General features: G+C 49.1%; 41 protein-coding genes and 1 other annotated feature (1 of these 42 running past the window's edge). Of the genes, 5 read left to right on the plus strand and 36 right to left on the minus strand.

From position 1 onward, the window contains the following. Positions 1 to 672: 672 nt before the first annotated feature. The 9 genes from NYE26_RS26875 to NYE26_RS26915 form a co-directional block, all read right to left on the minus strand. Positions 673 to 2,988, minus strand: coding sequence for an FAD-dependent oxidoreductase (locus NYE26_RS26875; protein WP_339251458.1), 2,316 nt, complete (start codon positions 2,986 to 2,988; stop codon positions 673 to 675). A 108-nt stretch (positions 2,989 to 3,096) separates the two neighbouring features. Then, the gene (locus NYE26_RS26880; protein ID WP_339251460.1) at positions 3,097 to 3,936 is read right to left on the minus strand and encodes a carbohydrate ABC transporter permease; all 840 of its coding nucleotides are present in this window, start codon (positions 3,934 to 3,936) and stop codon (positions 3,097 to 3,099) included. 18 nt (positions 3,937 to 3,954) lie between these two features. Further along, complete coding sequence (locus NYE26_RS26885; protein WP_339251462.1) at positions 3,955 to 4,842, minus strand: sugar ABC transporter permease; 888 nt, start codon at positions 4,840 to 4,842, stop codon at positions 3,955 to 3,957. 188 nt (positions 4,843 to 5,030) lie between these two features. Continuing rightward, positions 5,031 to 6,386, minus strand: a complete 1,356-nt coding sequence (locus tag NYE26_RS26890) for an extracellular solute-binding protein (protein WP_339251464.1) — start codon at positions 6,384 to 6,386, stop codon at positions 5,031 to 5,033. Positions 6,387 to 6,461: 75 nt separating this feature from the next. Beyond that, a complete protein-coding gene (locus NYE26_RS26895) occupies positions 6,462 to 8,099 on the minus strand; it encodes a response regulator (RefSeq protein WP_339251466.1) in 1,638 nt (545 codons plus the stop codon). Beyond that, positions 8,096 to 9,937 (minus strand): sensor histidine kinase, encoded by a 1,842-nt coding sequence (locus NYE26_RS26900; RefSeq protein WP_339251468.1) that lies wholly within the window; start codon positions 9,935 to 9,937, stop codon positions 8,096 to 8,098. Before NYE26_RS26900 ends, NYE26_RS26895 begins: the two co-directional genes overlap by 4 nt. 182 nt (positions 9,938 to 10,119) lie before the next feature. Then, positions 10,120 to 11,415, minus strand: coding sequence for an Nramp family divalent metal transporter (locus NYE26_RS26905; RefSeq protein WP_339257628.1), 1,296 nt, complete (start codon positions 11,413 to 11,415; stop codon positions 10,120 to 10,122). Between the two features lie 514 nt (positions 11,416 to 11,929). Next, positions 11,930 to 13,636 carry a glutamine--tRNA ligase/YqeY domain fusion protein gene (locus tag NYE26_RS26910; RefSeq protein ID WP_339251470.1) on the minus strand — a complete coding sequence of 569 codons (1,707 nt, stop codon included), beginning with the start codon at positions 13,634 to 13,636 and terminating at the stop codon, positions 11,930 to 11,932. Between the two features lie 81 nt (positions 13,637 to 13,717). Continuing rightward, positions 13,718 to 13,981: a binding site (T-box leader), on the minus strand. Positions 13,982 to 14,052: 71 nt separating this feature from the next. Further along, the gene (locus NYE26_RS26915; RefSeq protein ID WP_339251472.1) at positions 14,053 to 15,621 is read right to left on the minus strand and encodes a tetratricopeptide repeat protein; all 1,569 of its coding nucleotides are present in this window, start codon (positions 15,619 to 15,621) and stop codon (positions 14,053 to 14,055) included. Between the two features lie 116 nt (positions 15,622 to 15,737). Between NYE26_RS26915 and NYE26_RS26920 the strand changes: the two genes are divergently transcribed. Next, on the plus strand, positions 15,738 to 16,946 hold the full coding sequence (locus NYE26_RS26920; protein ID WP_339251474.1) for an oxalate decarboxylase family bicupin: 1,209 nt from the start codon (positions 15,738 to 15,740) through the stop codon (positions 16,944 to 16,946). Positions 16,947 to 17,056: 110 nt separating this feature from the next. On the opposite strand, the gene NYE26_RS26925 is transcribed toward NYE26_RS26920, so the two are convergent. Beyond that, positions 17,057 to 18,346: an arsenic transporter gene (locus NYE26_RS26925; protein WP_209876682.1), complete on the minus strand. Its 1,290-nt coding sequence runs from the start codon at positions 18,344 to 18,346 to the stop codon at positions 17,057 to 17,059. Between the two features lie 1,018 nt (positions 18,347 to 19,364). On the opposite strand from NYE26_RS26925, the gene NYE26_RS26930 reads away from it, so the two are divergent. Beyond that, complete coding sequence (locus tag NYE26_RS26930) at positions 19,365 to 20,435, plus strand: LLM class flavin-dependent oxidoreductase (protein ID WP_339251476.1); 1,071 nt, start codon at positions 19,365 to 19,367, stop codon at positions 20,433 to 20,435. A gap of 175 nt (positions 20,436 to 20,610) precedes the next feature. Here NYE26_RS26930 and NYE26_RS26935 read toward each other — a convergent pair whose 3' ends face one another. The 5 genes from NYE26_RS26935 to NYE26_RS26955 all read right to left on the minus strand — a co-directional run bounded on the left by NYE26_RS26935 (position 20,611) and on the right by NYE26_RS26955 (position 25,081). Then, positions 20,611 to 21,099: an isochorismatase family cysteine hydrolase gene (locus tag NYE26_RS26935; RefSeq protein WP_339251478.1), complete on the minus strand. Its 489-nt coding sequence runs from the start codon at positions 21,097 to 21,099 to the stop codon at positions 20,611 to 20,613. A 20-nt stretch (positions 21,100 to 21,119) separates the two neighbouring features. After that, complete coding sequence (locus NYE26_RS26940) at positions 21,120 to 21,617, minus strand: GNAT family N-acetyltransferase (protein WP_339251480.1); 498 nt, start codon at positions 21,615 to 21,617, stop codon at positions 21,120 to 21,122. A gap of 151 nt (positions 21,618 to 21,768) precedes the next feature. Beyond that, a complete protein-coding gene (locus NYE26_RS26945; RefSeq protein WP_036730471.1) occupies positions 21,769 to 22,623 on the minus strand; it encodes a carbohydrate ABC transporter permease in 855 nt (284 codons plus the stop codon). A 3-nt stretch (positions 22,624 to 22,626) separates the two neighbouring features. Continuing rightward, a complete protein-coding gene (locus NYE26_RS26950; RefSeq protein ID WP_036730473.1) occupies positions 22,627 to 23,598 on the minus strand; it encodes a sugar ABC transporter permease in 972 nt (323 codons plus the stop codon). Positions 23,599 to 23,659: 61 nt separating this feature from the next. Then, the gene (locus NYE26_RS26955; RefSeq protein WP_339251483.1) at positions 23,660 to 25,081 is read right to left on the minus strand and encodes a carbohydrate ABC transporter substrate-binding protein; all 1,422 of its coding nucleotides are present in this window, start codon (positions 25,079 to 25,081) and stop codon (positions 23,660 to 23,662) included. Between the two features lie 553 nt (positions 25,082 to 25,634). On the opposite strand from NYE26_RS26955, the gene NYE26_RS26960 reads away from it, so the two are divergent. Then, positions 25,635 to 28,289, plus strand: coding sequence for a cation-translocating P-type ATPase (locus NYE26_RS26960; protein ID WP_339257630.1), 2,655 nt, complete (start codon positions 25,635 to 25,637; stop codon positions 28,287 to 28,289). Positions 28,290 to 28,367: 78 nt separating this feature from the next. Here NYE26_RS26960 and NYE26_RS26965 read toward each other — a convergent pair whose 3' ends face one another. From NYE26_RS26965 to NYE26_RS26985, 5 genes are all read right to left on the minus strand, one after another. Further along, a complete protein-coding gene (locus tag NYE26_RS26965) occupies positions 28,368 to 30,194 on the minus strand; it encodes an APC family permease (RefSeq protein ID WP_339251484.1) in 1,827 nt (608 codons plus the stop codon). A 289-nt stretch (positions 30,195 to 30,483) separates the two neighbouring features. Continuing rightward, a complete protein-coding gene (locus NYE26_RS26970; RefSeq protein WP_339257632.1) occupies positions 30,484 to 31,419 on the minus strand; it encodes a metal-dependent hydrolase in 936 nt (311 codons plus the stop codon). Between the two features lie 114 nt (positions 31,420 to 31,533). Then, on the minus strand, positions 31,534 to 32,604 hold the full coding sequence (locus tag NYE26_RS26975) for a hypothetical protein (protein ID WP_339251486.1): 1,071 nt from the start codon (positions 32,602 to 32,604) through the stop codon (positions 31,534 to 31,536). 208 nt (positions 32,605 to 32,812) lie between these two features. Beyond that, entirely contained in the window at positions 32,813 to 33,559 is a 747-nt protein-coding gene (locus NYE26_RS26980) for a class I SAM-dependent methyltransferase (protein WP_339251488.1), read from the minus strand. A gap of 207 nt (positions 33,560 to 33,766) precedes the next feature. Then, positions 33,767 to 34,432, minus strand: coding sequence for a VOC family protein (locus NYE26_RS26985; protein WP_339251490.1), 666 nt, complete (start codon positions 34,430 to 34,432; stop codon positions 33,767 to 33,769). A gap of 181 nt (positions 34,433 to 34,613) precedes the next feature. Here NYE26_RS26985 and NYE26_RS26990 point away from each other — a divergent pair, with 181 nt between their 5' ends. Then, the gene (locus NYE26_RS26990; RefSeq protein ID WP_339251492.1) at positions 34,614 to 36,005 is read left to right on the plus strand and encodes a hypothetical protein; all 1,392 of its coding nucleotides are present in this window, start codon (positions 34,614 to 34,616) and stop codon (positions 36,003 to 36,005) included. Here the strand turns inward: NYE26_RS26990 and NYE26_RS26995 are convergent, their stop codons facing one another. The 8 genes from NYE26_RS26995 to NYE26_RS27030 form a co-directional block, all read right to left on the minus strand. Continuing rightward, positions 36,006 to 36,761, minus strand: coding sequence for a class I SAM-dependent methyltransferase (locus NYE26_RS26995; protein WP_339251494.1), 756 nt, complete (start codon positions 36,759 to 36,761; stop codon positions 36,006 to 36,008). Positions 36,762 to 36,775: 14 nt separating this feature from the next. Continuing rightward, on the minus strand, positions 36,776 to 37,024 hold the full coding sequence (locus NYE26_RS27000) for a hypothetical protein (protein ID WP_076081789.1): 249 nt from the start codon (positions 37,022 to 37,024) through the stop codon (positions 36,776 to 36,778). 37 nt (positions 37,025 to 37,061) lie between these two features. Next, entirely contained in the window at positions 37,062 to 38,171 is a 1,110-nt protein-coding gene (locus tag NYE26_RS27005) for a WG repeat-containing protein (RefSeq protein WP_339251497.1), read from the minus strand. Between the two features lie 187 nt (positions 38,172 to 38,358). Continuing rightward, positions 38,359 to 38,682, minus strand: a complete 324-nt coding sequence (locus tag NYE26_RS27010) for a hypothetical protein (RefSeq protein ID WP_339251499.1) — start codon at positions 38,680 to 38,682, stop codon at positions 38,359 to 38,361. 17 nt (positions 38,683 to 38,699) lie between these two features. Further along, positions 38,700 to 39,653 (minus strand): copper amine oxidase N-terminal domain-containing protein, encoded by a 954-nt coding sequence (locus NYE26_RS27015; RefSeq protein ID WP_339251501.1) that lies wholly within the window; start codon positions 39,651 to 39,653, stop codon positions 38,700 to 38,702. A 92-nt stretch (positions 39,654 to 39,745) separates the two neighbouring features. After that, positions 39,746 to 40,114: a VOC family protein gene (locus NYE26_RS27020; protein WP_339251503.1), complete on the minus strand. Its 369-nt coding sequence runs from the start codon at positions 40,112 to 40,114 to the stop codon at positions 39,746 to 39,748. A gap of 68 nt (positions 40,115 to 40,182) precedes the next feature. After that, on the minus strand, positions 40,183 to 40,791 hold the full coding sequence (locus tag NYE26_RS27025) for an AAA family ATPase (RefSeq protein WP_339251505.1): 609 nt from the start codon (positions 40,789 to 40,791) through the stop codon (positions 40,183 to 40,185). 64 nt (positions 40,792 to 40,855) lie between these two features. After that, positions 40,856 to 41,593, minus strand: a complete 738-nt coding sequence (locus tag NYE26_RS27030; protein ID WP_339251507.1) for an SDR family oxidoreductase — start codon at positions 41,591 to 41,593, stop codon at positions 40,856 to 40,858. Between the two features lie 179 nt (positions 41,594 to 41,772). Here NYE26_RS27030 and NYE26_RS27035 point away from each other — a divergent pair, with 179 nt between their 5' ends. Further along, on the plus strand, positions 41,773 to 42,681 hold the full coding sequence (locus tag NYE26_RS27035) for an AraC family transcriptional regulator (RefSeq protein ID WP_339251509.1): 909 nt from the start codon (positions 41,773 to 41,775) through the stop codon (positions 42,679 to 42,681). On the opposite strand, the gene NYE26_RS27040 is transcribed toward NYE26_RS27035, so the two are convergent. From NYE26_RS27040 to glmM, 8 genes are all read right to left on the minus strand, one after another. Beyond that, positions 42,674 to 43,054, minus strand: a complete 381-nt coding sequence (locus NYE26_RS27040) for an AAA family ATPase (RefSeq protein WP_339251511.1) — start codon at positions 43,052 to 43,054, stop codon at positions 42,674 to 42,676. The two genes, NYE26_RS27035 and NYE26_RS27040, sit on opposite strands and share 8 nt — an antisense overlap. Positions 43,055 to 43,352: 298 nt before the next feature. Beyond that, on the minus strand, positions 43,353 to 44,186 hold the full coding sequence (locus tag NYE26_RS27045) for a hypothetical protein (RefSeq protein ID WP_339251513.1): 834 nt from the start codon (positions 44,184 to 44,186) through the stop codon (positions 43,353 to 43,355). A 2,207-nt stretch (positions 44,187 to 46,393) separates the two neighbouring features. Further along, positions 46,394 to 46,711, minus strand: coding sequence for a transposase (locus tag NYE26_RS27050; RefSeq protein WP_339257633.1), 318 nt, complete (start codon positions 46,709 to 46,711; stop codon positions 46,394 to 46,396). Positions 46,712 to 47,306: 595 nt separating this feature from the next. Then, a complete protein-coding gene (locus NYE26_RS27055) occupies positions 47,307 to 48,941 on the minus strand; it encodes a hypothetical protein (RefSeq protein WP_339251515.1) in 1,635 nt (544 codons plus the stop codon). A 1-nt stretch (position 48,942) separates the two neighbouring features. Next, entirely contained in the window at positions 48,943 to 52,026 is a 3,084-nt protein-coding gene (locus NYE26_RS27060; protein ID WP_339251517.1) for an ATP-binding protein, read from the minus strand. Positions 52,027 to 52,038: 12 nt separating this feature from the next. After that, positions 52,039 to 53,091, minus strand: coding sequence for a DNA cytosine methyltransferase (locus tag NYE26_RS27065; protein ID WP_339251519.1), 1,053 nt, complete (start codon positions 53,089 to 53,091; stop codon positions 52,039 to 52,041). Positions 53,092 to 53,844: 753 nt separating this feature from the next. Beyond that, positions 53,845 to 55,677, minus strand: a complete 1,833-nt coding sequence (glmS, locus tag NYE26_RS27070; RefSeq protein ID WP_339251521.1) for a glutamine--fructose-6-phosphate transaminase (isomerizing) — start codon at positions 55,675 to 55,677, stop codon at positions 53,845 to 53,847. Positions 55,678 to 56,335: 658 nt separating this feature from the next. Continuing rightward, on the minus strand, positions 56,336 to 57,671 hold the 3' portion of the coding sequence (glmM, locus tag NYE26_RS27075) for a phosphoglucosamine mutase (protein ID WP_339251523.1). It continues 5 nt past the right edge of the window; only the last 1,336 of its 1,341 coding nucleotides appear in the window; its start codon lies off the right edge, out of view — the gene reads right to left on this strand; it ends in the stop codon at positions 56,336 to 56,338.

A 57,671-nucleotide genomic window follows, 5' to 3' on the forward strand; every position in this document is an offset into this window, starting at 1 on the left:
TTGACATTCTTACGTGTTACGGCTTGTTTGCCATACTCCTGCAAAGGTTCCTAAATAGTACTTCTCTCGCAGAAGAGCGTCAGGGTCTCCCGAGTTGCTGAGTAACCATGGGTATACATGCCTGGCTCTTCGACCCCGGGGAAGCTCCTCCATCCTCGCCTTTTTTTTTTTTTTCGGCTGGAGTCATGTTGTCTTCCGGGAAAGTGAGCCCGTCGACCTTCCCGTTTGCTGCATTTCGAGGCTCCATCACTTTCAGGCCTGCATCCTAACTGTCTACGCTTAAACGGCAGGGTTACCCTTGCCGCTCCAAGACTCGCTATTGGTGGCGTGGCTTTCGCCTTTCCAAGCAGGGGTTCCACCTGCTAAGTTACTCAACCTAGGCTCGGTCGCTCCACTTCTTGCAGGATTTCTCTATAAATGTTACTGGCTGTGGAGCATGGAGCCCATACTTCATCGCAGCAGCACCGATTGTATTCGGATTTCCGCATACATTTGGCCCACTCACCCCACGCCAGCATATTATATTCGGTGTTTCGCATACTTCCAGCCTCTGACCAGTAATATCAGGGACACCTCCTGTTCCTCCCGGCGATCCTTCAGCCACGTTCAGCAACAAAGTCACTCTACGAATCCTTCACCCTTTACTGGGATTAGGTTTGTTCAGAATCCGCTCTATTCATAACAGCGCACTTCATACACCGCCGCAGAGGGGTCGCCGTTCGTAGCTTCGATCACGATCCGCAGCTTCTCCGTCCGGATGGAGTCCGGCAGCGTATGACGCACATGACGCTGATAATTATTCACAGCATGAATGACATCGTTCCATTCTCCGCCAGTCCATGCCTGGATACGGTACTCCTTCACACACTGCGGATCACGGTAGAAGGGCCCGTAGGCATGGTACTCACGAAATATATGTCCGGCGAAGGTGATCTCCACCGTACCTATCTGTTGTTCTTTTTCCCAGGATAGCTGCACCCACTGCGGCAACGGCTGCACGGGATCGGAGCGCCAGAGGTTGGTGTAGCGGTAAGGACGGGTAACCCCGCTCACAATATTCTCCGCGCCGAACGGCTGCTGCGGTGGAGCGATGCGGTAGCTCATCGTCATGCCCTTCTCGAAGCGCCGCATTCTGCCGCCGCCCATCTCGAAGGCGCTGATATGGCCGGGGATTATCGAGCCTGCCGCATGCCAGATGACCTGGGGATTCGCGGCCAGATCCAGCCGGACATACCTGCCCGGCTTCAGCCCCTCTGCAGCTCCGGCCGGGCTGGCCCATTCGATCCAGTGCCTGCCTCCCGGCGGAACGGTCAGGGTGCAGGAGGCCAGCCGCCCCTCCTCGGGCTCCAAACGGTAATCCCATATATGGTCCACCTGGAGCAATACAGCTTCCACCTCCTGCGGCTGGTCCGTAATGTTGCTCAGGCAGACCGCCAGGCTGTCGAGCTGCGGGGAGGACACGGCGATCCATTGGCCGCGTCTTCGAAGCAGCAGCTCATCCTGCCCGCTCCAGTCCTTGCGGTCATTCCATTCGCTCAGCTTCGGCAGGTAGGTCCCGGTCTCCGGCCCTGCGCCGTAGACCGCCACCTCGCTGCTGGCTGAGACCGCAGCCTGCCGGGCCAGATCACCCGCATCGCGGTTCTCTGCGTTCGGCAGGAAGCAGCCGTCGCGCAGCAGCGTCTGCTGCAGCTCCTGCATGCCCTCCGTGGTCATCGCCTTGATCCCTATGCCCTTCTTCAAGACGATGGCCGCCGCTGTCCCCGCAGCCTGACCCATCAGCGCGCCGGTTGCCATGACGCGCACAGTTCCCAGCGCGGCGTGCGTCACGCTGACATTGCGGCCCGCCATCATCAGATTATCCACATCCCGGGCCAGCATGATGCGGAAGGGGACGCCATAGGGGCCGCAGTAGCTTTTGACCGCATAGTCGGAAGTCTCGTTGTAGCCTTCGGAGCTGGCATGCTCACTGGTCGCGGCCAGCAGCCCGCCAGGGGTATGCAAATCCAGGAACCAGCCGCCGTAGGCGATCTCGTCCTCGAACACCTTGCGGTTCACCGGATCATGCTCGGTCATGAAATATTCGCCCATAATCCGCCGGCTCTCCCGCTTACCCGGCACCTGCCCGATCCAGTCCAGCGCGTAGTTCGCCGCAAGCTCCTTCGTCCGGGGATCACGGTTCTTGATCCAGTCCCAGATGCCCAACGTATGCCTGGTCAGCTCATGGCGAATATCCTCGGCTTCCGTAATCGTATGCCAGGGCACGCCGATCTCGATCCACCAGTATCCGCTGCGGATATCGTAGGGTATGCGACCCTGGTCGTAGAAATACGCCGCATCCTCATATTTGGTGGCCCAGTCCGGGGCTGTGTAGGGCACCGGCCGCCCCATATCCTTGGCCTTGAAATGTATCGAGTTCCCCATCGTGTCCCCGCTCGCCTGCTCGGGCGCATGAGGCTCGTTGAACTCGTCCCGCCCTTCGGTGCCCATTCTCCACTCACAGCCGGCGAGATCGGCAATCACGCCATCCCCGGTGCAGTCAATGAACAGATCCGCCGTGATCTCCAGATTCGTCTCCGCATTAGCAACCCGGGCCAGGATGGACTGGATGGTCTTGTCATCCTTCATCACGACCTCATGAACGGAGGTATTCAAATGAAAGGACAGATTCGGCGTGCTTAAGGCCATATCATACATCGTCATATCCCAGACGCTGTTCGTCCAGCCGTTCTCGGTAATCTCCTCATGGTTGCGCGCCCGCTCCTCGATGAACAGCTCGGAGATGATCCCTGTCTCCCTCGCGTACGTATGAAAGGCCGCTGCCCCGTGCAGCGTCACCCGGATCTCCGACGAGCTGTTGCCACCGAATACCGGCCGGTCCTGAATCAGGCAGGTCTTCGCCCCGTGCCGGGCAGCCGCAACGGCTGCACAGAATCCGGCCATTCCCCCGCCGATCACTGCGAACTCATACTGTTCCTTTTTGTGCATCATAACGTCATCCCTCTCCTGTTTGTAACTGCAAATTTGCAGCACCTTAGCTCCTCATCTCTTAACTCTCCAACGCTCCTCTTAGCTCCAGCTCCCTAGCCCTCCAGCTCCTCAGCCTTTAAGCCCCGTACTGGCAATCCCCTCAACGAACCAGCGCTGGAAGACGGTAACCACGAGCACAAGCGGTGCCAGTGCCGATACGGAAGCGGCCATAATCAGGGGATAATCCGTGCCGTTCTCATCCGTGAAGGTGGTCAGTCCAAGCGGGATGGTGAACAGATTGCGGTCCCGCAGCAGAATCAGCGGATTCTCATATTCATTCCAGTGCCAGGTGAACGTCAGAATCAGCAGGGTGACCAGCGCCGGCTTCGTCAGCGGAAGACAAATCTGCCAGAACATCCGCCAGTACCCGACCCCGTCTACCCGGGCTGCTTCCAGCAGCTCGCCGGGCAGCGTGCTGAAGAATTGCCGCATGATGAAGGTACCCAGCACTGTGAACATCCCTGGCAGAATAATCGCCAGATGCGTATTGACCATACCCAGGCTGTCGAACAATATGAACCGCGGGACAAAGAACACCTGGGCGGGAATAATCATGGTTGCCAGATACAGCAGGAAGATCGTCTCCTTGCCGCGGAACCGCAGCTTCGCGAAGGCATACCCGGCCATCGAGCTGGTAATCAGCGAGCCCAGTACCTGGAAGAAGGTGATTTTGACTGAATTCTTGTAATACACACCGAAGGAAACGGCCCCGTTCCAGACCTTCTCATAATTGGCGGTGTTCAGCGTATCCGGAATCCATTCGATCGGATAGCGGAACAGCTCCGAGGTGTTCTTGAAGGATGCCGAGAGCATCCAGATAAACGGCAGCAGCATCACAATTCCGATCAGAAGGAATCCAGCTGTAATCGATATTTTTGCGGCCACCAGATAAGTACTGCGCTTGTTCAACTACCTCACCCTTCCTCCCTAGAATTGATCCTGCCAGTTTTTCTGCGAGCGCCACTGCACCAGCGTCACAACGAAGATGAAGAGGAACAGCAGCCAGGACACCGTGGCTCCGTAGCTCATGTTCCGCAGCTCAAAGGCCTGCTCATAGATATACAGCGCAAGTACGCTGGAGGAGCGCATCGGCCCGCCACCCGTCATCACCTGCACCGAGGCGAATACCTGAAAGGATGAAATAATCAACGTAACCGCTGTCAAAAAGGTTGTCGGCTTCAGCATCGGCACGGTGATGTACAGAAAGCTTTTCAGGCCGCTGGCTCCATCAATCTCTGACGCTTCGTACAAATCCTTGGAAATCCCCTGGATACCGGCCATATACAGAATCATTGCATAGCCGATATACGTCCAGATGGTCATGATTATGATTCCCGTGAGCGACCAGTCCGGACTGGATAGCCAGCCCGGCGGATGGTCTATTCCCAGTGCTTTCAGCACCGAGTTGACCGGGCCCTGGGAAGGATTGTAGAGTACCCTCCAAACCACGGAAATGGCCACAATGCTGCTCATATACGGCAGAAAAATCATGGTACGGATCGCTGTCTTCATATATACGAACCTGTTCAACACCACGGCCAGCAGCAGGCCCAGCACCAGCGCCACAGGCACACTTGTCAGGGAGAACACTACGTTATGCAGCAAGGATCTCCAGACAATGGGATCGCCCCCAAGCTTGAGGATATTGTCAAGACCGGCGAAGCTGAAGCCGTCCATTCCTTTGAGGTAGTCCCAGTCCGTGAAAATAAGGACGAAGCTGAACACCATAGGAAAGAGGATGAAGGCGGCAAAGCCCAGCAGGTTCGGAAGAATAAACAGATAACCGGCAATATTCTCCCTCGTTTTTTCTCTCATACACTCAACTCCTTTTACCAGTATTATAGAGGCGGGGCCCCGCTCCCTGAATGTCATAAACTGTGCTTAAACCGTGATATTCTTTGGAGTTGCCTGCTGCTGAACCGGCGGTTCAAAAAAAACCGCTCCCCGATATTAAGGGAACGGCCATGTATCGTATTCATCTGTCTCAGGGACTGCACCCGGTCCTATTTCGCCGCGGCAATCGCCTCGTCAGCCCGTTGCTTAATCGTCTGTACGGTAGTGTCCAGATCCTGTGCATCCATGAAGTATTTCTCGGCTTCTTCCATGAAGGCTTTGCGCATCTCGGTCAGCCCCGCCGTCTGGGTGATCTCTGTATTCGTATACTCTGTGTTCAGCAGCTTCACGAAGGATTCCTTGTCAAAATACTGGGCCTTGTCGCCCATAATGGCTTCCGCCACCTGCGCGACATCGGCCTTCTTGCTGGAAGGAATACGTCCGCCGGGCAGCATTTCGGTATTCCCTTCGGTGAGGAACCAGCTCAGAAACTTCATCGCCGCTTCCTTGTTCGGGCTCTTGGCATTGATCGAGGTCATATCATTCAGCTTGCTGTTGTTGATATTGCCCCCCGCCGTCCACTGCGGCATTGGCGCAAAGGCAATCTGGTAATCGCGGTTCGGGTACGCGGTGTCATCCTTGATGTAGCGGACAAAGTAAGCGGAGGTATAGGTGGAAGCCGCTCTTCCGTTCAACAGCTCATCCTGCGGCTGGGCTTTGTTCGCTACCCCTTCCGCATAAGGCATCACATTCTTGCCGTCAATGAGCTTCTTCTGCAGCTCAAGCCCCTTGCGGAATGCTTCATGCCCGAAGTTGGATGTGCCGTCGGCGGCATAATAAGCATCCTTCGGCTGGGCAGAATTCAGCACATCGAAGGCAATCGGCTCCCAGGTAGGCGTGAAGAACGCCCCGTACTGTCCGTCCCGGGTCAGCTTTCCGGCCAGTGCTGCGTAGTCATCCCAGGTCCAGCCCGGCTCCGGGACGCTCTCTCCGATAGCATCCAGCGAAGCCTTGTTGAAGGCGATGAACTTCACATCCCTGGACCCCGGAAGGTTATAGATGGTTCCGTCGACCTTCGTAATGTTCTCCGAGCCGATGATTCCCTCCAGGTCGAACCCGCTGGACTCGATCAGTCCCTCCAGCGGCTCTACCATACCGGCCTTAATGCGCCGTTCCAGATGGGCGTCCGCGTAGCTGACAAATAAGTCAGGAGCATCCGTATTCGACAGGAGCGCCGTCTCCAGCTTCACATTGCCCGGATCATCATTCACGAACCGGACATATTCCACCTGAATGTCAGTGTTCTCCGCGTTCCAGCGGTCTACAACCGCCTTGGGCCCGTTCTCTTCAGGCACGCCGCCCCACCATTTTAGTGTAACCGTTTTCGAATTCCCGGAGGTCTGTGCGCTCTGCTGCGGCGTATTGCCCGGTTCGCCAGCCTGACTCCCGTTATTGCCTCCGCAGCCGCTTAACAGCACACTTGCCAGCAAGACAGAGGACAGGCTTAATGTGAATCCACGCTTCATTATGATTTCCCCTTTCGTTAGTTGAACAGTAAGCACACCTTAGTTATAACAAAGCGCTGCCCAATAACGAACGGCTTATTCTTTGGTCTTCGAGGGATTTTCCAAGCTGGATGGCTTGCGGCCGATCACAGTTTTGCGGTATTCCAGCGGAAATAATCCCTCTATCTTCTTAAAATACTTACTGAAATGATTGGAATCGGCATAGCCGACCATTTCCGAAATTTCATAGATTTTGTAGGTGGGATTGCGCAGCAGCTCCCGGGCCTTCTGCATGCGGATCTGCGTCAGATAATCCACAATCTTCACACCTGTCTCCTTCTTGAACATGACACTGAGATAATTCTCGGCAAACCCCGTCCTTCTCGCCAAGTCGGCCACCTTCAGTGAACTGGCGTACTCCTCCTCCATGATGGCGATCATCTGCTTCACCTCATCACGGTATACCGGCTGGCTGTTCTGTCCCGTCAGGGTTAAGGCTTCCGGAAGCCAGCCCAGAAACCAGCTGCCGATCTCCCCGAGCGTCTCCGCGTTGCGGATCACATCGAAGGGGTATCTTCCCTGATGCTCGGGCATGACATACAGAATATCCCCGGACTGCCCCATATGCCGGAAGACCAGATGCAGCCACTGCAGCCACTGCTCCCTGACCCAGGCGGCCCCCATCGCCTCTTCCGCCTGCAGCCGGGCAGTCCAGTGCCGTAATTCCTCCAGAATCACAGCCTCTTCCGCCGTTTCCAGCAAGGTATCCCAGTGCCCGCTTCTCAGAATACTCACCTTGGGCTGAACTTCCCCCGCCTCGGCCAGCGGGTATGAGATATGACGGTCTTCATGAAAAAACCGCCGCCCGAGCGCCAGCTCCGCCTGCCGGAAGCCTTCATTTAACTGATACGGGCTGCAGCTGTCCCCGGACACGCCGAAGCTTACATTGACCTTGGCAAAAGTGCTGCCTGTAGCCTTAAGCTCATCCAGCATCCCTTCCGCATAGGAGCCGGCCAGGATCACCAGCTTGCGGTTATGCATATCCACCAGCTGGCACTTTTCATATTTTTTCAATATTTCCGCAAAAATATTGCTGACCGTATAGATGAGCAGCTGCTCACTCTGGAACCGGTTCTCCTCCAGTACCTGCCGGTAATGGTCGACACCCGCCACAATCACCCGGCAGCCCTCCAGGACGAACGCCGGAAGGTTCCCGTCCCGCTGCAGATGGTCCACCTCCAGCCTCGACCTTTGCTTCACAAGCAAGTCAAGCAGCGTCAGCTCGGCGGATTTCGACTCCAGCACCTTGATCCGGTAATCCAGCTTATGCTTCTCCGAGCGCTCCTGCTGTTCACTGTGGAAGGACTGCTGAAGCCGCTTGCATTTATCAAGCAGCTCTTCCGGCGTATAAGCCAGCTTCAGCGTATAATCGGCAGCCCCCAGCCGCAGCGCCTTCTGCACATATTCAAAGTCATTATGGTTGGACAAAATAATAAACTTTATATCCGGCCACTTCACCCGGACATGATTCATGAGATCCAGACCGTTCATCTCCGGCATCCGGATATCGGACAGAATGATATGGCAGGCTTCGCGTTCCAGCAGCTCCAGAGCCTCCACGCCGTTCGCGGCTTCCCCTATAATCTCAAAGCCGTGCGCCTCCCACGGAATCAGCGTCTTGAGCGCCACCCGCACCAGAATTTCATCATCCACAATCAACACGCGTGTTGTCATCCTTCCAGCTCCTTCCGATAAGGAATCCGAACGGTCACCTGAAGTCCGCCCCCGTCCGGCCGGGACAGGAGGATGCCGCAGGCCTGCCCGAAGTGGATTTTGATTCTCCTGTCCACATTCAGCAGCCCGATGCCGCTCGTCTTCACATGATCCTGCTGCAATTGATTAGAGATTACCTGCATGGTCTCCTCAGAGATCCCCTTGCCGTTATCCCTAATATGAATGAGCAGGTAGGGACCGGTGCATTCCGCCTCGATGCGGATATGCAGCGGCAGCTGCGAGCCATGGATAATACTGTTCTCCACCAGCGGCTGGAGCGTGAATTTCAGCACCGTGCAATCCAGCAGCTCTTCCGCAACCTGAATAGAGACGGTGATATCGTCGTGGTACCGGATCTTCTGCAGTGACATATACAGCTCCAGATATTCCAGCTCCTGCCCCAGCGTTACGAATAGCGTATTCTGCTTCATGGAGAACTCCATCAGCTTACCCAGCGCGGTGATCATATCGCTGACATTGCGGTTGGTCCCCGAGAGCATGGCCATCAGCTTGATGGAATTGAGCGTATTGAACAGGAAGTGGGGATTAATCTGTGCCTGGAGCGCCTGGAAATGCGCCTCCTCCTTATGCCGCTGCTCCTCCGCCACATGATGGACCAGCTCCTCCAGCTGCGCGACCATTTTATTGAAATGGCTTCCGAGTACGGCGATCTCATCCTTGCCGCGCACCTCAACCTTGGTGCTGAAGTTGCCGCTGCCCACCCTGCTCATGGACCGCACCAGTGCATAGAGCGGCTTCGTCAGGCGCAGCAGGATGTAGATCACGATCATGATCCCCACGCCGAAGAACAGCAGGAACAGGGCAATGGACTTCGTCCGGGAGTTATCCAGCTGGGCGGAGAAATCCCCGATCCGCTGCAGGGAGACAATGGATATGCCCACCTGCGGGACTGAAGCCGCATTCATTAGATAGGTTTCCTTGCCCAAGGACAGCTTCCTCGTTACAGACGGACTTTTCCTTAAGTCTTCCAGCTGCTCCGGCGTCAGGGAATACTGCTGCTTGCCGTATATATCATAGAGGGCCCCAGCTGTGTCCATCACCAGCAGTTGCGTATTATCGGGCAGCCCTTTGGCGGGGATGCCATAAAATTGACTCACTGGAATGGCTACTACACTTAATCCCCAGTTACGGATGGAGGATTCGAACGCAAAGGAACGCGACAGCAGCATGAACTCCTTATCCGGCGCATTCTCGGTATACCCCAGGGCTACGGGCAGCCGGTAGACCCGCTCCCAATAGGGATAGCCCTTCTGCTCCATCCCCGCCTTGAACCAGGGTTCGCGGATAATCGTACCCGTTGCCTGGCGGTTGAAATTGTATAAGGTCGTCACCACACTACCCTCCGCATCGACAAGTCCGATGAAGGCGCTGTTATCCAGCAGGATATCCCTTAAATAGCCCATCTTCTTCTGGATTTGAAAAATAGCCCCCATCGCCTCAGCATTCCCGTAGTCCCAATTGAAGGTATTGGAGCCGAAAGACTGGGCCATATCCGCCTCCAGCAGATAAGTCGCCTGAATCATCCGTTTGGCTTTATCATTAATCGTCAAGGCTGCCTGCTCGATCAGGCTCTGATTGGCAGCATACACTTCCTGCTCCACCACGCTGACCGATGTTGTGAAGTAGCTGTACAGCACGATCAGCGTCGGCAGGGCAATCACGATGAGTACGGTAGCGATCAGCTTGCTGCGGATCGAACGCAGCCCTCTCCAGCTTCCGGTTATGGCGGCTTCCTCCCTGGCTCTGCGACCTGTAATCCCGAAATATCTTAAACACATTAATTATAGCAAAGGATAGGCCGTGCGATGAATGGGATATACTGTTTAAAAACAGGGGAATTCTGTTTTGGGTCAGGCACATCACCTGTAATCAGTAGCGCCAGCAGCAAACAGAGCAGCGACCCTCCAACCTCAGGAGGACCGCTGCTCTGTTACAATACACATGCTTCAAGTTCAATGCTTTACACAAACATCTCCACAACCAGGAACAGGTTCAGCGCGACCACCAGGGCGGAGATCATCCAGCCGAGGATGGTGGTGATCCGGTGATTCACCAGTCCCTTCATGATCTTGCGGTCGCTGGTGAAGATCACGAGCGGAATCAGGGCAAAGGCAATCCCGAAGGAGAGGACGACCTGGCTCATGACCAGTGCGCTGGTAGCATTAATGCCCATGGCGATGATAGCCAGCGGAGGGATGATTGTAATCGCCCGCCGGAGGTAGAGATTAATTTTTTTATTAATGAAGCCCTGCATGACCACATCACCGGCCATCGTGCCGACCGACGAGCTCGACAGACCTGCGATCAGAAGGCCCAGGCCGAAGGAGACTGCAGTCACGGGACCGGCCAGATTGCGGAACTGCTCGAAGGCGACATCCAGATCCTGCACCACCAGACCGTTCTTGAAGAACAGCGCGGCCGCCACAATGACCATCGCCATATTGACCGCACCGGCAATCAGCATCGCGATAAGGATATCGATGAATTCCAGCCGGAAGATCTGCTTCTTTTCCCGTTCATCAATCCCGACGATCCGGCTCTGGGTTAGCGAAGAATGCAGATAGATTGCATGGGGCATTACGGTAGCTCCGAGAATTCCCGCTGCCAGCAGGACGCTGTCCACGCCCTCGAACCTTGGAGTGAACATGCCGGCAACCACACTTCCCGCATCCGGCTTCGCCATAATGACCTGGAACGCAAAGGCCAGCACCACGATCATCACCATCCCGGCGATTCCGGCCTCCAGGGTACGGTACCCGCGCCGTTGTAATTCCAGAATCGCGAAGGAACCCACTGCGGTAATCAGGGCCGCCGGCAGCATCGGGATGCCGAACAGCAGATACAGTCCGAGCGCTGCCCCGATAAACTCCGCCAGATCGGTAGCGATAATGACCAGCTCACTCTGTATCCACAGGAAGATGGATACGCCCTTCGGGAATTTCTCCCGTGCGACCTCCGGAAGATTCTTGCCGGTCGCAATACCCAGCTTGGCGGATAAGGATTGTATCAGTACAGCCATCAGATTCGAGGCAAAGATGACCCATAATAACAGGTAACCGTATTTCGAGCCTGCCGTAATATTGGTGGCAAAATTGCCGGGGTCCAGATAAGCTACGGAAGCTATAAAAGCCGGGCCCAGAAAAGGAAGAAGTCTCTTCAGTCCTTTGACATCTCCATTAAGCACGGATTGTGCCGAATGTGTATTGATATGACCTTTTAGTATAGGGGATGATTCTACTGCGGTATTTTGCTCCATCATGTTCTGTCCTCCTCTTGCCCGGAAAAAGTTGTCTATACACACGAAAGTTTCCCTGGTGCAACATTTGATCTGGTTTTATTATAATCCTCAAGTTGAGAATTGTAAATGTATTTTCATTGGGTTTTCATGTAATGCCTCGACCCATATTATGTAAGGCCACTCTGTTAAGTGAGGCTCTTGCCTTATGTTATTACCCGCTCCCATTATCAAGTTGACTCCTCTGCCGGGGGTGATTGTACTTTGTGCAGTTCCCAGTAATCTGCTGTATAAACTACAATAGAAGCTGTTTTTTGGTCGATTATAATGAAATCTAATGTACAAAGTGCAGCCAACGCTTTACTCCCAACCCGATATTTCTCCCACTAGTCGACCATTAGCCTGGCAGACGCATACGCAAATCAGCGATCCTCCAGTAACAGGAGCACCGCTGCTTGTGTAACATTCTAAACTTTTTAAGAAGTTAGCCTGGCATAGCCCGCACAACCCGCCAAATTCTAGATTCATCCACTACTTATTCGCTGCTGCTTACGTGTCCTGCGTTGCCCTTCCAGGTGTCCTTAAGCGGAACGATTCGGTTGAACACCAGCTTCTGAGCTGTGCTATGCTTGCTGTCGATGCAGAAATAGCCGTGACGCAGGAACTGGTAGGTATCCCCAGGATGAGGGTTGCCCGCAAGCCGCTCCAGCAGGCAATCTGTAAGCAGGGTCACGGAACCCGGATTGATGTATTCCTCCCAGCTCTCTCCTTCCTCCTTCGGCCCGTTGTTATCCGTCAGCAGCTGCTCATACAGGTATACGTCACTCTTCAGCGCATGAGCAGCCGAGACCCATTGCACAGTCCCCTTCACCTTCCGGCCGCTTAGAGGGCCGCCGCTGCGGGTCTCCGGGTCGTAGGTACACCGCAGTTCGAGGATTTCTCCCGTCTCTGCGTCCTTCATGACTTCATTGCAGCGGATAATGTATCCGCCCTTAAGGCGCACCTCGCCGCCTGGAACCAGTCTGCGGAAGCCCTTCACAGGCACCTCCATGAAATCGGCCCGCTCGATGTAGAGCGTGCCGGAGAACGGTACTTCTCTTGAACCCAGCCCGGCATTCTCAGGGTTGTTAGGGATCGGAAGCAGCTCAGAGGCCCCGGCGGCGTAATTGGTAAGCACGACCTTCAGCGGGTCCAGTACCGCCATGACCGCCGGCACCTTAGCCTTCAGGTCCTGTCTCAGGCAATGCTCCAGCAGCGAGAAATCCACCATCGCCGTATTGCGGACCATGCCGATCTCCCGCACGAAGGCCTCGATGCTCTCCGGCGTGAATCCCCGTCTGCGCAGCCCGCTGAGCGTAGGCAGGCGCGGATCATCCCAGCCGTCCACGAAGCCTCCGGCTACCAGTGCCCGGAGATGCCGCTTGCTTGTAACCACTCCGGTCAGGTTCACCCGGCCGAATTCCCTCTGTCTCGGCGGTTCCGGGGTGTCCAGCTCGTTCAGCACCCATTCGTACAGCGGCCGGTGATCCTTGAACTCGATCGAGCAGAGCGAATGCGTCACCCCTTCCAGCGTATCCTGAATCGGATGGGCGAAATCATACATCGGGTAGATGCACCAGGCAACGCCCGTGCGGTAATGCGCGGCATGAATAATCCGGTACAGCACCGGATCTCGCAAATTCATGTTCGGCGAGGCCATGTCGATCTTGGCCCGCAGCACTTTAGCGCCATTCGGATAGCTCCCCGCACGCATCTCCCGGAACAGCCGCAGATTCTCCTCCGGCGTTCGGCTGCGGTAAGGACTGTCCTTCCCCGGCTCGGTTAAGGTCCCCCGGTAAGCCGTTACCTCCGCTGCCGTCATATCACAGACATAGGCTTTCCCCTTCAGAATGAGCGTCTCTGCCCTGCGGTAGATCTCCTCCGAATAATCGGAGCCGTAGTAGATGTGCTCCCCGGGACTGCAGCCAAGCCATTCAAGATCACGGATGATCGCTTCCACATACTCCTTATCCTCTTTGAGCGGGTTGGTATCATCGAAGCGCAGATGGAAGCGTCCGCCGTATTTACGGGCAATTTCCACATTTGTATGGATGGCAAAAGCACTCCCGATATGCAGATAGCCATTGGGCTCCGGCGGAAACCGGGTGCAGATCTCCCTGCTGAAGACTCCCGCCTCCACATCTTCTCTAATCAGCCTATCCATATAATTCTCCGGCAGAGCCGGTCCATTATTCTCTGTCATTCCAATCTCCTCCTGTTCATGGGTGGTACGCCGCCTTATCTGGATACAACAAAAAAGAACCTCACCTCCAAGACCGTAAGTCTTGGGGACGAAATTCTCGCGGTACCACCCCAGGTTCATTAATATGTCACCATATTAATCTCATCAAGTACGGCGCTGCCGTCCGGCAGGGCTTATACTCTAGCTCTGTAACAGGAGCTCCTGTCGTACCATCCCCGGCTGCTGCCTGGTTCCGGTAAGCCGCTCAGAGGCTTGTTTCCATCCAGTCTTCCCTGCTCCTTCACACCAGCCGGAGCTCTCTGTGAGGGAAGAACCTGAATGTACTCTTCTCGTCATCGCGTTTGCGTTATTGGATACAGAATAACAAAACTCACAACGGGTGTAAAGGGCTGCACCGGACTGCCGGGAGCAGCAGCCTAAGCCTCTGCCGGGTCCTGGCTTAGCGCCGCGAGCAGCTCCAGCGCTTCCTCATGCTCCGGCTCAATCAGCAACGATCTGCGTGTATAATCCAGCGCCGCTTCATCATCCTCCTGCTCGTAGCTGCAGATCGCCAGGCAGTACAGCACAGTAATTACCGGCTCCTCCTCACTGGAGTGGAGCGAATGCTCCAGGAAGCGGCGGGATTCCCCGTACTGCTCCATCTCGAACAGCAGCAGGCCGCAGTCCAGCGCCAAATCATACTTTTGCGGCATCGGGTAGAAGCCCCGCCACATCCGGTCGATCCCCCGCTGAAGGTCCAGCAGCTCCTCGTCGCTGGCATCCGGCAGCAGCGCAGAGATCCGCTCGGCACTCTGAATGAACAGCTCCGCGTCATAGCCCCCCAGCCGCCAGAAGGCCAGGATCTGCTGCATGCCGATGGTGTCGTAATTCTTGTCGATCCACACCTTCAGGCTGAAGAAATCATCCGGCCCGAACCGCTCCACAAACCGCCGGTAGGCCAGCCGGGTATGCGGATGCAGCATCGGCTCCTCCAGCATCAGGATGCAGCCCACATTGAGATTTTTATAATGATGCTGCGTGAACTGGGATTGTGCGCCCTTCCGCTCAAAATAATGCACCAGCGCATGATAATTCGCTGTAAGCGAGATGCTTCCGTGATGAATCAGCTTCGGCGGCTCGGCGAACTCCCAGTTCTCCAGCCGGTGGTCTCCCTTATCGGCAGTGAGCAGCAGGAAGCTTCCCCGGGAGAGTGCACCCAGACGCTCCATACAGGACAGGGCTGCCTCCGGGAACAACACATGTGAATCCTCCAGCTTGTCCAGATAGAACGAGATCACTTCATGATAAGGATACGAGCTGTCCTCATAGCCCGCTGCACGCTTGTAATGGTATTCCGGCACCAGATCACGGAGCACCTCGGACGGCCCCATGGTAGCGGACTGCTCCGGATATTTCAGCGAGACCTCACATTCATAGATCTTGCCTTCATCCACATAGAGCAGCTCCTGCGGGATACTGTCGAAGAAGTAGTTGGCGATCACCATCAGCGGCTGCCCCAGCTCCCCAGGCTTAATCACCAATCCGCTCTGCGTTAAGCTCAGCTCCGTATCCCGGACCGCATCGAAGCGGGCAAAGTCCAGCATTCCCTGTTCTACAAAAGGCTTCAGCCCCTCATGCTGCTGCCAGCCCTCAATGTTCTTCCACGGCAAATCGCTCATCACGTAACGGAACGGCGGCAGCGGCACGCCCGCATACTGGATCAGCTCACAGAGCTGCTGGAGCACATGGAACGCGAGACGCCCCACACCTGCACCCAGCTCCAGTACCACTACCGGCTCTGTAGTGAATCCCTTCTGCGCACGGTCCTGAAGAAAGCCGAAGATGATCTCCGCATACGCTGTTCCAATCATCGGATTGCTTGTAATATACTGCGGAACCTGGTCATTGGCCCAAGCCTGGAGCCCCAGCTGTTCATAGTAGGTGCGCTGCAATTCCCATATAGGCGCTTCGCTGAAGCGGTAGCGTTCTTGTCCACTTAATGTCATTGGTTCTAACCCTGCTCTCTGATTATCGTACGGATCTTTGTCCGGTAGTCAAATATTATCACATTTGCGCATATATTTTCTTGAAATGCTGTGCGTTCCAGAAAGGAGCCTATGTGATGAATCCTGAGCATCCCCGTTCTCCAGGCCAGCCCGTCATTCCCCAGCCCATACGCAGTGACGGTGCAGGCAATATCGACCTGGGTCCACGTGACATCATGCGCGACCGGGAGAATCCCGACATGTTCGTTCCTCCGGTCACGGACAACGGGCTGATCCCGAATCTGAAGTTCTCGTTCTCCGACGCCCACATGCAGCTGAATCATGGCGGCTGGTCCCGTGAGGTGACAGTCAGGGAGCTGCCGGTAGCCACTACGCTTGCGGGCGTAAATATGAGCCTGACGCCGGGCGGCGTACGTGAGCTGCACTGGCATCAGCAGGCAGAATGGTCCTACATGCTGCTGGGCAGCGCAAGGATTACAGCTGTGGACCAGAATGGCCGCAACTTCATCGCCGATGTCGGCCCCGGCGATCTGTGGTATTTCCCTCCAGGCATCCCGCATTCCATTCAGGGCCTGGCTGAGGGATGTGAATTCCTGCTTGTGTTCGACGACGGAGGCTTCTCGGATCTGAACACCCTGTCCATCTCCGACTGGTTCGCCCATACGCCGCGTGAAGTCCTGTCCGCGAACTTCGGTGTACCTGAATCCGCCTTCGCCTATCTTCCCAAGGAGCAGGTGTACATCTATCAGGACCAGGTGCCAGGTCCAATTGCGAGCCAGCGGATCGAATCGCCTTACGGGGAGATTCCGCTGAGCTTCAAGCATCGGCTGATGGCCCAGCCGCCGCTCAAGACCCCGGGTGGCAGTGTGCGGATTGTCGACTCCAGCAATTTCCCCATCTCACGGAATATCGCCGCAGCTCTAGTAGAGATTGAGCCCGGGGCGATGCGGGAGCTGCACTGGCATCCGAACAACGACGAGTGGCAGTATTACCTCAGCGGGCAAGGACGAATGACCGTCTTCGGAGGCAACGGCGATGCGCGTACCTTCAATGTAAGGGCCGGGGATGTCGGCTATGTGCCTTTTGCCCAGGGGCATTATGTTCAGAATACCGGCACAGAGACGCTCTGGTTCCTGGAAATGTTCAAGAGCGACCGGTTCGCCGACGTCTCCCTCAACCAGTGGATGGCGCTCACGCCCCATGAGCTGGTCAGCAGCAATCTTCATGCCGGGCCGGAGCTGATGAACGCCCTGCGCAAGGTGAAATGGCCTGTGGTGAAGTACCCGGAGCAGCAGGAGCAGGGACAGGGCAAGAAGAAGGAATGATCTGCCTTAGATGTCGAAAAAAGAGCGGTCAGACTAGGTCTGCACCGCTCCTTCTATATTATGAATTGTACACGGGATCGTGGCCTCCGGTTCGTTTACCAGGTCTCTGATTAGAGCCACTTCAGCTCCAAATATAGACCGAGCAACGTGATGAACAGTGTGGGAACCGTCAGGATAATCCCTATTTTGAAATAGGAGCCCCAGGAGATCTTCACACCCTTGCCGGACAGCACATGCAGCCACAGCAGGGTGGCCAGTGAACCAATCGGTGTAATCTTGGGGCCCAGATCCGAACCGATAACATTGGCGTAGATCAGAGCCTCCTTCACCAGACCCGCGGCATGTGCGGTATCAATGGCCAGCGCCCCGATCAGCACGGTCGGCAGATTATTCATCACGGAGGAGAGCAGCGCGGCCAGGAAGCCCATCCCCATCGTGGCTGCGAAGAGCCCGTGCTTCGCAATTCCGCTGATCATCTCTGCGAGCACATCCGTCAGTCCCGCATTACGCAGGCCATACACCACTACGTACATGCCAATGGAGAAGAAAACAATCGCCCAAGGCGCCCCTTTGACCACTTCCATCGTCTTCACGTAAGGACTTCTGCGGGCCATCAGCAGGAAACAGATTGCGATCACTCCCGCTACCACGGATACCGGAATGTCCAGAAATTCACTGACGAAATATCCGGCTACCAGAAGCGCGAGTACGAACCAGGATAGCCGGAACATCCGCTGGTCCTTAATGGCATCCCCCGGAAGCTTCATTCCGGCGGTGTCATACTCCTTCGGAATGCTGCGGCGGAAGTAGAGATATAAGACCAGAATGCTTGCTCCAAGCGAGAACAGGGTAGGCAGCCACATGTGTCCTGCATACTGCATGAAGGTGATGCCGAAGAAATCGGCAGAGACAATATTCACCAGATTGCTGACGGTCAGCGGCAGCGAGGTGGTATCGGCAATGAAGCCGCTGGCAATAATAAAAGGAAAGACTTTGCGCTCGTCCAGATTCAGCGCCCGGACCATCGCCAGCACAATCGGCGTCAGAATCAGCGCTGCCCCGTCATTGGCGAACAGCATCGCCACGACTGCACCCAGTACAATCACATAGATGAACATCAGCGTGCCGTTGCCGCGTGCCGCCGCCGCCATATGCAGCGCCGCCCACTCGAAGAAGCCGACACGATCGAGAATTAAGGAAATCAGAATAATCGCTACAAAGGCAAGCGTTGCATTCCATACAATCAGCGTCACATCACGGACATCGCCGAAGCTAACCACTCCTGCCGCAAGCGCGAGAATCGCCCCGCCGCAGGCGGACCAGCCAATTGATAAATTCCGCGGCTGCCAGATCACAAAAACCAAAGTCACAACAAAAATCAGGCAGGCTATCACAACCATAATTCAGCCCCCCATTTGATCTGCAGCATTCCCTGATGCACTCCTTACAGTAGATATAAATATAAGCCAATTTATATATACTAAAGCAGCCTCATCCGAAGTACAAGATAAAAATTGCTGGAAGGTTCACCTGCGCTACGCAAGCCTGTTCAGAGACATTACCGTCCGACCGGCAGCCGTCTGCTGCAATAATATTTATATGCTTAAGTACTAAGTGTATGTATGAATACATAGGCTGGATTAAGGGGAACGAAGCAGCTTCTTGGAGAGGAGATGCAGGTCCGTAAAGAGCCATCCTTGTTACGGGATTGGAGGTTCGGACTACCATGAGTACAGACCAGCTCATCGCACTGCTCGTTCTTGTTATTATGATTGTACAGCTTGCCGTCAAGAAGGATAAATCCTGAATCCTGAAGACAGCAGGCCCGCCGAAGAGGCCGGGGCAACCCGGTCTCTTTGGCGTGAGAACAAGTGTGGACCGCACCCTCGTACGTGCCCAATGTGTTTGGTTTTTCGATTACATTCGCCCCCGCACCCTCCTACCTGCCCAATGTGTTCGGTTTTTCGACTGCATTTCGCCTATGCGCCATCCGTCCGGTCCAATTGTAATCGGTTTTTCGACTACATTTCCCCTACGAGCCGCACCCGGTCCAATTGTAATCGGTTTTTCGACTACATTTCCCCTACGAGCCGCACCCGGTCCAATTGTAATCGGTTTTTCGACTACATTTCCCCTACGCGCCGCGTCCGGTCCAATTGTAATCGGTTTTTCGACTACATTTCCCCTACGCACCGCGTCCGGTCCAATTGTAATCGGTTTTTCGATTACATTTCGCCTACGCTACCTGTCCGATCCAATTGTGCTGGGTTTTTCGCATACATCGATTCGATCTGCTAAAACTATAGTTTCCCATACAATAAGAAATCAATAAAAATCACCTATTTCACTTACTAAAGTTGAGAAACATTAAAAAGTATAGTAGAATGATGACATGAAGAAAGAAAGGGGCGGATGAACATGGCCGATGAGAAGAAGATTATGGAAATAGGGATAAGCACGTTTTTGGAGACTACACCTGACCCGGTGACGGGGCAGACAATCAGCCATGCAGAACGGCTGCGGGAAGCTGTCGAGGAGATTGTGCTCGCTGACCAAGTGGGCCTGGACGTATATGGAATAGGCGAGCATCACCGTAAGGATTATGCAGGGAGTGCCCCGGCTGTAGTCCTCGCCGCAGCGGCAGCGACAACCAAGCGGATCAGACTGACCAGTGCGGTCAGCGTCTTGTCTTCGGATGACCCGGTGCGGGTCTATCAGGCGTTCGCTACGCTGGACGGCCTCTCGAACGGACGGGCAGAGATTATGGCCGGACGCGGTTCGTTCACTGAGTCCTTCCCGCTGTTCGGTTACAGTCTGGAAGATTACGATGAATTGTTCGAGGAGAATCTGGAGCTGCTGCTGGCGATCCGCGCCTCCGAGAAGGTCACTTGGCGCGGTGGGCACCGTCCGGCTATAAATAATCTGCCGGTCTATCCACGCGCTGTTCAGGACCCGCTTCCGGTCTGGGTCGCCAGCGGCGGCAACCCTGAATCCGCTGTGCGGGCTGGAACCCTTGGTCTGCCTATCGCCTTCGCCATTATCGGCGGAATGCCAGAACGGTTCGCTCCGCTGGTGAACCTGTACAAGGAGGCGGCAGCACGCGCCGGACATAATTCGGACAAACTGCAAATCGCCACACACTCCCACGGCTTCGTAGGTGAAACTAACGACCAGGCTGCGGCCTTGTTCTACCCGTCCACCCAGGCGCAGATGAATGTCATCGGCCGCGAACGGGGCTGGGGCGGAACCTACAACCGCGCAGCCTTCGACGATGCCCGCAGCTTACGCGGAGCACTCTATGTCGGTGACGCAGAGTATGTCGCCGAGAAGATCATTCTGCTGCGCAAGAATCTCGGCGTGACCCGGTTCTTCTTGCATGTGAATGTCGGCTACATGCCGCACCGCGAGGTCCTGCGTGCCATCGAGCTGCTAGGCTCCAAGGTTGCCCCTATCGTGCATGCGGAGTTAGCCCGTACTGAGGGGAAATAAAGTCCGGCTTCACTCTAACCCGGAATATTTTACTCTATCCGGAACAAAATCACCTTGCGGGTGAATGAGATTACCTGCGCGCCACTTATCCACAACAGAAGAAAATCATAATTTCCTAAACAACAAGAAAGCCTCAAGCGCCAAACGGTGCTTGAGGCTTCCTTGTTGTTGAAAACTAAGATTGCACCAACGCTTGAATCACAGGATACGAAACCAGATTCCGGTCCCTGTACGCCGCCGTGATTACATCCTGATGAGAGCTTAGAATCCCATTTTGCAGCAGCACCGCCTTGATTCCCCTTTCGGCAGCCCCGTTATAGGTGAACAGAACGCAATGCTCGGCGGCATAGCCGGAGAGAATCAGCAGATCGATGCCTTGCTCCCGCACAAGCTTGTCCAGATCCGTCTTCCAAAAGGCATTCGAGTATTCCTTCTTCACGTTGAAATCCGTCTCCTGAATCTCAATTCCGGGGATGATCGCGAACTTCGCTTCCTCAGAGGGCTGCATCCCTTCAATGTCCTGAATATGAATCACGGCATGGCCCTTGGCCCGCAGCAGCCCGGAGACATAATTGATATACTCGCAGGCACGGTCAATCTCCTTCTGCTCCACCCCGCTGACATGGACCTCTTGCAGATCAATAATTAACAATCCGATTTTCACTCCTGCTTCCCCCTATCCGCTTATCCTTCCACCTTACCTGATGCCGGATGTTCATTCAACCGCTTGTGCAGATCCACTCTGGTATAGGTGGTCTCATATTCGCTACCGTCTTCCTTATAAAAAACAGCTGTTCTCAGGTAAGGCTCCGTAACCGCTTGATAGCCAAGCCTTGTAATGAGCTGTATCATCCTTGGATTGTCCAGCGGATCAACACTGACAAACAGTTCAGAATAGCCCAGCTTCCGGGCCAGTTCCTCCTGATAACGGATCAGAGCGGAGCCTGCTCCTTTTCCCCGGCTGGCTTTTTGTACATAGAGATCACTTAATTTGGGTTCGGTACTCCCGCTTAACTTCAGAAGCCCGAACCCTGTAATCCTTCTACCCTGCTCAGCAACGATAAAGCATATCTCCCCTCGCTTCTGCTGATCCAGATACTTGCGGAATATGCCCTCATGGTTGCGGATTGAACATAAACTGCCCAGATCGCTCTCGCTGGCGGCTCTTGTGTTATAGGTCATGGCTACCTCCATATCACAGATAATGTCACTAGAATTGTAACATTAATCCGTACTGAACCGAATCTAAGCATACAAAAAACTGCAGTAGAATGATCCACCGGAATGGACCTTCTCTGCAGTATGGTTTGTCTTCACAGCTATCCTGATCCGGTTATTCTTTGACTCCGCCCAGTGCTACACCTGCGATAATATAACGGGACAGCAGGAAGTAGACTACGAACAGCGGCAATGCGGTCAGCGCCAGCCCCATATAGATGGAGCCGAATTCCGTCTTGTAGATGTCCCCGCGCAATAAGCTGACCATGATAGGCATCGTATATTTCTCCTTCTGAGTAAGGAGGATTAACGGCATGAACAAGTTGTTCCAGTTGGCTACAAAAGCAAAAATGGCTTGTGTCGCAATGGCCGGCATCATCAGTGGCATAATAATCCGGTTAAAGGTACGGAACTCGCCAGATCCGTCTACACGGGCTGCCTCTACGATCTCAATGGATAGTGTAGCAAGCAGGTATTGACGCATGAAGAACACCACTGCAGGCGCTGCAATGGCCGGCAAGATCAGCGGAAGGAAGTTGTTGGTCCAGTGCAGCTTATACATGAATTGATAGAAGCCGATCGCACTGGCTTGGGAAGGAATCATCATCACGCACATAATGAAGGTGAAGAACGCGCCCCGCAGCTTCCAGCTGTAGGTTACCAGTCCGTAAGCAGCCAGTGAGGAGAAGTAGACCGTACAGAGTGTTGCACCGCTGGCAATAATGAAGGAGTTCATGAAGCCTTGCAGTGGATCAAAGCTCTTGTCGAGCAGCACCTTCAGATTGCCCATCATGTGGCTCGAAGGGAGCAAGGAGAGTCCGCTCTGAATCTCCGGTGTAGAGCGTGTAGCGTTCACGAACATAATCCAGAACGGCAAAATGCTGAGTACTGCCAAAGCGATGCAAACCACGTAGATAATCGTCTTGTTGACAGTTTGGGTGACTTTACTGCTTTCCCGATTCTTCTCCATGGATTACACCTCCCTAGCCGCTGCCTGGGCAGCATTTCTGTGTGTTTGTTTTTGGATCTTCTTCAACTTGGCTGCGTCCCGGTCACGCATCACGTAGAACAGGAGGCCGGACAGTACAGCAGAAATCAGGAACATGATCATACTCGCGGCTGCAGCACGGTTATACATGTAGCTGCCCTTGAACGCCTGCCCATAGATGAACATGGACGTAGTAAGCGTAGAGTCATCCGGTCCGCCCGCCAGGAATAATTGCGGAATATCGAACATGGTCAGACCGCCGACCATCGAGGTAATCAGGGTGAACAGCAGGATGGTACGCAGACTCGGCAGGGTGATCCGGAAGAAGGTCTGGAACCCGTTCGCGCCGTCAATCGCCGCCGACTCGAACAGCGCCGGGTTAATCCCCATTACGCCTGCAATCAGGACGATCATCGTGTTCCCGTACCACATCCAGAACTGGATGAAGGCGATAATGCCGCGGGCTGTCGTCTTATCCTGCAGGAAGAAGATTGGAGAATCACTCCAGCCCAGCATCTGAAACAGGCTGTTGACCGGACCCATAGGATATGCGAACAATGTACTGAACAGCACGGCAATCGTACTTGCAGTGATGATATTCGGCATATAGAGCAGAACCTTGAACAAGCCTTGTCCTTTGACGTTCAGACGCTTGTTCGTGAACCAGGCGGTCAGCAAAAGCGCAAGGGCCATCTGCGGAATAAAGTTGGTAATCCACAGGAGGAAGGTATTGATCAGGGACTTGCGGAATGAAACATTATCGAACAGGAGATCCTTGAAGTTCTGGAACGGGTTATCAAGGATATGTATAGGCTTCGGAATGAGCCCCTTCATATCCGTGAACCCGATGACTGCTGTATACAGAATCGGATACAGCGAAAAAATCAGAAAGGCAAGTACAAATGGAAAAGTAAAGATATAGCCGAATTTCGCATAGCTGACATCCTTGCGGCGCATGCTCTCACCTCATTAGTTGATTATAGGGGCGGGGATAATCCCCCGCCCCTTCGAATTCCTCTTATTCGCTTTCAATACCCAGCTGGTCTTTGACTTGCGACTTGAAGGTTTCGATTGCTTTTTCCTTGGTCTTATTGCCTGCAGTGTACTCACGTACCTGTTCGCGCCAGGCTTTGTTAATCGTTTCGTCGAATTGGGTCAGGTTCTTACCTGAAGCATTCGCGTTGGCCGGAACGAAGACGTCGAACATGTTCTGTCCGCCGAGCAATGGAACTTCACCATTGGACTTGGACATCACCACAGAGGAAGCTACGCTATCCTTCGTGCCTTGTTCGCCTGCTTTCATCGTACCGTTAGCCCAGTAATACTGGAGGCCCGTCTCAGAACTGTCGAGTGTAACCCATTTAACGAAGTCTGCAACGGCTTGCTTCTTCGCTTCATCCTTGGTTACTTCGGCATTGGCCAAGAGCCAAGTACCGCCCCAGAAGAAGCCTGTGGTTGGTTCAGTTACAGCCCAGTCGCCGTTGGTATCCTTCACCTGACCGTTCATCACGTAGTTGATGAGCCAAGCCGGACCGAAGAATCCGAAGATAGGTTGAGCGCCTGCACCGGACATATCGGCATACCATGCTTCTGTCCAGTCTGTTGTATCGTTATGATAGCCGTTGTCTTTCAGCTTCTTGGAGAGATCCATGAATTCTTCACGCTTCGGATCGATGTGCAGCTTGCCGTCCACGATCCAGCCCTTGTCCGAGCTATTCTCGATCGGGTGCCAGATATCACCGTCGCCGGATACGATACCATAGCCTTTAGCCTTCAGCTTCTTCGCTGCATCGAAGAATTTATCCCAGCCGGGCCCAACCTCTGTTTTGATCTTAGCCGGATCATCGGTTCCGAAGACATCCTTGGCAATGGAGCGGCGATAGATGAAGGCACCGCCTGTAGCCTGGTAACCGAGGCCTTTCAGATGACCGTCAAGGCTGCTGCCGATATCTACAGAATACTGGGCGATGCCAGCATCTTTTACCATTTGATCATCAAGTCCGAGGTCTGCATAATTCGCAGCATAGGTGGATGCATCGCCTTGCGTGTATTTAAGTACAAATGCGGATTCCGCTGCGTAAATATCCGGGGCATCCTTCCCGCCGCCTGCCAGTGCCTGGTCAAGTGCAGGCTGATAAGCACCGTCTGTAGTTGCAATTACCGTAGTTTTGAATTCCACATTCGCATCAGGATGCGCTTCCATATACTTTTTGGTCATGTTCGGAATTTCATCGGTGAAGCTCCACAGATTGATCGTTACCTTCTCACCGCTACCAGCTGGAGCTTTGGTGGCCTCTGCAGCATTCGATGCGGTCGGAGCCGTTGTCGCGGCTGCGCCGGATGAGCTGGAATCCGAATTCCCGCCGCCGCATCCTGCCAGAGCAGATGACATCACGAGTACTGTTGAGAGCCCCGTTAAAACACGCTTCATACTTTTCATACTTTGCCTCCCCTTTTATATTCATCCTCGGTTTTTTGTAACCGCCTTCATATTATAGTGCTTGTCTCTCCCCCGCATAAGGAACCCCTCATTGGGAAAAATACCACTATTTATGGGTTTTGCTCTAAAAAGTACAAAAAAAGACGCTTGGGCTATATGCCGAAGCGCCTTAACACATAGGAGAAGAATCATTCGTGATGGATCTCTCTACTCTTCATAATTCTTGCCAGAAGCAGGCCGTCGCTAAAATAGTATGCCTCATTCCTGGCAATGATAGATGGGTATAGGTTAACTGCAATGGTCCAGCCGTTCAAAACGAGGAAAATCAGCGGAAGGAAATAGTTATCTTCATTGCCGATTCAAGCAGAACCCTGCCTTTACGAAATATTTTTCACCATTAACGAATAATTATCTTCATTCATTCTATCTAACTATGGCCTATTGGGGTATAAGTAATTAGTCGCCCGAGCTGAGAATGCTGAAACTTGTCATCATTCCTAACGTAGATTTGAACCATACAGACAAAGAAACACGGGAGAGGAGCTTGTTCCTGATGGAGTATTACCGCCGCAATAGTTCAGACACCCTGGAAGAAGTCAACAGTTCCGCAAGCGGGCTTACGTCTGCTGAAGTAGACAACCGGCTGGCCAAGGAAGGCTACAATGAGTTGAAGGGTAAAGCGAAGGACCCGCTATGGAAGCTGTTTCTGGAGAATTTCAAAGATCCTATGGTCATTGTGCTGCTCATCGCGGCTACAGTTCAGATCGTAATGGGACATATTATGGAATCCGTTATCATCTTCGTGGTGCTGATTCTGAATGCTGTAATTAGTGTGGTGCAGACCCGGAAAGCAGAGAGCTCACTGGACGCCCTGCGCAAAATGTCCGCACCCGAAGCCAAGGTCATGCGGGACGGGGCCTTACTGTCGATTCCGGCAAGGGAACTGGTCCGGGGCGACATCGTCTTCCTGGAAGCTGGCGATTATGTGCCTGCGGATGGACGGATTATTGAATCCGGGAGTCTGCGGATTGATGAGGGCATGCTGACCGGCGAATCCGAAGCCGTGGATAAGCATACCGACCCGATCCTGCAGGAGGCTCCGCTGGGCGACCGGCGCAACATGGCCTTCAGCGGCTCGCTGGTCGTCTATGGCCGGGGGACGCTGGTCATTACAGGAACGGCACTCGGCACCGAGCTCGGGAAGATTGCTGGGCTGATCGAGAGTGCCGAAGCCAAGCAGACGCCCTTGCAGCGCAAGCTGGAGAGCTTCGGCAAAAAGCTGGGGATCGCCGTCCTGTTGCTGTCGGTGCTAATCTTCGGCATTCAGGCCGCACGCGTCTGGCTCTCGAATGAGACGGTGGATACCACCGAGGCTATTCTGAATGCCCTGATGTTCGCTGTAGCAGTAGCCGTTGCCGCTATTCCCGAGGCATTGTCTTCTATCGTAACCATTGTACTCTCCGTGGGCACGAACAAGATGGCCCGGCAGCATGCTATTATCCGTAAGCTGCCTGCTGTAGAGGCACTGGGATCAACGAGTGTCATCTGTACGGACAAGACCGGGACGCTGACCCAGAATAAAATGACGGTTGTGGATTATTTCCTCCCCGGAGGACCGGAGGAGCAGTTCAAGCTGAAGGCCGATGACTGGTCGGAGGAAGCCCGCAAGCTGCTGCATATTGCCGTGCTCTGCAACGATTCCAACATTAATGAGGAAGGCAAAGAGCTGGGCGACCCGACCGAGGTAGCGCTGATTGCCTTCAGCAACAGCAAGGACAGGGATTACCGCGAGATCCGCGATAACTTCCCGCGCGAGGCCGAGCTGCCGTTCGACTCTGAACGTAAGCTGATGACTACGCTGCATACGTTCGAGGGGCAGAAGGCACTACTGACCAAAGGCGGACCGGATGTCCTGTTCAGCAGATGTTCCCATGTCCTGCTGGAGGGCCAGGAGGTTCCGCTGACGACAGAGGTCCTGGAAAACTTCAATGAAGCGAATGAACAGTTTTCCGGCAGAGCGCTGCGCGTGCTTGCTTATGCCTATAAGAACGTGCCGGACACAGTGACTGAGGTGGGCCTTGACGATGAGCAGGACCTGGTGCTGGTCGGCCTGTCGGCGATGATTGACCCGCCGCGCGAGGCCGTATATGGCTCTATCGCCGAGTCGAACAAAGCAGGTATTCGCACGATTATGATTACCGGGGACCACAAGACTACTGCCCAGGCGATCGGCCGCGACATCGGACTGATGGCAGAGCATGAGATCGCCGTCACCGGCCAGGAGCTGGATGCCATGTCCGAGGAGGAGCTCGACAGCCGGCTGGAGCAGATTGGTGTCTATGCCCGGGTCTCCCCGGAGAACAAGATCCGGATCGTCAGGGCATGGCAGCGCAAGGGCAAAATCACCGCCATGACCGGGGACGGCGTCAATGATGCCCCGGCACTGAAGCAGGCTGATATTGGGGTTGCGATGGGCAGCGGAACCGATGTCGCCAAGGATTCGGCGGCTATGATCCTAACTGATGATAACTTCGTATCCATCGTCAATGCGGTGGCCGTGGGCCGGACGGTGTTCGATAACATCAAGAAGGCAATCGCCTATCTGTTCGCGGGCAATCTGGGTGCGATTATCGCCATCCTGTTCGCCCTGATCTTCGACTGGATCAATCCGTTCACGGCCATTCAGCTGTTATTCATTAACCTGGCGAACGACTCCCTCCCGGCGATTGCGCTGGGCATGGAAAAGGCCGAGCCGGATGTAATGAGCCGCAAGCCGCGGGACATCAGCGAGGGCATTTTCGCAGGCGGGATGATGCAGGCAGTGATCACCCGTGGTCTGCTGATAGGGATTGCCGTGATTATCTCCCAGTATATCGGGCTGCAGCATTCGGATGACATGGGGATTGCGATGGCCTTCACCACGCTGATTCTGGCGCGCACCCTGCAGACCTTCGCTGCCCGCTCCAACAGCCAGACCTCTGTGGAGGCCGGCTTCTTCAGCAACAAATATGTAATCGGCGCGGTCTTGATCTGCTTTGCCTTCTACGGCATTGCGGTCCTGCCAGGTGTCAGAGAGATCTTCTCGATCCCTGCCACCTTCGGGATGAACCACTGGCTGACCGCCACCGGACTCGCCCTAGGCGCAGTCATTGTGATGGAGCTGGCGAAGCTGATCCGCCGTCTGCTGCCTGCGAAGCAGGCTGCTTAAGCTAGGCTAAGTTAACGAACCTTAATAACAGCAAGAAGCCTGCATTCCCGGCATGGGGTGCAGGCTTTTTATAATCCATCACTTCTTCAAATGATAAGGCACTGTAGTGACAATCACATCGCTGCGGAACAGCAGACGGGCGCGTATCAGCAGACTCGATTGATTATGAAGGATATTATGCCAGCCTTTCTTCGGAATGAACTGTGGAATAATTACCGTTACCCTATGGTTCAACTCTGCGGCCTTCCAATTCACTTTATCAATAAACTTGGTCAACGGCTGTACAATGCTTCTATAAGGAGTATATAGGGTTACTAACCTTACGTCCGGCTGCCACTTTCTCCACTTCTCCTCGAACACCGCTTCATCTTCCCGCTCGAAGGGCACGTAGACGGCTATAATCTGCTGCGGAGACAGCGACTTGGCATATTCCAGGGAGTTCATCACGACATGAGTGATTCCGGCGACCGGCACGATAATCACATTGCCTTCAATCTTGATCGTTTCCTCACAGGTCGAAATTCTAAGCTGGTCCGCAATGGCCTCATAATGCTTATGAATCCGGTGGAACACCAGGAGCAGAATCGGCAGAAAGACAAATACCGGCCATACCTGAGTAAACTTGGTCATGAAGAACATCATCGTCACAACGAAGCTGATTAGAGCGCCAACGGTGTTGATGATGAACTTTTGCACCCAGCCCGCAGGCTTTTCACGTAGCCATTTCACCATCATCCCGCTCTGCGACAACGTAAAGGGAATGAACACACCTACAGCATATAAAGGAATCAGCTGCTCCGTTTTCCCCTCAAAGACATAAATCAGAACCATGGACAGAACACCCAATATGATAATACCGTTGGAGTAACCCAGCCGGTCCCCCCGCATGGTGAACATTCGCGGAATGAATTTATCCTTGGCAAGGTTCACAGCCAGCAATGGGAAGGCGGAATAGCCGGTATTGGCAGCCAGGATCAGGATTAATGCAGTCGTTCCCTGGATAAAATAGTACATCGCATTCCGGCCAAAGGTTTGCTCGGCAATTTGCGATACCACAGTGACGTCAGCACGGGGAGCAATCCCGTAATAATAGGCTAACACCACAATGCCTGAGAACATTACGGCCAGTAAAACTCCCATGGCGATTAAGGTTTTGGAGGCGTTGGACGCTTCCGGGCTTTTGAAATTCGGTATGGCATTGGAGATCGCTTCGACCCCCGTTAACGCAGAGCTCCCGGAAGAAAATGCGCGCAATAATAGAAATAGGCTGATCCCCGCTACCGGAGTACCCAGTGAGGTATGCAGTTCTGCCGGAACGTTACCTGACAAGATGTTGTACAGACCTGTACCAATCAGGATGAATAAGGCCAGGACGAATAAATAGACCGGATAAGCGAGGACGGAGGCAGATTCCGTGACCCCTCTTAAGTTCAAAATCGTGATCAGAAGCACAAAAGCAATGGCAATCACCACTTTATGCTCATGCAGGCTTGGAAACGCTGAGGTGATGGCATCCGTACCCGCCGAAATACTTACAGCCACCGTTAAAATATAGTCAACCAGCAGCGAACCGCCGGCTATTAACCCCGGATACTTGCCCAGGTTCTCCTTGGACACCACATAGGCGCCCCCGCCGTGGGAATAAGCAAAAATAATCTGCCGGTAGGACAGAATGAGCGCGGTCAGCAGGATCAACACACCCAGCGCAATCGGGATCGAATACCAGAAGGCGGCTGCCCCAATCGTAACCAGAACAATCAGAATCTGCTCCGGCCCATAGGCAACGGATGACAGCGCATCTGAAGACAGTATAGCCAGCGCTTTCTTTTTATTTAACTTTTGCTCTCCCAATTCACTGGACTTTAAGGGCCTGCCAATTAAAAATCGTTTTAAAAATGAAATCACTCGGTTTCACCACTCGCTTATTATTTGTAGGATCTTGGTTGTACCCCATCTGCTCCCATTCTCGGACACAACAAAAAGACCACAGAAGAATGTTCTGTGACCTTCAACATATCATGTCCGGCATTAATATAGCGTTAAGGATTACGCAAAGACATTAAGATTGCATTAAGATATTGAGGCTGGCTGATGGACCCATAGCCTCCGCTTGTTCAGCTTCAGGTGTGTCCCAGTCTAGCTTTTGAATAAGTGCTTGAATGTCCTCCACGCGCTCCCCCTACTTTGCAATAGTCTATTCCCTCTGTTCTTCCACCCAAGTTCCATCCTTATAGATGAAATAACGGGGATTCCCCTCCCGGTCGCGTGCAACAATCTCTCCGGCAGGCCCTTCCCCGCTCTCCTCCATCACTTCAAATGAAGCCTCATCCCCGGCAGGGAGCTTCCGGTATACTTGCTCCAGCCCGTCTTTTCCCGTCTTGCTGCGGACAACGTCACTCTTAACGGCAAAGATCATATTCAAGTCTAAACGGACCTCTCCGCCCAAGACAGGCAACACCCCAAGCACCCTTCGCTGGGAGTCGATGACGTCAAACCCCATTTTCCAAAAATCACTCAGCTTGTGAACCTGATAATCCCCGAGCGGATACACCTGAACGGCTGCCTGTGGAGTGAGTGTGAATTTACGCGGAAGCCCTTGTTCCAGTTGCATTAGCATGGCAAGCTTAAGACTGAGATACAGGACAAGAAACACAGCACAACCCGAACTAAGCACCCGTCTTCTGCCCAACGACACCGGAAGCACAAAACTCATAACCCCCACTAACATAGGCATCCAAACCGTAGGATCACCGAGATAGATCAAGGGCAGCCTATAAGCTTCGCTGGACAGCGGATAGACCAAATGGACCCCATGTCCCAAATAATCCACAAGAATATGCCCCAGCACACTCCCCGCTAGACACAGATATAACTGGGTATACGAATATTTTTTCAGCAGCAGCCTGAACAGGAACACAATCGGAACCATAACCAGCCCCATGACTATAATGGAGTGCGACCAAGGAGATACATACCTGTTCCCCAACAGATCTGGCACAATGCCCAGGAACGAGCTCAGTCCGAGCAAAACCACTTTTTCCTTAAAAGAAATCGCCTTGCGCATAAGCACAATCGATACAATAAAACTGCCCGTAAGCAGATGTGTAGCAATATGCATAGCCAATATCATAGACACCTTTAATCCCCCCGCTTTGGTTGTTAAGCTTCACTACTCAGAGCCTGGCAAGTTATAAACAAACGGAGCGGGGAAAAGGTTCATTTGCTATACAAAGATCACTTACACTCAGTTTAGATATGCTTTCCGGGCGTCCTCAAAAATAGTATCTAATTGTACCCTGGTGTAATCGTCTCCTTTAAACTGTATATCATCAGCAGTGCTCTTAGATTGAATGCCTTCACCCGCAGCAGGTACTTTACCATAAACAACGCCACGGATAATGTATACACCAGGATCAGTGAGGCTCTCTCTCAAAAACAGCAAGTATTCTTCATTTTCATTCATCAACTGATATCCAAATGTGCTGTAAACTCTTGATGAGTCGGCCGCTGCATTTTCTTGGACGGTGATGGTCTCCCCGCTAGACAACGTGTGACCGGTATTATTTCTAAATACATCGCTCAGTACAAATTTGGATAATGTGCGATTGTCAATAACCAATCCGTCCACATCTTCTTTTTTCAGAACTACTTCCTGAGCCCCTGCCTTCGTTCCCTTAACAACAATATCTGTTTGTGCATCCATTTCAGAAAATGTTCCGTAGCTAATGGCGCTACTGTTTGTAATGGCGTAAGGAATTGTTTTCGTACCTGCCTTATCTTGAACTGTTAATGGTTCAAGCGAAGCGGCCGCTCTCTCATAATCAGCCTGAGAAATGTCTCTAGCTGACTCCATACTGAAATGCAGTCCGCCTATTTCAAAGTATAAATAGGTTGCTCCATTCTCTTGAGTGATCCACTCCCCCGATACATTTTTAGAAAGCACAACTTTTTTAGTCGAAGCAATCTCGTTAGTTGGTTTAAGTTCTTCTCTGGATTGAGTGATTGAACCGCGAAAAAATACAATACGGACTTGATTGTCTTTAGCTTCAACACGATCCAGAAAATCATCGACACCTAATTCTACTGTAGGGATATAGACTTTATCTAATCCGGCTTTCTTAGCAGCTTCACTAATTTCATTTTTTTGTTCTGCGGTATAAGAGAACGGCTCGGCTTCTGTCATTCCTTCACCTTCATTATTGGCGGAATTTTCAGTTGCAGGAGTATTTGAAGATGAATTTACATTCTGACTGCATCCTGCTAATAAAGCACCAAGCAGCAAACCAATAAACACGACTTTCCTTTTGTAGTTCATGGAATATCCTCCACTTGTTGATTTGTCACCTCACCATAATAGACTGAACCGCTCTTCCAAAAGTTGCATAATCTTCTCAACTCAGTTTCTTTTTTAAAACTCTTTTCAGGTCCAGTAAACTAACACAGACGGGCGCATATCAAAATACAGCGGCAGCCCTGGCCCCTTAAGAGTCCCGGCTACCGCTGGTTATTCACCACACTACTATTTACTTACGGCGGGCAACCATCATAATCTCCATACTGCCGAGCTGTAAAGGCTGTTTCCCGAATTGTCCTGCGGTACAGCCATATGCGGCCTCCACTACAAAGCCCTCACTAACCAGAAGCATCTGTAATTCCCGGAAGGTAAAAGCTGTGGTATAGATCAATACCTCTTTGGATTCGCCCTCGGGGCTGTGAACCTCTTCTTTATGGATTACGGTGCATGAATACGGGTCAAATAACGACTCATCCTGTATACGCCGGGCTAAGTTAAGTGCATTAATTACCGTAAGAACAAATAGAGAACCCGGCTTCAGCGCCCGATGAACTCCTTTAAGGACCTTCCGGTGATTCTCTTCACTGCCAGCCAGTCCAAAGGCCCCTTCACACAGACAAATTGCGCCATCGAATTCCTGATCAAACGTTAACTCGCGGGCATCCGCCACCAGAAATGCTGCCTGTAACTCTTCCTTCGCAGCTTCGCTATTCGCGTGCCTGATAAATTCCGCAGAAATATCCACGCCCACTGTTCTAATTCCGCGCCGAGCCAATTCCAGACTATGCCGCCCCGGACCACAGCCAATATCCAGGGTGCGGGTACCCTGCCGCAGATTCATTAACTCCATTAAAAAGTCTACTTCCTGCATCGTTCCCTGGGCGAAACCGAATGTCAAATACTGCTCCCGCATGAAATCTCCGATTGCTTCATAATGATCCCCACTGTACTCAAAGCCTGCTTGTGTATTCTTCAAAAGCTATCCCTCCGTATCTGTTGTGCCTACACGGAAGTGGATTGGCGTGACAGCTTAACCTCTTCCGTGTCCCGAATGACAACGTTCAGCCTGTCAGCGCATCTATTCATAAGTTCACTCGCTTTCCTTATTATGTAACTTCAGGGTAGACATTCGTAGCCGGGAAGTCAAAAGAAAGAACCGTTATACTCATTCTGTACGGTTAGCTTAACGAAGCCCCCGGACCTGCACCCCCTCTGTATCATCCAGCGTGATCTCACAAACAGCCGTCTTAATAGTTAGCGGATGCGGATAGGCTTCCTCCTGATCAGACATGAACCAGACCCGGCCTTGCTTCACAGCAATAATCAACCCGTGCTCGTCACCTGCAGCGGCGAACTGGCTATGGTAATCCTGCCAAGGAACAATCCCTACCCGAGATAGCTTAAGCAGCGCCTCCTCCACATCGGGTACAGGCAGCCCGATCTCACTTACACATAACAGACTGGCTGGAGAAAAGGCTCCATTGGCGGAATTGTTCAGATTGTGCCGGGCAATCAGCTCTACAATATTACCTGACGGATCATAGAAATAGATGGAATCGGCATTCCAAGACTCGAAGCGCACAACCTCCTGGCCCTCATTAGGAATGACAGACACCTTAGGAGTAAACCACCGCAACGCTTCATTGATCTGATTCTCAGGAATATTAAAAGCAAAATGATATTTCGGCTGTCTGCTTGGATCAGACTCATTGAAGGTTAGACTGGACTCTCCCGCTCGTACACTGAAGGATGCCCGATGTTCCTGGAATACCGCCAGCCCAAGAGTATTCTCATAAAAGTCTTTCATTTCTTTCAAGGAATGAGTCTGCATCTCTACTTCTCTTATCATCTAGGATCACCTCTGTTTGTGGCATATCACCCAAAGCTTTGCTTCCATGGTAGCCATGCAGAGAATGGAAGTCAAACCGGCATCTGCAACTTCTGCGCAGCAACCGCGTCCATAACAATATGGAAAATCTATCTATTCTCTGAAAACAATAGGACAATCGAACACAACAGGAGGTTTATGTATGCGCTATATGGCAGCAATTGTGCTGGCGGCGGCTTTGCTCTCAGGGTGTCAGGGGGCAGACAAGGCGGGCGTGAACGGCTCTTCCTCAGCTCCGCCCACAGCTTCCCCATCCATCGTATCACCCACAGCTGTGTCAGCCACCCCTTCCCCTTCAGCATCTTCAATCGAGGAAGAACCGCTGCTCTATATTGAGCAATTGAAAACTATCGGCGGAGGCGGACAACTGGTGCAGGTGAAATCCAACTTTGATATTGACCAGCGATCATTGGAGCAAGCGCTGAAAAATAGTCTACAGACCAGTGATCCCGAGACCGAATTCCGTTACACGCTGGAATGGGAGTCTCCGCGGTTTGTGCAAATCCGCCTGCATCTCGATGAGGGCAGTGTCTGGTCCGGGACGTTCAATCTGGACGAAGCCGTCACCACAGACGGGCGCAAGTATGCTAGTACAGAGCAGCCGTACCGTAACACGGTAGTGATTAGAGCTGCAGACGGTGAGGGCAGTCTGTTGTTCCAAGGCGTCACCTCCGGTACCCGGCGCGTAGTACCTGCCTGGAACACGGGCTGGATCAAGTCCATTCAGACCCGGGAATCGGTTGCCCCTTCCTATCTGTTCTACGGACAGGAGAAGCATCATCTGGTGCACGCCCTGACAGGCGAGGCGCTGGAGATTCCGGTTTTTGCTCAGGAGAAGGATGCCTACGGCAATGACTATGGTTACCATGAGATGTATTCTGACCGCTTCTATGGGGACTTTACTTATATGATCTCGGGCAATAAGACGCTGTATCGTGTAGACCTGAAGGGCTTCACCCGTACGAAGCTTCATGTATTCAGCAAGCCGGTCTACGGCATGTCCTCCTCGCCTGACGGCAAGCACATAGCTGTATTAACTGCTCATGACGAATACATTGGACCTGGGGCGGACCTGACGGTGCTGGATCAGAAGGGGAAAATACTGCATTCGCAGCAGAACGCCGCCTTCATCTCCCATAGTGACGGCTTCCTGTTCGTGTATTCTCTGACTTGGGAGGACGATTCAAATCTGATCCTTCCCGCAGACAGAGGTGAGCATAACCCGCTTGGACAAGTCCGTTACAACACCGGAAGCGGAACGTCCACGGTGATGCAGGATCAGCGGATCACGGACCAGCTAAAGAAGGATCTCGCAGAGCATGAGCGGCAACCGCATAATGACCTGTTGCTATCCGGGCTGATGTGGTCACCCGACAACAGATTCGCAGCCTTCCAGTCGGATACAGGAACCATACAGGTCTATGACACTCAGGAACGGACCTTTACGTTCATATCCGCAGGCACACTGCTGGGCTGGATGCCGGATGGAACGCTTGCCTGGGCGGATATTAAGGATCATGTGTATACCTTTTAACTATACTTCTCCCCAAAAAATCTCAGTCTCATATTCAAATGGAACCACACCGCCCTGATTATGCCTGTCAAATATATTCTGCAGCTCTGTCATCATCGGATTGTAATTCGGATGTCCGGGAACAGGGCTATAGGAGGAGGATAACAGCCGGCCGCTCAGACCCTCGAAATCGAACTCCTGAGTCATTTCAAACTGGCTTTTATGCATCGTATTCTCTTTAAAAAAAGAGACAAGCATCGCCTGAGAAATGTTTTTATGATTCACTTGTTCATAGTCGGTTCCGTAGGTGTGAAGCAGTTGATCGTACTCTTCACGAAATGAAGTACCGTTTGTAAGCCGGGAATTCCATATGAGTATGACTTTCCCGCCAGGCTGTAGTATTCTCCGGAACTCCGTTTGCGCGGCTTGCCGGTCAAACCAGTGAAATGCCTGCGCACAGACAATAAACTCAACCGACCGATCCGGTAACCCGGTAGCTTCCGCAGATCCTGATCTACTCTGGAAGCTCGGGTTGCTGTTGAGCCTTTGCTCTGCGGCTTCACGCATTGCCTGATTGGGCTCGACCGCGATTACATCGCTGCCGCGTTCCAGAAGCAGCTTGGACAGGCTCCCAGTGCCAGAACCGATATCTGCTATTTTACTGTTCGGGCGCAGACCAATATTGTCGTACAAATAATCAATAGCCTCTTGTGGATAGCTTGGGCGGTACTTCAAATAGGAATCGACCCGGTTCGAAAACCTTTCATCACTGTTCATCGCTGTTCACTCTCCTATTTTGTTTTCTTCGGAAAACCGTATACGAATAGTATCACACCAATTAACGTAAGGATTGGCACAAAGAGATTATCGAAGAAGCCTGCGATATGAGTTTTAGGCTGGACATCGTACATTTGCGCTTGGTATAACGCAGAAATTTCATAATTTCGAGCGATCAATGTACCTACACGCTCGATAGTGTAGATTAACGCGGCCGTAATCAGAAAGGCTGCCCCTAGTTTTCTGTATAAGTCGTTGCCCATTGAATATTATTGCCTCCTCTACCCTTGATTGATTTAGTTACGGTTTCACCACTCCGCCCGGAAGCTCGGAAGCCGGCGGCCAGACGATGGTTCCGCTGCGGTTCATGTACCCTCTGATTTCCTCGCGAGTATCTGGAACCAGCAGGGTGATTTCTGCCAGTTCGCCTTTAAAATCAGCGGCCCAATAGAGTTGCGGCTTAACCACGAAGCGTCCAGAGGTATTAATATAGCCGTACCTCTGCCCCGGGCTTGCCGGAGCCAGACCACCCTTGAACAAACCTCCAGCCGTGAATCCCTGAATGACCTTGGCGCCCTTCTTATTAATATAGAAGGTGGCTCCATTGCGCTCGACGAACGCCAGCCCTTCCGAGAAGGGTTGGGCCATGCTGAACTGCGGCTTAATCAGGTAATTGCCTGTTTTGTCGATGTAGCCGTATTTGCCGTTCACATACACAACTGCCGCCCCGCCGGAGAACGGTGTGGCGTAATCATACCTTGGGGTGATGCGAAGCTTGCCGGTGGTGTCGATATAGCCGTATTTGCCGCCAACGGCAAGTGTAACGGCCGCCATGCCTTCCGAGAAATCAGAAGTAAAGCTATATCTGTAAGGAACGATAAGCGTGCCCTTAGTGTTAATGTAACCCGAGGCTTTACCCATATTGACCCGGGCCAGACCTTCGGAGAAATTAAATGCCCGGACATAGATTGGCTGTATGGCCACCTTGCCTTGGCTATCGATATACCCGTACCGGGTCGCCGTGGCCCCGCCGGCGAGTTGAACCTTCGCTGTATACAGCGCGCGGTCATTATACAGAATGCCGGCATCTCTCAACTTGTATTCGAACAGCTTGGTGCCTGCTGAACTGAGATAATATTGCTTTTTAGCCGCATGGTCCTCGACATACACCGTCCCTCCGGGCATTCCTGAGTAACCATAACTATCATACACCGCTTCAATAACCACCTTGCCCTTGCCGTTGATGAAGCCGTATTTCCCGTTCACTTCAATTGGATATAATTGATCTGCTGTCTTGGCCTGCACAGTACCAGCACCGGCAGCCTGGGCCTTGTCCTGCGATGGACCCGCTATGCCTGCACTGAACACCATCGTCGTCATTAGTAGGGTTAAAGCCAGCTTTTTAAACACCTGTGGTTCACTCTCCTCAGAGGCTATTTTCCATTCTTTAGGTTAGACGGTGATTGTACCGGTTTTGTTGTGCATTGTTTGGAAAAATAATGAAGATCGATAGCTCGCCACAAAAAAGAGGGCTGCCCCTTGCGAATATGGCGCAGCTCCTTCAGGTCGAACTCCTCGCGGTCTCATAGATGAAGTCCTAGCGTTTGCATGAAACGGTAGCCACGAATTGAACCAATAGGATCAGGAAAAAAACGTTCCAAATGCTCGGAATAGATGCAATCGCGAAATAGAAGGAATAGGGTGCCAGCCAGATCAAAGAAATGGCCATAAGTAAGCGAAGACCACGCCAGATTGAAATGGCCATGACGGCTGAAGGTACAATGAGCATGAGGACCACAATCACTTGTGTGCTGCTGGATACCGCCTGCTCACTGTATGGGTTATCAAACAGAAACAGAAAACTTAGTCCAATACCCAGTAGGGATAAGAAAAAGGCTGACCACTTCACCCCAGGTCTCAAATTTACACACCTCCTGTTCACTGTGGATGATAATCAGAGAATCCCGAAATCAGAACTCTAGACCCCTTGGTGACGCTATCCACCTTCCAAGTTCCGTTCGCGAATATTAGCGAGACTGTCCGATCTTCTGCATATTGATCTTCACCTGTAAGACCATTCGCTACTATTACAGATTGTGAAAGTGTGCAAGAATTCTTACTAGTATAAATAGGTGAAGTGACAGGCGTTTCATAAGTACCCGCTGTTTTCAATCCTTTGTTCTGAGTAATAGACTTAATTAATTTATCCGTGAAGTACGGTTTAAAGGTTGAATTTACATTTTTAATTGAAGATACATTTGAGGCTTGATTTAATTTATCTGATAGAAGTTTCAAACGTGCTTCAGAAATTTTATTCTTTTCCGGAATTTGAACAGATGGGGTCTCCATATTAACAACCAATCCTTTGTTACCCACTGTTACTGTTGCTTGTTTAGACAGTTGGTTCCACATTACCGTTGCCCCTAACGACTGACTAACAAAACGAAGAGGAACATAAGTTGTTCCATTGATGACTTGTGTTGCAGTATCCAAATCGACATATTTCCGTGACGGTGTATCTGGAGTTTCACTCGATGGAGCAGATTCAATAATCACACGTTTGAAATTTGCCGCAAGCCATATAGTCGAATTCCCGTTTTTGATTTTAACAACTTTATCTGTTTGAAACCATTCCAAGCTTGCGCCAAGATTTTCGGAGACAGCACGTAAGGGAATTAAGACTCGTCCGTTGTTTATTTGACCATTGTTAATCGTTGTAGATGTTTGTGCCTCAGCCGCATAACTAGACCCAGTTGTTAAAGATAGCATAAGAAATGCTGATGAAAGCAATGCAAATGTCCATTTTTTTATCATAATATTTCCTCCTCTTAAATAATTCACCACAAATTTCTCTCTCGCATCTGCTTTCTCTATAAAATACAATTCGGTCAAACAGAAACTCCCCATTTAGCAACAGGATTTATCAGTTCACCTGTTTACCATATGGGGAGCAATATACTTAAAGTAATATAATCTTAATGTAATCAGCCTTTACTGTGAAGAGTTATCAGATAACCGTCCGGATCGGCGAAGGTAAAGGTACGTCCGAAGGGGCCGTCGATGGGGGCGGATGTAATTGTCACGCCTGCTGCTGCGAGTTTATCGTGAATGTCTTGCGTATCCGGGGCATAGAGCCATAGCGCAACACCAAGTCCAGGCTGAGTCCCCGTAATGAGCTCGACTCCCGGCATGAGGTCACGAAGTGCAAAGGCAATAGGCTTTGTGTCAAAAACCACCGCATGAGGCGGGCCCGCCTGTGAACGGACGAGTCCAAGATAGTGTTGATAAAATTCAGCAGAGCCTTCAAGATCGCTGACCTGAAGTGAGATGAAATCGGGTCCAATGACAGACATAATAGCCTCCTAATATTCGTGTTTGTAGGTTTATATAGTCTTCATTATACCCACCCTTCCTGACAACGTTATGTCAGTAGCGTTCTATTAAGATTACCATCTCTTTTGCACAATTTCTGAAATGCCGAGTATTCCTGATTGGACTTAATATAGTTAATTATCTGTTCGGCGCATTCTGCCGGAGTCAGCTCTTCCGTGTTCACTTCAAGGTCATATTCATCAAAACGATAGACGATGTCGAACTGGGCATCCACTAGACCAATCTGCCGGTCCCCTCTGGCCTGCTCTCTTCGGATGAGCTCTTCCCGGGAGCATAGGACACCAACAAATAGCGTAGTCCGATCAGCAAAATGATCCCAAAACTCATTAAATCTCTTATCGTTGTCGAATACGGTATCCACGATGACATTGAATCCCATTTCGGATAACAGCTTAATCGTCGAGTAGTACACGGAGACTATGGAGTCATCCAGTATTTGCGAGACCACCTGATGGTCTATTTCCCGTACAGGCTCGTCTGGAAATTTATGATTAATGAAATCATTGTAATTCATGAAAAAATCATCAATCGACACATGATAAAACGGAATCTCTTTCTGTTTCGTAAGTTCAGCCGAGATGGAGCTCTTCCCGGAGCTTGAAGTTCCATTTAGAACAAGAAGCATGCCTTTATTCATTTCGTCCCCTCCTTTTCACCCATTATAAACCATAGGCGTTAGAGGAGGTAACTCATCAGTTGTATCAGTTGAATCCACCATTCACACGAATCGTCTGTCCTGTAATCCAGCGGGCCTTGTCACTGACAAGCAAGTCGATCACATTCGCAATATCCTCAGGCTCGCCAAGCCGTCCAAAAGCATTCATCCGCCGGAAGGAATCCACCAGCTCCTCAGATTTCCCGTTCAGGAATAACTCCGTCGATACTTGCCCGGGTGCAACACAATTCACAACGATATCCTTTGCTCCGAATTCCTTCGCTAACTGGCGGGTTAACTGCTCGACTGCCCCTTTGGTTGCAGCATAGACACTATAGGTTGGCAGCATTGCACCCGATACAGAGGTCGAGAAGTTGATAATCGTTCCGCCCCGCTCCATATGCTTCATCGCTTGCTGGCAGGCGAAATAAGTGCCTTTGACATTGACAGCAAATTGACGGTCGAACATCTCCTCTGTTACGTTTGCGATAGGCACACATTCCATAACTCCGGCATTATTCACCAAAATATCGATGCGCCCGAATTGCCCGATTGTCTCCGAGAACAGGGATTCGACCTCACTCACCTTGCTTACATCGCCTTGAACGGCTATCGCTTCCCCGCCAGACTCCTTAATGATTTGGACGACCTCGTCCGCTTTCCCAGGGTTAGATGAATAATTGACAGCTACTTTTATTCCTAACCCGGCCAATTGAATAGCGATTTGTCTTCCAATGCCCCTCGATGCACCTGTGACGATGGCTACTTTTCCGTTCTGACTCACTTAGACCACTCTCCTTAAGTTCGCTTAGGCCGGATGATGATCTGTTGGCCTTATGGTTTCATTGTACATCAATCGAAGAGCATCCCGTTATAACAGACCTGTTCACTTCTTGCCTATTTCTCTTTTTCCCGCTATGATAACAGCAAACCTTATGACCACATGAAAAGGAGGCAGCTAACTTGGACGATACATTGCGGACCGGGCCGCTTTTGCAGCAATTGGCTGCGCTGATTCTTCGCCATGCTCCATCTGCAGGCACCTACCAGACGCATATTCCTTCCTTGCAGTTGATGCGCGCCACGGATGCAGCAGAACCGCTGGAGTCTGTCTATAAGCCGTCGATCTGTGTCGTTGCCCAAGGAGCCAAAGCAGCCACCCTGTCCAGCGAAACTTATCATTATGATCCTTCCACTTACCTGGTCACTTCGGTTGAGCTGCCGATCAACGGAAGAATAACCGGAGCTTCGCCTGATCATCCGTTTCTTGGCATCAAGCTAAGCTTCGATCCTGGCACCATCCTGGAAATTGTAAAAGAAATGGCGGACACCACCCTCGTTCCCGGTGAAACGTCCCTCGGCATCACAGTTGCCCGAACCTCTGAGTCCTTACTTGCTGCCATCGTACGGCTCATCCAGTTACTCGATGCGCCACAGGATATCCCTGTTCTGGCCCCGCTCTTGATCCGCGAAATTCTGTATCGCGTTCTTCAAAGCGACCAGGGCTCCCACCTGCATCAATTCGCCATCATCGGCAGCCATGCGCACCGGATTGCTCAAGCTATCCAAGTGATCACTAAGCAGTACGATCAATCCCTTGTCGTTGAACAGCTTGCAGAGTCCGTAAATATGAGCAACTCCGCCTTCCACAAGCACTTCAAGCGCGTCACTGCCATGAGTCCGCTGCAATACCAGAAGGTCATCCGCTTGCAGGAAGCCCGCCGCCTCATGCTAACCGAATCCCTCCAAGCCTCCGATGCCGCCTTCCGCGTAGGCTATGAGAGCCCCTCCCAGTTCAGCCGCGAATATGCCCGCCAGTATGGGAGACCTCCGGCGACCGATGTTCAGGGGATTCTTGGGTTATCTAAGTAGCTAACTTCTTCAGACTTAGTTGTTCACGTAACGACATCCAGCTTTCCGTCACGGTCTGATGCGCTGTATCAATCACGATGTGGTCACGGTCCCAAGCATCGTAATGTCTGTTCTTCACCTCACTCCAAGTGGGGAGGGTAAATCCAGGAATATCCGTTGTACGAGTGGTAATTCGATGCTTGTGTGTACATTCGTCCGAACAGACCACTTCGATTTCGACAAACGGAATTCCTAGAGACTCTGCTACATTACTTACGACATCAACCCAAAGATACGGTGCCCGCAGTTCGCTTGCTAAAGCTGATGCTAATGTAGACTTACCGGTGCCTGGCAACCCGCCGAATATATACAGCATATGGATTTCCTCTTTCATGACAACTTGTTTTCTGTTCTATGCCTACTGTTTCTTTGAAAATCATGATATCTTAACTACCCTAGGTCCCGCAGGATGTAATCGTTTATAAATGATAGCAGACACTACCGGATTTAACGATGAAGTTTGATTTATTTTTTTATCTTTCCATCAAAAATGAGCCGTCCTAATTTCTCAGGACGGCTCAAGATGAATTAACTTAATCGATGAATATTTTCATATCTACATTAATTAACAATGTGTTCAGTGACATTAAAGTTGGTTCCTAAAAAAACTTATTACCTTGTATTTTTTTTTGTCAAACAGAGTAGTAGTGGCGAACCATCTGTTCAAAGTAATCCTTACTCCTCAATAATACTCCTAACTCTCCAACTAGTTTCTTAAATCTATGAGCTTTATCTTGTGACGCACCTTTTAACATTACTCTCTCAAAAACTCCTGGTCTAATTTCAACAATTGGTGGATTAGTCAAGTACTCATGAAACAAGTATACAATCTCATAGTCCCCGATATGATTATGGTATAAATGTTCATCAACAGCCTTTGCAACAGTATCAAACATTCCCAAATAAGTTTTTAAATCCAAAAGAGTAATAGTTTCCATGGCATTCGCTTCAGAAGTACGTCCTCGGGCGGCTTTCATAACCGAGATGTCCCTACCAAAACCATGTGCAAATTTATTCCTTAATTTTCGTACGTGATCAAGATGAGAAAGATTAACCGATAGCGTTGCTGGGACGTGACCAAACACTCGCCGGTATGCTTTTATCCTGCTACTCCAGCTTCCTTTTGTTATATCTTCTACTAAGGTAACCTTTGAGTAATTAGGCGTAGTCTTTAAATTATGAATTCCATCTAAGCTTCTAGTATGTCGCGTCTCAACTCCCGGATCTGATTCGAGCGCTAGAGAACATACCGTTGCAAGGTATATCTCAAAATATGAGCTCGCCGACTCTAGGCACGAGTACCTAACCCAATTTAAAAATCCATCAATATCATCTTCCCAATCCTTGTGGCTCGGTGGTATTCTCCGTTCATCAACAGGGTCACTAAAACTAAAGAAATCTTTTGGGGTTATTTGATTCGAGATAGATATTGAACTTGCAAAAGACAATTTTGCATGTTTATGCACTGGCTCGTAACTCCAATAATACTTATTCAATGAGGTATGATGATGATTAAATACCTTGTATACCCATGTTGAATGGTCAAACGCTGTCCACCTTTGATACGACATTTACTCACCTCTACATAGATCAACTTTTAGAGTTCCATTAATAATCAATCGAAGTTATTAAGCCACCTAATCCTAACAATACCTTATTAGGAACAAAACAGATATTCACTTACGGAGGAATAATATCAATTATAATCTTTGATAATCCATGGGAAAAGCACTATTTCCAAAAAAAAAAACCCGTATAAGCGCAGCTAACAAAGCCTTTATAGACAGGAAGAATTTAGTTGTTACAGTAAGTTCATATAACCTCAAATAAATCATACTCAAACCTTCTTTAGGTTTGAAGAAAACATAAGTTTAGACTGAACTGTACGAACTGGTATGAAAAGTATCGGGCTCCGTTACCTTAATAGAAGCAACCGCTCATGCCGGCCTCCACCGTTAATCGCGCTAAACGTATAGCCCAGCTTCATTCGGAAAACCAGTCTACAACTTTATTTTCCAATTCTAACACTTTATTTTCTTTCTACATGAGGAATGCAATAAAAATATCCGCGAGTATGAGCGGCGAATTAAAAAGGTTGAGGCTGCGGAGTCTGTAAATGAAAGCTACCTGGAAAAGCTCTTGGAAAATATAGAATATGAAATGGATAAGCTTGCATTTCTTCATAATAAGTTGGACGAGATCGGGGGCATTTCAATACAATAAGACAATTTAAAACCTGGTGATCAAATTAAGATCCGGGGCAGTTGGGGGAAACTGGTTAAGGAGAATTAAAAAACAGCTGAGATTAAATATCTCTGTGTCCTTATACATTGAAATACACATATGCAGAAATTCAGAAAGTGAAAGCCGCTGAGGAAGTAGCAGCAGTTTAACAGATGCAAAACAAGCGTTCGCTATACGGTTTACTGGGGCATTTCCCAGTTATCATTCCAATCGCCATGAAATTCAAGAAATATATCTTCAGGATCACAAAGACTCACTCCGAATTTATTAATTGTGAACTTAAAATAAATACGGGTATATGGATTGGAATAAAGTCTATTGATTTCTAAAAAATAATTGTAAAATTGTGGGTATTTAAAGAGAAGATCCGCTTTGGCTTTATCAGATTCATATCCGAAGCGCTTAATCTCAACGATGGCTCGCTGCCCTGTCGTTGGATTATAAAAACTAGCTTCAGGCTACTTAACCGTATGGCCACCCGTTCTCCGTTGATCTAACGGTGTGACATCCCCATTGTTTGCATCGGCGTATACAAGGAAGAATTAATGCATTTCATAACTACTATGGATTCATCGACATCCAAATGTTTGGGGTTTCTCGGGTCTAGAGTGATCCAGTCTTCTACTGGGAGGCTCAGGATAGCTGTAACCAGTCTCGTCAAAAGGCTCACATCCTTCGTATATTTGTAATAAAGCTGCTACTCTCCGGTTGATGATTTCATACTAAGCCCACGGATTCCACCAGTTCTTAAAGAAAATAAAATATTAGACTAGTGTTGTTGATCTGTTGCGGTTTTTTGGCTACATAATCGTTAACTTTTTTAAAATGAGCATTTTGCATAATTCATTTCGGAAAAAAAAGTAAGGTTAGACTGACAAGCTGAAATGAAATTTCTAGAGAACAAGATGTAAATGGACAAGGGCAGGATTTTCATAAAATTGAAAATTCAAGCGGCGTTTGTGACTCGTTGTCTCCATAACTGCTAGCGCAGAAGCAAGTAAACAATTGCATTCAAATATTGGTGAGTCGCGACCTTCTGAATTCCCAAACATGCAATTGGTCTGCGGTGAGGTACGACTTCATTCGAGAGTTACATCGTTTCACACTGGTTCCTTAGTTGTAGAGTTCTTTCCAATTTCCGCGTTCTCGGTGTGGTAACGCATATCGGCGTAAATCGTCTATGCTGCTAACTTTAACGACCATTCCGTTATTAGACGACAACAACTTGTCATGCCTAAAGGACAAACCCTTGCCCCGTAACATGTAGACAACGAAACTTCAACCGTTCCTTTTCCTATCCCCAATACGTCATCGGAAAGCCCATCGAACAGCAAGGTGTCCCTTTGTTAGTCATGCCTGCGGGAGTTTCCTTTTCGTTTCTCCGGTTCATGGGAATAATCGATTGAGCCTTGACGCTGCGAGCCGTTTCTTAGTTTTTCATTTGGTCATATCCTGCATCCAACATGAAAAAACGAGGCTTGAATCGTTCGGCGGTTTGCTTCATGAGTGTAGGTTCCTCATCGCCATCATTCACATGAGCAGGTGTAACGTTTAGGGCGATCGGAAGGTCACTCTTCGTATCGACGGCCAGATGCAGCTTATACCCAAACCACTTGACTTTGTTGCCAAACGTATCGAGTTTAACTCCCCAGTTGGCATTGCCGGTGAGTTCGCTTTTTCGCTTGGGTTCTTTTTTCTCGTAGGCGTGAATGGCTGCGCTGTCGATGGCGACATGACTTCCATCGATGAGTCCAGCATCTTGACACTAAGCGACATGATCGTCAAATAACCGCTGGGCAAGGCTTTTGCGAGTCAACTCAGCAAAGACTCGGCTTAACGTAGAAATTGAAGGGGCAAGGGATGTCTAGTCGAAGTCCACATTGGTAACGGAAGCGAAGGTCAAACTCCAGTCTGTGCGCAAGACCGGTGAAAGTATCGATGTTCTCTAAGCAGGTCGTGAGTAGTTCGTGAAGAATACCTTGACGGCAGTGTCCGTCTGCTCCTCGGGGTGAAGGATTTCTTAATTATTTCGCATACGGTCGTAAGTCCAGTCCACTGAAAAAGATAGGCAATCGCTCTTTCGATTCGATTTTTTGAAGCTCCTCAAAGGAAAATAGACTTTCTTGGAGAATATACAAAGCAGACTTCCTCCTCTTGAGTATTTTGGTGTCGTTACCAAAAAACTTCTACAAGTTGGGGTGAAGTCCTTTTTCATGCTCGAAAAACCTTTGTATAATAAGGGCTTAGATTAGTGAAAAATGCTCAAATAGGTTTTATACTGACTTTTTTATACTATATGTAGCAGTTATAAAACAAAAAATAAAGTATTAGACTAAGGCTAATTAGTTAAATACGTTGTAAAACGATTCTCTGTAAGTTTCTTTGAAAAAAAGTTCATTTACTCCTGCTCTTGCTTGATATGAAATGTATCTATTAATTATATTTTGAATATATTCCTTCCTTAAAGTGGAAATCTTCTCACAATCCCTTAAAACCTCTTCTTTCTTCATAGAAATTACGTGGTAGAAATCCCATCTAATAAATTTCACAGCTTTCTCCTCATCAAAAGGCACTCCTGTACAGGCAAAATTATCACTATTATTCTTAAGTAACTCTTTATCAGAACTCACAATATTGCCCACAACAAATTTAAATATATCCTTCACCTTATCTGGTCGGTGAGTATCACAGAAAGGTGTAATACATAACAAATAAGTATCGTCATCATTTTTTTTAAAAATGCTTCCTGTATGAATTTTTTCTCCTGCTGTATCCATAAATTTCAGAAGCTTAGTGAAGTAATAAGTTTGTTCTAAAAATGCATTTTTAAATCCCTCAGTATTATCAATATAATCGACAATCAAGAATATCATTAATACTATTTCATTGATTTTATTATCCAGTGAAGGGTTTGGGAGTATTGAACGAATTCTCGTTTTCAAATCTTCAAATGATATAATTTCTTCGTCCCCAAAAACTTTCTCCAGACCTTCAACAAATTCAGAATTTTTAAATAAATCCAATATCACTTGTTTCCCTTTAAAGTTTATAACATCAAAAAAAGTAGAAATATTAGAAATTTGAATTGTTTTTGCTTTTAAGACATTCTTTATTTTGTTTCTTTTCGCACTAAAAAGAAAATTACTTGGTTGTATTACTGTGTCGTCTGATAATACACTTGATAGAAACGTATCATCTAAAAATTTCGGTATGCCTTCATTTTTAATTTCTGACGATAAAATCTGTGTTAACAGTACCTGTTCAAAAGGGGCGTTAAATTTATGAATTGCTTTAGTTATGCTCTTCTCAAGTCTACTAGCACTATCCATAATATGAATTGGGATACATTTATCACTCAATAAAATTTGCGATATCTTTCTTATAAGTTCTGCTGGTTCAATATCCTTTTTCATTACGAAACCAAATAAAGAGTTTCCTTCCGTCTTTCCGTGCTCTTGAAAAAAATAACTTTCTCTATCAATTACATCGAAATGTGAAGAGATTTGACCTATAACAACGTCACAATCTTCTTGTGTGTAGATTACTGCACATTTTAAACCAACTAGTTGGCTTGAGTAATAATTCAAAATTTCAATAGCTGCTTTTCCAGGTTTTTCAGGAGAATCAGGATTGAAATTTTCTAGGTTCCAATCGATAAAAAGTAATTTTGTTGTATCTAATACTTTTGATAAAAACCTCAGTTGTGCACTAGCACTTTGTGTACCATATTTATATGGATATGCAATAAATCCGTCAAGAGTCAGTTGTTGAAGTAACTCTTTAGGTCTTTCATTTAAATCATTTTCAGTAGTTGAAGCAACATCATCAATCATCAAAAAATCATCAGGGATTTCCCCAAGTTCTTCGTCTGTTATTTCAGGCAGTTCAATTTCATTAAAGTTTAATTGATCATCAACAATAACTGCATTATCAAAATATCGCTTCACTATCGCTTCAACCTGCATGATCTCACTCATATTAAATATCATCTCCAAAGGCTTCTGTATTAAACTCAATGCAAAAACATGCACCGCTAAGAGGTATTACTTCTTCACCTTGGCTTATGAGGTAAAGTTTATGGCCTCTGCTTTCCAAAATATCCCTTGATAAAAAAAGTCCTAAACCTCTACCTTCAACTTTCCTTGTAAAAAACGGTTCAAAAATCCTTGTTTGATCTTTAGTAGGAATGCCTGGACCTGTATCATGTATATAGAGTTTATTATCATTAGCGTAAAAATGTATTTCTTTGGTACTCTGATTAAGTAACCAATATATAGAGTTTGATATAATGTTAACTATAGGAGTAAATAAAACGGCTTCATTTTCTTTAATTAACAATTCTTCTGAGAAGCGGATATGAACTTGAATATTATATCTATTGATATCCGATTCAAAATATTCTAGCACGTTATCAATGAACTGTTTTAAAATAATTCTTTCCTTTCTTGCTCTAACTTGACGGTATAAAGGACTCATTCTCTGGTGTAATCTTTCCAAAGATTTAAATGCATTTCTTGTTCTCTCTATCACCGGCAACGCTTTAGTTTTGCTTAGAGATTTATATAGTATATTTATATTCTCGTTTATGCTATTATACAGAGCATTAAATTCGTGACTAGTAAGTTCAGCAGCTAAGCCAATTGACGAAAGCTCCCTATACATTATGACTTCTTTCTTTAAGAAACCAATGAAATCGTCATCTGAAAAATACTTATCACCATCTATTAACTTTTCCTTGGCCTCATGTAAAAAACTCCGTATGTTCCTTGTAAGATCCAAAGTTTTTATTCCGACTGAAAACTGTAATAATTCTTGCTGGGCTTTATTTATTAAAAGTTCATGCTGGCTAATTACGGTACTGATCTCTATTTCAACATTTGTTGGATCAAGTATATAATCAAAAGATTGTACTTTCTCTAGAACTTCATATAATAAAGCATTACTCTCTTCTAACTCCAGTTGAATAGATTCAATGAAGCGAAGCTGAGACTTTCTTAGATTAATTTCATAATTATGAATTATGTCATTAATTAAAGTATAAAATTCGTTTTTCAATTCATTTAAATGTTTACTTATCGTCTCATCACAAAGAGGCTTAAATACATTATCTTTCCACTTGGTGATTTGCTGAATTCTATCCGAGAGCACATCAACCTTATCTTCATTACTGTCGTTAGCAGTACTAAAGTCGGGTTCCTCCAAGTTATTGATTGAATCTTCTATGATGCTCTCTAATTTAGTTTTATACATTTTAATCAGCAAGCCTGCTTGATCAATTTGATCTAGAGTCTCTGGAGAATGAAAATATCTCGAATTATAGGGGATTACCAATTCATCCAAATCAGAAATGAACTTATATAGTTCCATTTTTATATAGAATAATTCGTCAGAATATTCCTGTATATTGGCACATCTGTGTTCTAAATATTTTACTTTTGATTCTAATTCCAATTGAATGATGTTCTTAATACGATTGTAGCTACTATCCACCTGTGTTTGAAATGAATTCAATACATCCATTAATTCACGGAAATACATTCTTTCTCTTTTTTCTTCTTCTCTCTGTTGCTTAATTATTCTTTCGTCTCTTTCTCTATCCTCTTGTAATCTCTTAATTCTTTGAGCGCGCAATCCAGATTCCTTTGTAGATTCAAGAAAATCTCTTGCCCACCAAACCAGTAGATTTTGGCTAACTGCTATAAAATATTTGTAAAACGTATTCTCTACAAAACCTTCTCTACTTGATTTATCAATTAGGTTTTTATTTTTCAGTTTACTAATCTCCAAAAAACCATACATTCTTCTATGACTGAAAAGATAGTAGCCTGCTCCTTTTGAACGTCTTTCTTCGATTCTCAGAAAATCGTTCCCTGGCTCTCCGTAAGGTAGTATTCTTAAACCATCACGGAAGACATATATACCTCCAGAATCGCTTAGTTTTTCACGCATCATATTTGATTGTTCTTTTGTCAGTGAAGTTAGATCATCTCTCCCTTCAATAAAAAACCACTTAACATCAATAGGACCACAATTTGCCATACTGCTTGTATGGATGCCATTGGTCAGTTCAATGTTTGTTACGTCAAAAACATCAGTGTCAGATGAATTACGAACATAAACCTGCCCAGTAAATAAGCCCTCTTCTATTTTCCCCTTAAGAGCATAATCATATAATTCAATGTCATCTGGATTAAACCATGATTCTCGTTCTAATTTTTGACCATCTATATGTATACGTGGAGTGAAACCATCATTACTATTTTCATCTTCTTTTTTATCAAATAAATCAATTAAATTCGAGAAAGACACAAGCACATTTTGAAGTCTCCGTTTTCTCTCTTTTCGACTCTCATCTTCAATATTAGTCTTATAAATTTCCCAATCCCAATCGTTCTCAATATTTCTAATGAAAAAGATTGTCCCTCCACCTCGAGATTCATTTATTTGTATTCTCTTATAAATATCCTTAGAAAGTTTGAAGTTAAGAATTTCGCTCCTAATTTTTGATTTTTCTTCATCATTCCATTTATTTGGATAATCAAGATTTTCAATCAATTCATTCTTTAGAGATTGGAAATCGTTCTCCAAAAAACTATTAAGATCAGATACTGAATTAAAGCTTCTTGTTGGTATCTCAATATCTTCTAAAAACAGCTGTTCATTTCTAAATAAGCCCCAGTGTAAATAAAGCAGAGACCACACATTCTCAACCTTTTTTTTCGAAATGATCAACAACTGATTTCCTAGCAAAGATATAGCTAATCGACCGATACCTTTTTCACCAATTTTAATGCGACGTTTGGAAGTTTTCACAGGTGAAGCTTTTGCTTTAGAATAAGTGCCTATAGTCAACCAGTTATTTACGAGGTCTTTTTCATTCATTCCATCGCCATCATCCCAGACCACTATATGTTCTTCTTTTAAAGACACATCAATGAGTCCCTCTGATGCATCGGCATCATAAGAGTTTCTCAATAACTCTGAAATTGCTGTAATCTCATCTCGAATTTGCTGCTTACCCAGTAGATCTACTGCTCGAGCTTTGGTTCGAAATCTTGCCAAAAGAACCACTCCTTATTTAAGACTTGTTACTTCTGCAGCCTTTAGAGCTGTAATTATGGATTTTCCAAGTACCTTTGCTAACAATGGTGGAACGGCATTACCTATTTGTTGTCTTATATCACCTTTAGTTCCAAAAAATTCAAACTTGTTATCAAAGCTCTGAAGTATTGCCGCTTCTCTAGATGTTATGGGTCTATGTTCTTGAGGATGAGCAAATCTACCTCTAGTAAAGTTATCAAATCCTCCCGTGATTGTTGGTGCAGGCTTATCCCAAGACATCCTACCATAAACGTCCGGCCAACCTGTTTTTTTCTTATGACATTGTAACTGAAGTCTTCGAGGTAAGCATTTTCGTCCACTACCTTGAGGAACATACTTAATTCTCTCCCGGTTTATCTCCGTAATATTTGCAAGGGTATGATTTGGTAATTCAGGATGTTCCGATCCATCTGCTGGTGGTGAATCTAGTCCTTTTAACGCCTGCCTAACAGTAACCCATTTATATTGTGGGTGACTTACTTCAGGGAATGTATATATACAATTAATATCCTTACGAACACCAATTACAATCGTCCTTTTCCTGGTTTGAGGAACACCAAAATCAGCACAATTAATTTCTCTTACCATGATATTATATGTGTTTGTTAATCCTTGCTGGAGTAGATTAAGATATGCTTGGCCACGCTTTTTTTTAAAGGTATCCACATTTTCTAACAAAAAAAACTTAGGCTCTATTCCTTGCACTAATCGGATATATTTTACTATTAATCTATTTCGTTTATCACCATTCTCACCATTTTTGTTTTGTCTAGAAAACCCTTGACAGGGAGGCCCTCCGGATAAAAGTGTGAGTTCACCCTTTGCAAGTTTGGTCTTCTTTATTATTTCCTCTGCGGATATTTTTAGTGCATCTGCAATAACAGCTTTTTTATTTATATTATGCTTAAATGTTTTAATCGCTGACTCATTATGATCAAATGCATACAATACTTTGAATCCTGCCTTTTTTAGTCCATAAGCTAGTCCCCCAGCACCACAAAAGACTTCAATACAAGTATATTTCACAGTTAGTTACCTACCAGTCTTAGTTATCTTATAAGTAGATTATATAGTAAATTCTTAGTCTCAACACATATTTTTGTATATATTATTGTAGTTTACTACATATTTTGCGAGACCAGTCTTTTATGAAATCAGCTGTAAGATGCTTCATCTTTTCTATTTTCAAATTGTTAATTTGATTAAACATTACTTTATCCCAATAGTCCCTTTTAAATACCAGACTATTCAATAAATCACTTATCTCATTCTATATCAATTTCGAGGCACTATCTCTAAATTGGTTCTATAAAAAAATGTAAATATCACCAATTACCCGACCGTTCAATCTCTATTATTTACTTCGTAAACATACTATTGGATACTTGAACAATTGCATAGGTGCGCACCATTCGGACATATTAAAAATCGTTTACCAGAAGAAATACACACTATAGTGATTCGGATTGAATAAGAAGGCATTTCCTTAAGCAGAGCCCACCCTGTATTCACAACCACGGAAGATAGGCGGCCCTCGTTCCTTGGCTTAATATTCATTAATTAACCTATTGATCTTCATGTCTGAGATTTCACGTTTTCATTTGGCCAAGATGACAGCACCTCCTTAAAAGAAAACGGAGCTACCCGAAGGTAGCCCCGTTTGGAGTCATGGTGTTATTCTGGATGTAAGTTCTGTAGACAGTAGAACAGCTCTAATAACAGTATCGCCAATTTCATCAGTCTAAACTTTATTTTCTTCTGACAGTAAATCTATATCCCCTACTCCACAGTAACACTCTTAGCCAGATTTCTTGGCTTATCCACATCATGACCCAGAGCCAGCGAAGCATAGTAAGCCAGCAGCTGCAGGGTAACTACAGACAGTGCAGCAGTCAGCAGCGGCAGAGTCTGAGGGATTACGAATACCTGGTCAACGGAGCGGAGCAGGTCGTCTTTGTGCTCTTCGTGGGTGATGGCCATGACATGGGCGCCACGGGCCTTCACTTCTTTGATGTTGCTGACGGTCTTCTCCAGCACGGATTCCAGGGTAGCCAGAGCGATGACCGGAACACCTTCTTCGATCAGTGCCAGGGTACCATGCTTCAGTTCACCCGCAGCATAGGCTTCGGAGTGAATGTAGGAGATTTCCTTGAGCTTAAGAGAGCCTTCTTGAGCTACAGCGTAATCTACGCCGCGGCCGATGAAGAACAGGTGCTTGTGCTCAGCGATTTGCTCAGCGTAGGCTTTGATCGCGTCTTTTTGACCCAGGATGACTTCAACTTGCTCCGGCAGAGACTGCATAGCGGCCAGAATCTTGGTAACCTCAGACTCAGACTGTGTGCCGCGTACTTCAGCCAGATACAGACCCAGCAAAGTGAATGCGATCAGCTGAGAAGTGTAAGCCTTGGTCGAAGCTACAGCGATCTCTGGACCAGCCAGCGTAACCAGTACACTGTCTGCTTCCCGGGCGATAGAGCTGCCTACTACGTTGGTGATCGCCAGCACATGGGCTCCGTTCGCTTGACCTTCACGAAGAGCAGCCAGTGTATCTGCAGTTTCACCCGATTGGCTGACTACAATAACCAGTGTCTCCGGAGTTACGATTGGCGAACGGTAACGGTATTCAGAAGCGATGTCATTCTCTACAGGAATGCGTACCAGGGACTCAATCAGGTTACGTCCAACCAGACCGGCATTATATGCAGTACCGCAAGCTACCACTTGGATATTGCGGATGTTCTTGATTTGTTCTTCTGTCAGGTTAAGCTCAGGCAGAATGACTTTGTTGCCTTCCGCATTCATCCGTCCGCGCATGGTATCACGGTATGCCTTAGGCTGCTCGTGGATTTCTTTCAGCATGAAGTGCTCATAACCGCCCTTTTCTGCGGTAACGGCATCCCAATCGACAGTAATCATTTCCCGAGAAATAAAATTGCCTTCAATCGTCATCAGTTCGACAGCATCCCGTGTCAATACAGCCATTTCGCCGTCGTTCAGGATATATACGTTCCGGGTGTATTCCAGCAATGCAGGAATATCGGACCCGATAAAGTTCTCGCCTTCTCCAAGACCGATGATCAGCGGGCTGGCTTGACGCACAGCTACCAGCTTATCCGGTTCATATTCAGTCAGTACACCCAGGGCAAACGCTCCGCGCATGTAAGAAATCGCCTGCTGTACAGCCTTAACGATATCTCCCTTGTATTCACGGGCAATCAGGTGGGAGATGACTTCTGTATCTGTCTCCGAGGTGAAGTGGCATCCTCCGGCAATCAGTTCTTCCTTGAGATCCAGATAATTCTCGACAATCCCGTTGTGTACTACCGAGAATTTGTGGCTGTTGTCAGTGTGAGGATGAGAGTTCTCATCGGACGGCTTGCCGTGTGTTGCCCAGCGGGTGTGGCCGATGCCGGCACTTCCTGTCAGTGGAGTCGCATCCAGACGGGATTCCAGGTTCGCCATACGTCCCTGTGCTTTTACCACCTGCAGACCATCCTTCGTGAACACAGCAATACCAGCGGAATCATACCCGCGATATTCCAGCTTCTTCAGACCCTCGACCAAGATCCCCTGCGAATTCTGATTACCAATATATCCTACAATACCACACATTATAATTTCCTCCGTCCAATTTATCGTAATTAGGCGCGCATGAGGAAAGAAACGTGCCGTGCGGCATGTTTTGAAGAAAAGCAAATATGATGTTGTCCATTACACCCAACATGATAACCTGTCAATTACATCGTTAGTCACGATTATGCACAGTCTTCTCCTCTGCCGTGGCAGAACCGTCTGCAATCCTGCAAATGCGCATACCCATGATTTGTACATCTTTAAGTTAGCACCCACAAAAGCGTTGTGTGCAAGGTCGCCCTCGCATTTTCCGCTTCCATTTACGGCTCTGGTGCATCACCGGGAGGTCCCCGCCGAACATTTCGAACACCTCCACCTCGTCAGCTTACATCTGCCGTGATCCGTTCAGACCGTCCTGTACTGCTTACGCAGCCACCGGTCCTCCCTTCTCTCCCGCGCAAGATCAAGCTCTGGCGCTTGTGTTGCAATGACCTTACGATCCCCGCTTTCCTTCTGGAATGACACTTAGTCTATTATATGCACCTCAACCCGTTTTTGCAACGATGTGGCGAAGAAAACCTTTTTCATCCATTTCACACTTTTTCCAAACAGCCATGACCACATTAATCATTCAGCCGGTGAACGAATCGGATTGATCCATCCACCGGCTACCCGTTCCTGCTACTTCAGTGAGTGATTACACCAGCTCGCGCTGAACCACTTCAACAATCTGCCCTACAAAAAGATCTAGCTCCGCCTTATCCGGCCCTTCGGCCATTACACGGATCAGCGGCTCGGTTCCCGAAGGACGCACCAGCACACGTCCGTTGTCGCCCAGCTTACTTTCCACTTCTATGATCGCGGCCTCAATGGCCGGATTATTCGGATAATTGGTTTTGTCCTGAACACGCACATTGACCAGCACCTGCGGATACTTAGTCATCATGGACTTCAGTGTGCTTAGCTTTTTGCCGGAAGACTTCATGGTATTCACCAGTTGAATCGCAGTCAGAATTCCGTCACCTGTAGTATTATAATCCAGGAAAATCACATGGCCGGATTGTTCCCCGCCCAGATTATAGCCGCCGCGGCGCATCTCTTCCATCACATAACGGTCACCGACCGCAGTCTTCGCCGTATTCAGCGACAGCTTCTCTGTTGCCTTGTAGAAACCGATGTTGCTCATTACTGTAGATACAATGGTACCATCCTTCAGCTTCCCTGCACGGTTCATCGCATCCCCGCAAATGCAGAGAATGAAGTCGCCGTCCACCTCGTCGCCGTTCTCATCGATAGCGATCAGGCGGTCCGCATCCCCGTCAAAAGCAAGCCCAAGATCCGCACCATGGCGCAGCACCTCTGCACGCAGAGTCTCCGGGTGTGTAGAGCCGAAGCCGTCATTGATATTAAGCCCGTCCGGCTCTGCCCCAATGGAAATTACTTCAGCGCCCAGTTCCTTGAATAATCGGGGTGCCAGCTCATAGGCTGCGCCGTGTGCGCAGTCGAGCACCACCTTCGTGCCCTTGAAGCTCTGGTCGATGGTAGTCTTCAGATACTCCAGGTAGAGATATTTCGCTTGATCATCGACCCGCAGCGTGCCCAGACCCGATCCTACCGGACGCGGCAGCTCATCGTGCTCGGCATCCATCAGCTCCTCGATGCGCAGCTCCGTTTCGTCTGTCAGCTTGAAGCCGTCTCCGCCAAAGAACTTGATTCCGTTATCCTCCACCGGATTATGTGAAGCAGAGATCATCACTCCGGCATCCGCCTGGAGCAATCTTGTGATATAAGCAACAGCAGGTGTAGAGACTACACCCAGACGGATCACATCTGCCCCAATGGACAACAAACCCGCAATGAGTGAAGATTCCAGCATTGGACCCGAGATCCGTGTATCCATGCCGATGACCACTTTAGGCTTTTCCACATTTCCTGCCAGCACATATCCCCCGCAGCGTCCAATACTGTAGGCCATTTCTGCTGTTAATTCACGGTTAGCCACCCCGCGTACGCCATCTGTTCCGAAATACTTA

The sequence above is a fragment of the Paenibacillus sp. FSL P2-0136 genome, from assembly GCF_037975325.1.
Lineage (GTDB): Bacteria > Bacillota > Bacilli > Paenibacillales > Paenibacillaceae > Paenibacillus_AQ > Paenibacillus_AQ silagei.

Excerpts from the sequence above, each read along its gene's own strand:
- NYE26_RS26875 (WP_339251458.1), bottom strand. The coding sequence starts at position 2,988 with ATGATGCACAAAAAGGAACAGTATGAGTTCGCAGTGATCGGCGGGGGA.
- NYE26_RS26885 (WP_339251462.1), bottom strand. The coding sequence starts at position 4,842 with ATGAGAGAAAAAACGAGGGAGAATATTGCCGGTTATCTGTTTATTCTT.
- NYE26_RS26890 (WP_339251464.1), bottom strand. The coding sequence starts at position 6,386 with ATGAAGCGTGGATTCACATTAAGCCTGTCCTCTGTCTTGCTGGCAAGT.
- NYE26_RS26895 (WP_339251466.1), bottom strand. The coding sequence starts at position 8,099 with ATGACAACACGCGTGTTGATTGTGGATGATGAAATTCTGGTGCGGGTG.
- NYE26_RS26900 (WP_339251468.1), bottom strand. The coding sequence starts at position 9,937 with ATGTGTTTAAGATATTTCGGGATTACAGGTCGCAGAGCCAGGGAGGAA.
- NYE26_RS26905 (WP_339257628.1), bottom strand. The coding sequence starts at position 11,415 with ATGGAGCAAAATACCGCAGTAGAATCATCCCCTATACTAAAAGGTCAT.
- NYE26_RS26910 (WP_339251470.1), bottom strand. The coding sequence starts at position 13,636 with ATGACAGAGAATAATGGACCGGCTCTGCCGGAGAATTATATGGATAGG.
- NYE26_RS26915 (WP_339251472.1), bottom strand. The coding sequence starts at position 15,621 with ATGACATTAAGTGGACAAGAACGCTACCGCTTCAGCGAAGCGCCTATA.
- NYE26_RS26920 (WP_339251474.1), top strand. The coding sequence starts at position 15,738 with ATGAATCCTGAGCATCCCCGTTCTCCAGGCCAGCCCGTCATTCCCCAG.
- NYE26_RS26925 (WP_209876682.1), bottom strand. The coding sequence starts at position 18,346 with ATGGTTGTGATAGCCTGCCTGATTTTTGTTGTGACTTTGGTTTTTGTG.
- NYE26_RS26930 (WP_339251476.1), top strand. The coding sequence starts at position 19,365 with ATGGCCGATGAGAAGAAGATTATGGAAATAGGGATAAGCACGTTTTTG.
- NYE26_RS26940 (WP_339251480.1), bottom strand. The coding sequence starts at position 21,617 with ATGACCTATAACACAAGAGCCGCCAGCGAGAGCGATCTGGGCAGTTTA.
- NYE26_RS26945 (WP_036730471.1), bottom strand. The coding sequence starts at position 22,623 with ATGGAGAAGAATCGGGAAAGCAGTAAAGTCACCCAAACTGTCAACAAG.
- NYE26_RS26950 (WP_036730473.1), bottom strand. The coding sequence starts at position 23,598 with ATGCGCCGCAAGGATGTCAGCTATGCGAAATTCGGCTATATCTTTACT.
- NYE26_RS26955 (WP_339251483.1), bottom strand. The coding sequence starts at position 25,081 with ATGAAAAGTATGAAGCGTGTTTTAACGGGGCTCTCAACAGTACTCGTG.
- NYE26_RS26960 (WP_339257630.1), top strand. The coding sequence starts at position 25,635 with ATGGAGTATTACCGCCGCAATAGTTCAGACACCCTGGAAGAAGTCAAC.
- NYE26_RS26970 (WP_339257632.1), bottom strand. The coding sequence starts at position 31,419 with ATGATATTGGCTATGCATATTGCTACACATCTGCTTACGGGCAGTTTT.
- NYE26_RS26975 (WP_339251486.1), bottom strand. The coding sequence starts at position 32,604 with ATGAACTACAAAAGGAAAGTCGTGTTTATTGGTTTGCTGCTTGGTGCT.
- NYE26_RS26985 (WP_339251490.1), bottom strand. The coding sequence starts at position 34,432 with ATGATAAGAGAAGTAGAGATGCAGACTCATTCCTTGAAAGAAATGAAA.
- NYE26_RS26990 (WP_339251492.1), top strand. The coding sequence starts at position 34,614 with ATGCGCTATATGGCAGCAATTGTGCTGGCGGCGGCTTTGCTCTCAGGG.
- NYE26_RS26995 (WP_339251494.1), bottom strand. The coding sequence starts at position 36,761 with ATGAACAGTGATGAAAGGTTTTCGAACCGGGTCGATTCCTATTTGAAG.
- NYE26_RS27000 (WP_076081789.1), bottom strand. The coding sequence starts at position 37,024 with ATGGGCAACGACTTATACAGAAAACTAGGGGCAGCCTTTCTGATTACG.
- NYE26_RS27020 (WP_339251503.1), bottom strand. The coding sequence starts at position 40,114 with ATGTCTGTCATTGGACCCGATTTCATCTCACTTCAGGTCAGCGATCTT.
- NYE26_RS27025 (WP_339251505.1), bottom strand. The coding sequence starts at position 40,791 with ATGAATAAAGGCATGCTTCTTGTTCTAAATGGAACTTCAAGCTCCGGG.
- NYE26_RS27040 (WP_339251511.1), bottom strand. The coding sequence starts at position 43,054 with ATGAAAGAGGAAATCCATATGCTGTATATATTCGGCGGGTTGCCAGGC.
- NYE26_RS27055 (WP_339251515.1), bottom strand. The coding sequence starts at position 48,941 with ATGAGTGAGATCATGCAGGTTGAAGCGATAGTGAAGCGATATTTTGAT.
- glmS (WP_339251521.1), bottom strand. The coding sequence starts at position 55,677 with ATGTGTGGTATTGTAGGATATATTGGTAATCAGAATTCGCAGGGGATC.